The sequence below is a fragment of the Methylobacterium sp. J-067 genome (assembly GCF_022829465.1).
Classification (GTDB): domain Bacteria; phylum Pseudomonadota; class Alphaproteobacteria; order Rhizobiales; family Beijerinckiaceae; genus Methylobacterium; species Methylobacterium litchii.
In genome coordinates this window covers 220,619-275,419 of record NZ_JAKSXZ010000110.1, presented here as the reverse complement: position 1 = coordinate 275,419, position 54,801 = coordinate 220,619, and the positions used below count along the sequence as shown (strand labels likewise).

The 54,801-nt window shown below is 68.8% G+C and carries 56 protein-coding genes and 1 tRNA gene (2 of these 57 only partly in view); 29 read left to right on the top strand and 28 right to left on the bottom strand.

All coding sequences use genetic code 11. The features are described from left to right. Both sfnG and MKK52_RS16425 read left to right on the top strand, forming a co-directional pair. Window positions 1-594, top strand: partial view of a dimethylsulfone monooxygenase SfnG gene (gene sfnG, locus MKK52_RS16430; protein ID WP_243955613.1) — the 3' portion only. The gene continues 525 nt to the left of window position 1, outside the view; the window shows 594 of its 1,119 coding nt (coding positions 526-1,119); the start codon falls outside the window, past its left edge; its stop codon occupies window positions 592-594. Between the two features lie 14 nt (window positions 595-608). Beyond that, window positions 609-1,862, top strand: coding sequence for an SfnB family sulfur acquisition oxidoreductase (locus MKK52_RS16425; protein ID WP_243955611.1), 1,254 nt, complete (start codon window positions 609-611; stop codon window positions 1,860-1,862). An 11-nt stretch (window positions 1,863-1,873) separates the two neighbouring features. Here MKK52_RS16425 and MKK52_RS16420 read toward each other — a convergent pair whose 3' ends face one another. The 3 genes from MKK52_RS16420 to MKK52_RS16410 form a co-directional block, all read right to left on the bottom strand. Beyond that, window positions 1,874-2,761 (bottom strand): cation diffusion facilitator family transporter, encoded by an 888-nt coding sequence (locus MKK52_RS16420; protein ID WP_243955608.1) that lies wholly within the window; start codon window positions 2,759-2,761, stop codon window positions 1,874-1,876. A gap of 87 nt (window positions 2,762-2,848) precedes the next feature. Further along, window positions 2,849-3,085 carry a hypothetical protein gene (locus MKK52_RS16415; RefSeq protein WP_243955606.1) on the bottom strand — a complete coding sequence of 79 codons (237 nt, stop codon included), beginning with the start codon at window positions 3,083-3,085 and terminating at the stop codon, window positions 2,849-2,851. A 4-nt stretch (window positions 3,086-3,089) separates the two neighbouring features. Then, window positions 3,090-3,338 (bottom strand): hypothetical protein, encoded by a 249-nt coding sequence (locus MKK52_RS16410; protein WP_243955604.1) that lies wholly within the window; start codon window positions 3,336-3,338, stop codon window positions 3,090-3,092. 168 nt (window positions 3,339-3,506) lie between these two features. On the opposite strand from MKK52_RS16410, the gene MKK52_RS16405 reads away from it, so the two are divergent. From MKK52_RS16405 to MKK52_RS16395, 3 genes are all read left to right on the top strand, one after another. Then, window positions 3,507-4,211: a glutathione S-transferase N-terminal domain-containing protein gene (locus tag MKK52_RS16405; RefSeq protein ID WP_243955602.1), complete on the top strand. Its 705-nt coding sequence runs from the start codon at window positions 3,507-3,509 to the stop codon at window positions 4,209-4,211. Window positions 4,212-4,214: 3 nt separating this feature from the next. Further along, window positions 4,215-4,601, top strand: a complete 387-nt coding sequence (locus MKK52_RS16400) for a hypothetical protein (RefSeq protein WP_243955600.1) — start codon at window positions 4,215-4,217, stop codon at window positions 4,599-4,601. Between the two features lie 159 nt (window positions 4,602-4,760). Then, window positions 4,761-4,940 (top strand): hypothetical protein, encoded by a 180-nt coding sequence (locus MKK52_RS16395; RefSeq protein ID WP_313898760.1) that lies wholly within the window; start codon window positions 4,761-4,763, stop codon window positions 4,938-4,940. Between the two features lies 1 nt (window position 4,941). Here the strand turns inward: MKK52_RS16395 and MKK52_RS16390 are convergent, their stop codons facing one another. Genes MKK52_RS16390 through MKK52_RS16365 form a run of 6 tightly spaced genes read right to left on the bottom strand, consistent with a single transcriptional unit; the run spans window position 4,942 to window position 12,917 of the window. Next, window positions 4,942-5,628 (bottom strand): response regulator, encoded by a 687-nt coding sequence (locus MKK52_RS16390; RefSeq protein ID WP_243955595.1) that lies wholly within the window; start codon window positions 5,626-5,628, stop codon window positions 4,942-4,944. Beyond that, window positions 5,625-8,339, bottom strand: coding sequence for a sensor histidine kinase (locus tag MKK52_RS16385; protein WP_243955594.1), 2,715 nt, complete (start codon window positions 8,337-8,339; stop codon window positions 5,625-5,627). The genes MKK52_RS16390 and MKK52_RS16385 overlap by 4 nt, the downstream gene beginning before the upstream one ends. Before the next feature lie 4 nt (window positions 8,340-8,343). Next, window positions 8,344-8,949 carry a K(+)-transporting ATPase subunit C gene (locus MKK52_RS16380; RefSeq protein WP_243955592.1) on the bottom strand — a complete coding sequence of 202 codons (606 nt, stop codon included), beginning with the start codon at window positions 8,947-8,949 and terminating at the stop codon, window positions 8,344-8,346. A 14-nt stretch (window positions 8,950-8,963) separates the two neighbouring features. Then, window positions 8,964-11,048: a potassium-transporting ATPase subunit KdpB gene (kdpB, locus tag MKK52_RS16375; protein ID WP_243955589.1), complete on the bottom strand. Its 2,085-nt coding sequence runs from the start codon at window positions 11,046-11,048 to the stop codon at window positions 8,964-8,966. Window positions 11,049-11,089: 41 nt separating this feature from the next. Then, window positions 11,090-12,805, bottom strand: a complete 1,716-nt coding sequence (kdpA, locus tag MKK52_RS16370) for a potassium-transporting ATPase subunit KdpA (RefSeq protein ID WP_243955587.1) — start codon at window positions 12,803-12,805, stop codon at window positions 11,090-11,092. Between the two features lie 22 nt (window positions 12,806-12,827). After that, window positions 12,828-12,917, bottom strand: coding sequence for a K(+)-transporting ATPase subunit F (locus MKK52_RS16365; RefSeq protein WP_017484418.1), 90 nt, complete (start codon window positions 12,915-12,917; stop codon window positions 12,828-12,830). A gap of 271 nt (window positions 12,918-13,188) precedes the next feature. On the opposite strand from MKK52_RS16365, the gene MKK52_RS16360 reads away from it, so the two are divergent. Then, complete coding sequence (locus tag MKK52_RS16360; RefSeq protein ID WP_243955585.1) at window positions 13,189-13,731, top strand: PepSY domain-containing protein; 543 nt, start codon at window positions 13,189-13,191, stop codon at window positions 13,729-13,731. A gap of 55 nt (window positions 13,732-13,786) precedes the next feature. Here MKK52_RS16360 and MKK52_RS16355 read toward each other — a convergent pair whose 3' ends face one another. The 3 genes from MKK52_RS16355 to MKK52_RS16345 form a co-directional block, all read right to left on the bottom strand. Next, complete coding sequence (locus tag MKK52_RS16355) at window positions 13,787-14,239, bottom strand: cupredoxin domain-containing protein (protein WP_243955584.1); 453 nt, start codon at window positions 14,237-14,239, stop codon at window positions 13,787-13,789. A 93-nt stretch (window positions 14,240-14,332) separates the two neighbouring features. Next, complete coding sequence (locus MKK52_RS16350) at window positions 14,333-14,926, bottom strand: hypothetical protein (RefSeq protein WP_243955583.1); 594 nt, start codon at window positions 14,924-14,926, stop codon at window positions 14,333-14,335. A 169-nt stretch (window positions 14,927-15,095) separates the two neighbouring features. Beyond that, window positions 15,096-15,986: a LysR family transcriptional regulator gene (locus MKK52_RS16345; protein WP_243955582.1), complete on the bottom strand. Its 891-nt coding sequence runs from the start codon at window positions 15,984-15,986 to the stop codon at window positions 15,096-15,098. A 108-nt stretch (window positions 15,987-16,094) separates the two neighbouring features. On the opposite strand from MKK52_RS16345, the gene kdgD reads away from it, so the two are divergent. The 5 genes from kdgD to garD all read left to right on the top strand — a co-directional run bounded on the left by kdgD (window position 16,095) and on the right by garD (window position 23,090). Next, window positions 16,095-17,009 (top strand): 5-dehydro-4-deoxyglucarate dehydratase, encoded by a 915-nt coding sequence (kdgD, locus tag MKK52_RS16340; protein ID WP_243955581.1) that lies wholly within the window; start codon window positions 16,095-16,097, stop codon window positions 17,007-17,009. Window positions 17,010-17,111: 102 nt separating this feature from the next. Next, on the top strand, window positions 17,112-18,467 hold the full coding sequence (locus tag MKK52_RS16335; protein ID WP_279597867.1) for an MFS transporter: 1,356 nt from the start codon (window positions 17,112-17,114) through the stop codon (window positions 18,465-18,467). 71 nt (window positions 18,468-18,538) lie between these two features. Beyond that, window positions 18,539-19,891 (top strand): glucarate dehydratase, encoded by a 1,353-nt coding sequence (gene gudD, locus MKK52_RS16330; protein ID WP_243955580.1) that lies wholly within the window; start codon window positions 18,539-18,541, stop codon window positions 19,889-19,891. Window positions 19,892-19,924: 33 nt separating this feature from the next. Then, window positions 19,925-21,496 (top strand): aldehyde dehydrogenase (NADP(+)), encoded by a 1,572-nt coding sequence (locus MKK52_RS16325; RefSeq protein ID WP_243955873.1) that lies wholly within the window; start codon window positions 19,925-19,927, stop codon window positions 21,494-21,496. 19 nt (window positions 21,497-21,515) lie between these two features. Then, window positions 21,516-23,090 (top strand): galactarate dehydratase, encoded by a 1,575-nt coding sequence (garD, locus tag MKK52_RS16320; RefSeq protein ID WP_243955579.1) that lies wholly within the window; start codon window positions 21,516-21,518, stop codon window positions 23,088-23,090. 6 nt (window positions 23,091-23,096) lie between these two features. On the opposite strand, the gene MKK52_RS16315 is transcribed toward garD, so the two are convergent. Next, window positions 23,097-23,600 (bottom strand): diguanylate cyclase, encoded by a 504-nt coding sequence (locus MKK52_RS16315; RefSeq protein WP_243955577.1) that lies wholly within the window; start codon window positions 23,598-23,600, stop codon window positions 23,097-23,099. Window positions 23,601-24,012: 412 nt separating this feature from the next. On the opposite strand from MKK52_RS16315, the gene MKK52_RS16310 reads away from it, so the two are divergent. The 9 genes from MKK52_RS16310 to MKK52_RS16270 all read left to right on the top strand — a co-directional run bounded on the left by MKK52_RS16310 (window position 24,013) and on the right by MKK52_RS16270 (window position 34,848). Then, window positions 24,013-24,783, top strand: a complete 771-nt coding sequence (locus MKK52_RS16310; RefSeq protein WP_243955575.1) for a polysaccharide deacetylase family protein — start codon at window positions 24,013-24,015, stop codon at window positions 24,781-24,783. Window positions 24,784-24,794: 11 nt separating this feature from the next. Continuing rightward, window positions 24,795-25,802: a glycosyltransferase family 2 protein gene (locus tag MKK52_RS16305; RefSeq protein WP_243955573.1), complete on the top strand. Its 1,008-nt coding sequence runs from the start codon at window positions 24,795-24,797 to the stop codon at window positions 25,800-25,802. Then, window positions 25,799-27,094: an O-antigen ligase family protein gene (locus tag MKK52_RS27140; protein WP_243955567.1), complete on the top strand. Its 1,296-nt coding sequence runs from the start codon at window positions 25,799-25,801 to the stop codon at window positions 27,092-27,094. The genes MKK52_RS16305 and MKK52_RS27140 overlap by 4 nt, the downstream gene beginning before the upstream one ends. 360 nt (window positions 27,095-27,454) lie before the next feature. Beyond that, complete coding sequence (locus MKK52_RS16295; RefSeq protein ID WP_243955872.1) at window positions 27,455-28,639, top strand: DUF1972 domain-containing protein; 1,185 nt, start codon at window positions 27,455-27,457, stop codon at window positions 28,637-28,639. Then, window positions 28,640-30,013 (top strand): lipopolysaccharide biosynthesis protein, encoded by a 1,374-nt coding sequence (locus MKK52_RS16290; RefSeq protein ID WP_243955565.1) that lies wholly within the window; start codon window positions 28,640-28,642, stop codon window positions 30,011-30,013. Further along, complete coding sequence (locus MKK52_RS16285; RefSeq protein ID WP_243955563.1) at window positions 30,010-31,182, top strand: glycosyltransferase; 1,173 nt, start codon at window positions 30,010-30,012, stop codon at window positions 31,180-31,182. The genes MKK52_RS16290 and MKK52_RS16285 overlap by 4 nt, the downstream gene beginning before the upstream one ends. 21 nt (window positions 31,183-31,203) lie before the next feature. Further along, a complete protein-coding gene (locus MKK52_RS16280; RefSeq protein ID WP_313898759.1) occupies window positions 31,204-32,337 on the top strand; it encodes an endo-1,4-beta-xylanase in 1,134 nt (377 codons plus the stop codon). A 376-nt stretch (window positions 32,338-32,713) separates the two neighbouring features. After that, a complete protein-coding gene (locus MKK52_RS16275; protein ID WP_243955560.1) occupies window positions 32,714-33,658 on the top strand; it encodes a hypothetical protein in 945 nt (314 codons plus the stop codon). Next, window positions 33,655-34,848 carry a GNAT family N-acetyltransferase gene (locus MKK52_RS16270; protein ID WP_243955558.1) on the top strand — a complete coding sequence of 398 codons (1,194 nt, stop codon included), beginning with the start codon at window positions 33,655-33,657 and terminating at the stop codon, window positions 34,846-34,848. Before MKK52_RS16275 ends, MKK52_RS16270 begins: the two co-directional genes overlap by 4 nt. Before the next feature lie 68 nt (window positions 34,849-34,916). Here MKK52_RS16270 and MKK52_RS16265 read toward each other — a convergent pair. Then, window positions 34,917-35,001, bottom strand: a tRNA-Leu gene (locus MKK52_RS16265). Window positions 35,002-35,093: 92 nt separating this feature from the next. Then, window positions 35,094-36,506, bottom strand: coding sequence for a 3-isopropylmalate dehydratase large subunit (gene leuC / locus MKK52_RS16260; RefSeq protein ID WP_243955556.1), 1,413 nt, complete (start codon window positions 36,504-36,506; stop codon window positions 35,094-35,096). A gap of 188 nt (window positions 36,507-36,694) precedes the next feature. On the opposite strand from leuC, the gene MKK52_RS16255 reads away from it, so the two are divergent. Together MKK52_RS16255 and MKK52_RS16250 are read left to right on the top strand one after the other, a co-directional pair. Beyond that, window positions 36,695-37,663: a 2-hydroxyacid dehydrogenase gene (locus tag MKK52_RS16255; RefSeq protein ID WP_243955554.1), complete on the top strand. Its 969-nt coding sequence runs from the start codon at window positions 36,695-36,697 to the stop codon at window positions 37,661-37,663. Further along, window positions 37,660-38,574, top strand: coding sequence for an AprI/Inh family metalloprotease inhibitor (locus MKK52_RS16250; protein WP_243955552.1), 915 nt, complete (start codon window positions 37,660-37,662; stop codon window positions 38,572-38,574). Before MKK52_RS16255 ends, MKK52_RS16250 begins: the two co-directional genes overlap by 4 nt. Window positions 38,575-38,577: 3 nt before the next feature. Here the strand turns inward: MKK52_RS16250 and MKK52_RS16245 are convergent, their stop codons facing one another. The 4 genes from MKK52_RS16245 to MKK52_RS16230 form a co-directional block, all read right to left on the bottom strand. Next, complete coding sequence (locus MKK52_RS16245; protein WP_243955550.1) at window positions 38,578-39,192, bottom strand: cytochrome b; 615 nt, start codon at window positions 39,190-39,192, stop codon at window positions 38,578-38,580. A 79-nt stretch (window positions 39,193-39,271) separates the two neighbouring features. Further along, on the bottom strand, window positions 39,272-39,871 hold the full coding sequence (locus MKK52_RS16240) for an NAD(P)H-dependent oxidoreductase (protein WP_243955548.1): 600 nt from the start codon (window positions 39,869-39,871) through the stop codon (window positions 39,272-39,274). A 98-nt stretch (window positions 39,872-39,969) separates the two neighbouring features. Further along, window positions 39,970-40,629 (bottom strand): class I SAM-dependent methyltransferase, encoded by a 660-nt coding sequence (locus MKK52_RS16235; RefSeq protein WP_243955546.1) that lies wholly within the window; start codon window positions 40,627-40,629, stop codon window positions 39,970-39,972. Between the two features lie 2 nt (window positions 40,630-40,631). Beyond that, window positions 40,632-41,774, bottom strand: a complete 1,143-nt coding sequence (locus MKK52_RS16230; RefSeq protein WP_243955544.1) for a glycosyltransferase family 4 protein — start codon at window positions 41,772-41,774, stop codon at window positions 40,632-40,634. A 114-nt stretch (window positions 41,775-41,888) separates the two neighbouring features. Here MKK52_RS16230 and MKK52_RS16225 point away from each other — a divergent pair, with 114 nt between their 5' ends. Then, a complete protein-coding gene (locus MKK52_RS16225; RefSeq protein WP_243955542.1) occupies window positions 41,889-43,016 on the top strand; it encodes a DNA topoisomerase IB in 1,128 nt (375 codons plus the stop codon). A 7-nt stretch (window positions 43,017-43,023) separates the two neighbouring features. Here the strand turns inward: MKK52_RS16225 and MKK52_RS16220 are convergent, their stop codons facing one another. Beyond that, complete coding sequence (locus MKK52_RS16220) at window positions 43,024-43,701, bottom strand: LuxR C-terminal-related transcriptional regulator (RefSeq protein WP_243955540.1); 678 nt, start codon at window positions 43,699-43,701, stop codon at window positions 43,024-43,026. Window positions 43,702-43,894: 193 nt separating this feature from the next. Then, on the bottom strand, window positions 43,895-44,806 hold the full coding sequence (locus tag MKK52_RS16215; protein ID WP_243955536.1) for a GGDEF domain-containing protein: 912 nt from the start codon (window positions 44,804-44,806) through the stop codon (window positions 43,895-43,897). A 117-nt stretch (window positions 44,807-44,923) separates the two neighbouring features. Here MKK52_RS16215 and MKK52_RS16210 point away from each other — a divergent pair, with 117 nt between their 5' ends. Beyond that, on the top strand, window positions 44,924-45,199 hold the full coding sequence (locus MKK52_RS16210) for a hypothetical protein (RefSeq protein ID WP_243955871.1): 276 nt from the start codon (window positions 44,924-44,926) through the stop codon (window positions 45,197-45,199). Here the strand turns inward: MKK52_RS16210 and MKK52_RS16205 are convergent. Together MKK52_RS16205 and MKK52_RS16200 are read right to left on the bottom strand one after the other, a co-directional pair. Further along, window positions 45,180-45,563, bottom strand: a complete 384-nt coding sequence (locus MKK52_RS16205) for a hypothetical protein (RefSeq protein WP_243955535.1) — start codon at window positions 45,561-45,563, stop codon at window positions 45,180-45,182. The genes MKK52_RS16210 and MKK52_RS16205 overlap by 20 nt on opposite strands. Before the next feature lie 114 nt (window positions 45,564-45,677). Next, a complete protein-coding gene (locus tag MKK52_RS16200) occupies window positions 45,678-45,911 on the bottom strand; it encodes a hypothetical protein (RefSeq protein ID WP_243955534.1) in 234 nt (77 codons plus the stop codon). Window positions 45,912-46,101: 190 nt separating this feature from the next. Between MKK52_RS16200 and ruvB the strand changes: the two genes are divergently transcribed. From ruvB to ybgC, 3 genes are all read left to right on the top strand, one after another. Then, complete coding sequence (gene ruvB / locus MKK52_RS16195) at window positions 46,102-47,160, top strand: Holliday junction branch migration DNA helicase RuvB (protein WP_243955533.1); 1,059 nt, start codon at window positions 46,102-46,104, stop codon at window positions 47,158-47,160. A gap of 341 nt (window positions 47,161-47,501) precedes the next feature. Beyond that, complete coding sequence (locus tag MKK52_RS16190) at window positions 47,502-48,221, top strand: DUF4142 domain-containing protein (RefSeq protein ID WP_243955532.1); 720 nt, start codon at window positions 47,502-47,504, stop codon at window positions 48,219-48,221. A 136-nt stretch (window positions 48,222-48,357) separates the two neighbouring features. Beyond that, window positions 48,358-48,768 (top strand): tol-pal system-associated acyl-CoA thioesterase, encoded by a 411-nt coding sequence (gene ybgC / locus MKK52_RS16185; RefSeq protein WP_243955531.1) that lies wholly within the window; start codon window positions 48,358-48,360, stop codon window positions 48,766-48,768. Here the strand turns inward: ybgC and dnaA are convergent. The 4 genes from dnaA to ccmA form a co-directional block, all read right to left on the bottom strand. Next, window positions 48,759-50,285, bottom strand: coding sequence for a chromosomal replication initiator protein DnaA (gene dnaA / locus MKK52_RS16180; protein WP_243955530.1), 1,527 nt, complete (start codon window positions 50,283-50,285; stop codon window positions 48,759-48,761). The genes ybgC and dnaA overlap by 10 nt on opposite strands. 479 nt (window positions 50,286-50,764) lie before the next feature. Further along, on the bottom strand, window positions 50,765-51,031 hold the full coding sequence (gene rpsT, locus MKK52_RS16175) for a 30S ribosomal protein S20 (protein ID WP_243955527.1): 267 nt from the start codon (window positions 51,029-51,031) through the stop codon (window positions 50,765-50,767). 161 nt (window positions 51,032-51,192) lie between these two features. Then, window positions 51,193-51,861, bottom strand: a complete 669-nt coding sequence (ccmB, locus tag MKK52_RS16170) for a heme exporter protein CcmB (RefSeq protein WP_243955870.1) — start codon at window positions 51,859-51,861, stop codon at window positions 51,193-51,195. Continuing rightward, entirely contained in the window at window positions 51,858-52,508 is a 651-nt protein-coding gene (gene ccmA, locus MKK52_RS16165; RefSeq protein WP_243955525.1) for a heme ABC exporter ATP-binding protein CcmA, read from the bottom strand. Before ccmA ends, ccmB begins: the two co-directional genes overlap by 4 nt. 118 nt (window positions 52,509-52,626) lie before the next feature. On the opposite strand from ccmA, the gene MKK52_RS16160 reads away from it, so the two are divergent. Then, window positions 52,627-52,830, top strand: coding sequence for a hypothetical protein (locus MKK52_RS16160; protein WP_243955523.1), 204 nt, complete (start codon window positions 52,627-52,629; stop codon window positions 52,828-52,830). Here MKK52_RS16160 and MKK52_RS16155 read toward each other — a convergent pair. Beyond that, entirely contained in the window at window positions 52,808-53,569 is a 762-nt protein-coding gene (locus tag MKK52_RS16155; protein WP_243955521.1) for an RNA methyltransferase, read from the bottom strand. The two genes, MKK52_RS16160 and MKK52_RS16155, sit on opposite strands and share 23 nt — an antisense overlap. A 171-nt stretch (window positions 53,570-53,740) precedes the next feature. On the opposite strand from MKK52_RS16155, the gene MKK52_RS16150 reads away from it, so the two are divergent. Continuing rightward, a protein-coding gene (locus tag MKK52_RS16150) for an NADP-dependent isocitrate dehydrogenase (protein WP_243955520.1) crosses the window boundary here: on the top strand, window positions 53,741-54,801 show its 5' portion. The gene runs 154 nt beyond the window's last position; the window shows 1,061 of its 1,215 coding nt (coding positions 1-1,061); it begins with the start codon at window positions 53,741-53,743; the stop codon falls past the right edge of the window.

Here is a 54,801-nt window from a genome sequence, read left to right as displayed (position 1 = left end):
ACGAACTACACGCTGAAGCCGAAGCCGGCCGAACCCCTGCCGGAGATCTTCCAGGGCGGCTCGTCGCGGGCGGCGCGGGACATGGCCGCGCGGGTCTCCGATTGGTATTTCACGAACGGCAATACGCCGGAGGCCATCCGCGCGCAGGTCGAGGACATCCGCGCCAAGGCGGCCGAGAACGGCAACGCGCCGAAGATCGGTGTGAATGCCTTCGTCATCGCCCGCGATACCGAGGAGGACGCCCGCGCCGTCCTCAACGACATCATCGCCCATGCCGACTCGGATGCGGTGAAGGCGTTCGGGCACGAGGTGAAGAACGCCGGCAAGGCGAGCCCGGAGGGCGAGGGCAACTGGGCGAAATCCACCTTCGAGGATCTGGTCCAATACAACGACGGCTTCCGCTCGAATCTGATCGGCACGCCGGACCAGATCGCGGAGCGCATCATCGCCCTCAAGGATGCCGGAGCCGACCTCGTTCTGCTGGCCTTCCTGCATTTCCAGGAAGAGGTGGAGTATTTCGGCCGGGAGATCCTGCCGAGGGTCCGCGCCCTGGAAGCGGCCCGTCAGGCGGCGCCCGCCGCCGCTGCGGCCTGAGCGCGGAGGCTGCCATGACCATTGCCCTCGCCCCTCATTCCCTCGGCGGCAGCGCGGCCGGGGTGCCCGGGCCGCCCAAGCCCGCGACGCCGGCCCGCGTGATCCGCGACGACGCGGAGGCGATCAGGGTCGCCACCAGCCTCGCGGCCGAGATCCGCACGGGCGCGTCGGAGCGGGACCGCGACGCGGTACGGCCCCTGCGTGAGGTCGATGCCTTCTCGCAGAGCGGCCTCTGGTCCATTAACGTGCCGAAGACCCATGGCGGGCCGGAGGTGTCCTACCGGACGCTGGCGCGGGTCATCGCCATCGTCTCGGCGGCGGACCCGTCCGTCGGACAGATCGCGCAGAACCATCTCGGAATCGTCGCGGCGATCAGGACCGTCTCGGACGAGGCGCAGCAGGCGCTGCTGTTCGGGGAGGTGCTGCGCGGCGTCCGCTTCGGCAACGCCTTCTCGGAGCGGGGCACGAAGCGCGCCGCCGACTTCGAGACCCGCTTCGTGGATGACGGCGACCACGTCATGGTGCGCGGTCAGAAGTTCTACGCAACGGGCGCCCTGCTCGCGCATCTCGTGCCGATCGTCGCCGTCGATACCGAGGGGCGCGCGTGGTACGCCATCGCGGAGCGGGATGCGCCGGGCCTCACGGTCATCGACGATTGGTCCGCCTTCGGCCAGCGCGGCACGGCGAGCGGCACCGTGCTCATCGAGGATGTCCGGGTGCCGAAGACGCACCTCGTCCCGGCCTGGAAGGGCTACGAAGGGCCGCGCACGGACGGGGCGGTGTTCCAGATCATCCAGGCGGCCATCGATGCCGGCATCGGCCGCGCCGCGCTCGATGACACCATCGCCTTCGTGCGGGAGAAGGCCCGGCCATGGATCGACAGCGGGCAGGAGCGCGCCTCGGACGATCCCTATACGATCCAGGCCATCGGCGACCTCACCATCCGCCAGCACGCCGCCGAGGCGCTGCTCGACCGGGCGGGCGAGGCGCTGGACGCCGCCATCGCCGCGCCGGATGCGGAGACGGTCGCCGCCGCGCAACTCGCTGTGGCGGAGGCGAAGGTGCTCACCACCGAGATCGCGCTGGCCGCGTCGAACAAGCTGTTCGAGCTCGCGGGCACCCGCTCGACCCTCGCCGCCGAGAATCTCGACCGGCACTGGCGCAACGCCCGAACCCACACGCTGCACGATCCGGTGCGCTGGAAATACGCCATCGTCGGCAACCACGCGCTCAACGGCGTCAACCCGCCGTTCCACGCCTGGAGCTGAGTCCGCCCGCGTCAGAGCACCGGCACGCCGCGCGCCTTGGCCTTGTCGCCGGGCTCGACATGGATCGTCACCACGGTGCCGGGAATCGTGGTGGCGAGGGCGTCTTCCAGACGGTCGCAGATGCAATGCGATTCCGCGACCGTCATCTCCCCCGGCACGACGAGGTGGAAATCCACGAAGGTCGCGCTGCCAGCGGAGCGGGTGCGTACGTCGTGCGCCTCCAGGGCGCCCTCCCCGTGCTGCGAGATGAGGGCGCGGACCTGCCCGACGACCTCGGGCGACGCGGCCTTGTCCATCAGCCCATCGACCGACTCGCGGACCATGCGGTAGCCGGACCACAGGATGTTGAGGGCCACGAGGCCCGCAATGGCCGGATCGAGCACCGGCATCCCCGTGAACCACACCGCCGCGACGCCGCTGAGAACACCGATCGAGGTCAAAACGTCGGCGAAGATGTGCCGGCCGTCGGCGATCAGGGCGGGCGAGCGCCATTCCCGGCCCCAGCGCAGCAGCGCCCAGGCCCACGCCGCGTTGACGACGCCCGCGACGGCGTTGATCGCCAAGCCGGCGGCGGGGGCATCGAGGGGCTTCGGAGCGAGGAAGCCGTTATAGGCCTCACGCAGGATCAGCAGGGCGGCCACGATGATGAGCGCGCCCTCGATCACCGCCGAGAAGAACTCGGCCTTGTGGTGGCCGTAGGGGTGGTCCTCGTCGGCCGGCTGAGCGGCAATGCGCAGGGCGATGAACGCGCCCGCCGCCGCGACCACGTTGATGATGCTCTCCAGCGCATCGGAATACAGCGCGAGGCTCCCGGTGAGCCACGCGGCGTAGAATTTCAGCGCCGTGACGGCGACGCCGATCCCCGCGCTGAGCAGGGCGGCTTGCTGCGAGCGTTCCATGGTCGAACCGTATGGGTGAACGCCGGCTGCATATCCGACGACACCCCCGGAAGACCATGGCAAAGCTTCGAGTGCCGGGAATACCTCTTAGCCCAGGCTTAACTCGGCGGGCGTGTTGGGCATCTGGCCCTTGCGCGCGGCCTCCCGGCTGCGGCTGCGTTCCGCCTGGGCACGGGCGCGCTCGGCCTTGCGGAGGAAGCCGCGCTTCTGCCACGCGAACCGGGCCTTGGCGGCCAGGGCGTCGAGGCGGGCCGCCTCGCGCGACCAGTAATCCACGAGTTGGCCGTCGAGGGTCACCCGCAAACGCGCTGTCTTGCGGTCCATGACATCACTCCTTCGGTGAGGGAGGTTCACTCGTCTCTTCGATCGTCAGGGCATCGGGCTCGCTGCCGAAGCTGCCGATCCCGGCATCGCGCACCGGAACGTTGGGGCTGCCATAGGGCTCGCTCGGGTAGGCTTCCTGGAATCGCGACCGTGCCTGGTCGGGGTCATCGGCCTTCAGGACGATCTGCTCCGTCCCCGGCAGGGGCCAGCGCGGGTCGGCGGGATCGCGCGGACGCACGGCGTACCACGGCATAGGCTCGCTCCTCCGGCCGCGCGCTCGTTCGGATCAGGCGTGGCGGCGACCAAGCATTTAAGTCCGGCGGCGCGATTCGGTTCGGCCCGCTTGATCCGAAGGGTGTTCCGTCCCACCTCCTCCGCGTCTGCACCGGGCCGGGATGACGGCCTCCAACGAGGACGTGCGATGATCGATCTGCATTATTGGCCGACGCCGAATGGCCACAAGGTCACGATGTTCCTGGAAGAGGCCGGGCTCCCCTACACGATCAAGCCCGTGAACATCGGCAAGGGCGAGCAGTTCGATCCGGACTTCCTCAAGATCGCCCCGAACAACCGCATGCCGGCCATTGTGGATCACGAGCCGAAAGGCGGCGGCACGATGAGCCTGTTCGAATCGGGCGCGATCCTCCTGTACCTCGCGGAGAAGACCGGGCGCTTCATCCCGCAGGAGATGTGCGGGCGCTACGAGGTGCTGCAATGGCTGTTCTGGCAGATGGGCGGCCTCGGCCCGATGCTCGGCCAGAATCACCATTTCAGCCAGTACGCGCCGGAGAAGATCGAGTACGCGATCAAGCGCTACGTGAACGAGACCAACCGGCTCTACGGCGTCCTCGACCGTCGCCTCGCCGACCGCGAGTTCGTGGCGGGGCCGGATTACACCATCGCAGACATGGCCTGTTACCCGTGGATCGTTCCGTGGGAGAAGCAGGGCCAGGACCTCGACGAGCATCCGCACCTGAAGCGCTGGTTCCACGCCATCGCGGAGCGACCCGGCACCAAGGCGGCCTACGCCCACGCCCCGAAGATCAACCCGGATTTCGGGAAGACCATGAGCGAGGACGCCAAGAAGATCATGTTCGGGCAGACCGCCTCCCTCACGCCCCGCTAGGCCATGCGCCGGAGCCGCGCCGCCCTCCTTGCCCTCGGCGTCGCGGCCCATCCCGCTGGGGCCTACGCCGCCCCGGCGGACAACCTCGCCACGCTCTGGCAGACGCTCGGTACCTGCGCCACGCTCGATGACGTGCCGCCAGGGGCGATGGGTTCCGAGGTAACGGTGCTGTTCAGCCTGAAGCGCGACGGCTCGCTCCTCGGCCAGCCGCGCATCACCCATTCTCGCCTCGTCGGGACGGGTGACGAGCAGCGCGGCTTCATCGCGGCGGCGCTCGGCGCGGTGTCGCGCTGCCTGCCGATGGCGATCACCGACGGACTCGGTGGCGCCATCGCCGGGCGCCCGTTGAGCCTGCGGCTGACGAGCAGGAAGCCAGAACGGGCGCTCTGAGGCCGATCCTCACGACATCCTTATCGCGGCCGGCGGCTCGCCCCCTCGAACCCTCACGCCGGCGGGCTCACATGGGGGTCGCGGTCCTCAGAGGATCGAGTGAACCCCTCCTCCCCATCCATGTCACCCGCTCTTCTCGTCAGCGCCGCGCCGGCGCCCATGAACACCTTCGTCGTCGGACAGGATTCCCGGGGGCGCTGGGTCGCCGTCGAGATTCATGGGCGCGGTGGCGGCCTGTTCCGCGACCGGCAGGCCGCGTTCCATTACGCCTGCGTCGAGACGGGCCGCCGGCCCGACGCGGTGCTCGTCTCGGGCGACCGCATCGAACTGCGCACCTGATCTACGGCGCGTCTGGGGCGCGAAGCCGGTAGCCGACGCCGGTCTCTGTCAGCAGGAGACGCGGGCGCTCGGGATCGGCTTCGAGCTTCTGGCGAAGCTGGCGCATGTAGACCCGCAGGTATTGCGGGTCCGACGAGGTAGAGACCGCCTGCATCAGTTGCGCGTGGGTGAGCACCTTGCCGGCATGGTTCACCAGCACCCGCAGGAAATCGTATTCCCGCGGGGTCAGCTTCACCTCCGCGTCGTTCACGCGGACGATGCGGCGGACGAGATCGACCATCAGCCCCTCGACGCGGAAGATCGGCCGTTCGCCCTGCGTGGCCAATTGGTGGCGCAGGGCGGCGCGCAAGCGGGCTAGCAACTCGGCCATGCCGAAGGGCTTGGTGACGTAATCGTCCGCGCCGAGGTCCAAAGCCTCGACCTTGCCGCCCTCGTCGTCGCGGCTGGAGAGCACCACCACCGGCAGGTCGGGATGGGCGGAGCGGATCGCCTTCAACAGGTCGTGCCCGCGCATGTCGGGCAGGCCGAGATCGAGGATGACGAGGTCGGCGCCCTCGCGCTTCAGAACGTCGAGGGCAGTGCGCCCGTCCGGCGCTTCGAGAATCGTGTAACCCTGCGTCGAGAGCCCCATGCGCAGCAATTTACGGATCGGCGGCTCATCGTCGATCACGAGGACGGTGGCGCTCATGCGGCGATGTCCTTCGAGGTCCGCCCCTCCGGCACGGGCAGGCTGATCGTGAAGCAGGCGCCCAGGCGGTCGCGCCGGTTGGCAGCGGTGACGCGCCCGCCCATCGCCTCCACGAAGCCGCGCGAGATGGCGAGGCCGAGCCCCGTTCCGGCTCGCACCCGGTCGCCCTTGCGGGCGCGGTAGAACTTGTCGAACACGCGCTCGGTATCCGCCTCGGGCAGGCCGTCGCCCTCGTCCGTCACCTCGATGCGCAGTTGGGATCCCGCGCGGCGGGCGCGCACCGTCACCACCGAGCCCTCGGGGGCGTATTTCGCGGCGTTGTCGAGGATGTTCACGAGCACCTGCTCGAACAGGACGGGGTCGAGCCGCAGGGCGGGGAGATCCGGCTCGACATCGACCACCACCCGGTGGCCTCGCAGAACCTTGTCCACCCGGCGCAAGGCTGTGTCGATGATCTCGCCGACATCCTGCAGGGCGAGGTTCGGGGCCACGGCGCCGGCCTCCAATCGGGTCATGTCGAGGAGGTTGGCGATGAACCGGTTCAGCCGCTCCGATTCCTCGATGATGGTGCCGAGCAGGTCGGCCTTCGCCTCCGGCGGCAGCGCGGCCTCGAGGTCGCGCAGGGTGCTCGCCGCGCCGAGCACGGAAGAGAGCGGCGTGCGCAGATCGTGGCTGATCGAGGTAAGCAAGGCTTGGCGCAGGCGGTCGGTCTCGGCGGCGCGCTCGGCCTTGTCGAGGTCTTCGACGAGGCGGACGCGCTCGATGGCGAGCGCCCCCATGTCGGCCAGGGCGTCGAGGAGGCGCCTGTCCTCCGGGGTGAGGATCGGCCCCGTCCCGTCAGCATCGAGCCCGACGACGCCGATGGTGCCGCGCCCGGTGCGCATGGGGATGAAGAGGCGTCGCGCGCCCGGCAGGGTGTCGGCGCCGCGCCCGGCCGGGCGGTCGTTGTCGAAGGCCCAGCGGGCGGCGGCGAGGTCGGCTTCGTCCAGCCTGTCCTCCGGCGGGTAGCCGGCATGGACGGTGACGGTATCGTTCTCCGGCAGGAGCAGCACCGTCCGCACATTCAGCATGGCGGCGATCTGCGCGCAGGTGGCCCACAGCACGTCGTCGAGGGTACCGCAGCCCGCGAGCTTGCGCGAGAAGCCGTAGAGTCGTTCCGTCGCCCGCGCCCGCGACTGGCTGATCACCGCCGTCAGGCGCGAGCGCGCCGCGAGGTTCGAGACCAGCACGGCGACGATGGTGAACAGCACGAACGCCGCCACGTTCGACGGGTCGGCGATGGTGAAGGTGTAGAGGGGCGGCAGGAAGAAGAAGTTGTAGGCGAGCGAGGCCGCGACCACCGCCGCGAGGGACGGCCCCAGCCCACTGCGGATCGCCACGGCGACGACGCCTGTCAGCAGAAATAAGTCCGCATTCTCCGAGCCGAGACTCGGCTGCGCCGCCAGCGCGAGGCCGAGGCCGGTGGCGGTGACGAGCATGGCGAAGAGATACGGCCCGAAACCTTCGCGCCGCGCGGCGGCGACCGCGATGCCCCGGGATTTCGCGGCCTCCGGCGCCATCGCCTCGCCGGGTACGACGTGGACGCTGATCGCCCCCGAGCCGCGCACGAGATCATGGACCACCGAGCCGTTCAGCAATTCGAACAGCCAGGAGCGCGACGCCTTGCCGACGACGATGTGATTCACGTTCGCCGAGCGGGCATAGGCCAGGATGTCCTCCGCGACGCGGCGCCCGCCGGGGATGGTCACGGCATCGCCGCCGAGCCTGTCCGCGAGGCGCAGGGCGTCGGCGATCCGGTCGCGCTGCGCCTCCGTGAGGGAGGCCGAGCGCGCACCTTCCACCACAAGGGCGGTCCAGGGGGCGTGCAGCCGGTCGGCGAGGCGCTTGGCATAGCGCACGAGGCTCCCCCCGCGCGGATCCTCGTTGAGGCAGACCAGCAGTCGCTCCCCCGCCGCCCAGGGGCCGGCGATGGCGTTGGCCCGCATGTAGCTGATGAGCTCGTCATCGACCCGGTCGGCTGTGCGGCGCAGGGCGAGTTCGCGCAGAGCCGTCAGATTGCCGCGCGAGAAGTAATGGTTCAGCGCCCGCTCGGCATTGGCCGGCACGTAGACCTTGCCGTCCTTCAGGCGCTGGATCAGGTCGTCGGGGTTGAGGTCGACCACCTCGATGTCGTCCGCCCGGTCGAGCACGCTGTCGGGCACCGTCTCGCGGACGCGGATGCGGGTGATCGCGGCCACCACGTCGTTCAGGCTCTCGACGTGCTGGATGTTGAGCGTGGTCAGGACATCGATGCCCGCGTCGAGCAATTCCTCCACGTCCTGATAGCGCTTCGGGTGGCGCGAGCCCGGCGCGTTGGTGTGGGCGAGTTCGTCCACCAGGGCGAGGTCGGGGCGGCGGGCGAGGAGCGCGTCGAGGTCCATCTCCTGCAAGACGGTGCCGTGATACGGCACGCGGATTCGCGGGATCGTCTCGAACCCGTCGAGCAGGGCTTCGGTCTCGGCCCGCCCGTGTGTCTCGACCACGCCGACCACCACGTCGGCCCCGGCCTTCAGCCGCGCCCGGCCGATGGTCAGCAACTCGTAGGTCTTGCCGACGCCGGGAGCGGCGCCGAGGAACACCTTGAGCCGGCCGCGCCCCCGCTCCTCCCGGCGCGCGGCGTCGAGCAGCGCGTCGGGCGAGGGGCGGTTCGGGTCGCGTCCGGTCTCTGGCATCGGGTCAGGGGTGGGAGAGATCGTCCAGGGCGAGGTTCAGGGCCAGCACGTTCACGCGGGGCTCGCCGAGAACGCCGAGGGTACGGCCCTCGATGCGCGACGTCACCAAGGCCCGCACACGATCCTCGGGGAGGGATCGCGCCTTGGCGACGCGGGGCACCTGGAACAGGGCGGCCTCCGGGCTGATGTCGGGATCGAGGCCGGAGCCGCTGGTGGTCACGAGGTCCACCGGCACGGCGGCGCCGGGGTTCTCCGCCTTTAGGGTATCGAGGTCGCCCTTCACCCGCTCGGACAGGGCCGCGCTGGTCGGCCCGAGATTCGAGCCGGCGGAATTGCTGGCGTTGTAGGGCGCCGGCACGGTCTTGGTCGCGTCGGCCGGGTCGGCGGCCGTGGTGGCGGAAGGGCGGCCATGGAAATAGCCGGCCGAGGTGAAGTTCTGGCCGATCAGCGACGAGCCGACGACTTGGCCGTTCCGCTCGATGAAGCTCCCGGCGGCCTTTGCCGGGAAGACGGCCCCCGCGATTCCCGTGACCGCGAGGGGATAGGCGAGGCCGGTGATCGCGGTGAGGGCGACCATCAGGACGAGGGCGGGGCGAAGCTGGGTGAGCATGGGCGAACTCGAATTCAGGCGAGGTGGAGGGCGCTGACCGCGAGGTCGATCGCCTTGATGCCGATGAAGGGGACGATCACCCCGCCGAGGCCGTATACCAGCAGGTTCCGGCGCAGCAGCGAGGCGGCGCCGACGGGCCGGTAGGCGACGCCCTTCAGGGCGAGGGGGATCAGCGCGATGATGATGACCGCGTTGAAGATGATCGCGGACAGGATGGCGCTCTGCGGCGAGGCGAGGCCCATCACGTTAAGGGCCTGAAGCTGCGGGTAGAGCGTCAGGAACATCGCCGGGATGATGGCGAAGTACTTCGCCACGTCGTTGGCGATGGAGAAGGTGGTGAGCGCGCCGCGCGTCATCAGTAACTGCTTGCCGATGCCGACGATCTCGATGAGCTTCGTCGGGTCGCTGTCGAGATCGACCATGTTGCCGGCCTCGCGGGCGGCCACCGTGCCGGTGTTCATGGCGACGCCGACATCGGCCTGGGCGAGCGCCGGGGCGTCGTTGGTGCCGTCGCCGCACATGGCGACGAGCTTGCCCTCGGCCTGCTCCCGGCGGATCAGCGCCAGCTTGTCCTCCGGCGTCGCCTGGGCGAGGAAATCGTCCACCCCCGCCTCGGCGGCGATGGCGGCGGCGGTCATGGGGTTGTCGCCGGTGATCATCACCGTGCGGATGCCCATGCGGCGCAGTTCGGCGAAGCGCTCGCGGATGCCGCCCTTCACGATGTCCTTGAGATAGACGACGCCCAGCAGGCGGCCATCGCGCGCCACCGCCAGCGGCGTGCCGCCGGCCTTGGCGATCTCCTCCGCGATGGCGCGGATCTCGCTGGCCGCTGCCGGCTCGGTTTCCGCGACGGCGAGCGCGCTCGAACCGCGCCCCTGGAGCGGGCGGCCGGTGAGCGAGGCGATCACCGCCTCCACCGCTCCCTTTCGGATCGCGGAGCCCTGCAGGTCCACGCCCGACATCCGCGACTGCGCCGTAAACGGCACGAAGGTGGCGTTGAGGCTTCCCATGTCGCGGGCGCGGATGCCGTACTTCTCCTTGGCGAGCACGACGATGGAGCGGCCCTCCGGCGTCTCGTCGGCCAGCGAGGCGAGTTGCGCCGCGTCGGCCAGATCCTGCTCCGAGACGCCCCGGATCGGCCGGAACTCGGTGGCCTGCCGGTTGCCGAGGGTGATCGTGCCGGTCTTGTCGAGGAGGAGCGTGTCGACGTCGCCCGCCGCCTCCACGGCGCGGCCCGACATGGCGAGCACGTTGAAGCGCACCAGCCTGTCCATGCCTGCGATGCCGATGGCCGAAAGCAGGGCGCCGATGGTCGTGGGGATGAGCGTCACGAACAGCGCGACGAGGACCACGACGGGGATCGAGCCGCCGGCATAGCTCGCGAAGCTCGGGATCGTTGCCACCGCGAAGACGAAAACCAGGGTGAGCCCGGCGAGCAGGATGTTCAGGGCGATCTCGTTCGGCGTCTTCTGCCGGGAGGCGCCTTCCACCAGGGCGATCATGCGGTCCACGAAGGTGGAGCCCGCCGCCGCCGTGATGCGCACGGTGATCTCGTCGGACAGGACCTGCGTGCCGCCCGTCACCGCCGAGCGGTCGCCGCCGGATTCGCGGATGACGGGGGCGGATTCGCCGGTGATGGCCGCCTCGTTCACGGAGGCGACGCCGGCCACCACCTCGCCGTCGGAGGGAATGAGGTCGCCCGCCTCCACCAGCACGAGATCGCCGACCTTCAGCGAGGTGCCGGGCACGGTCTCGTAGGCGCGGCCGGTGCCGGTCAGGCGCTTGGCCGTCATCTCGGTGCGGGTGCGCCGCAGGGAATCGGCCTGCGCCTTGCCCCGGCCTTCGGCGAGCGCCTCCGCGAAGTTCGCGAAGAGCAGGGTGAACCACAGCCACAGGACGATCTGGCCGGTGAAGGCGAGGTTCGCCCCCCCGGCGATCAGATCGCGCAGAAAGAGGATCGTAGTGAGGGCGGCGACCACCTCGACCACGAACATGACCGGGTTGCGGATCATGGCACGGGGATCGAGTTTGGCGAGGGCGCCGAGGAGCGCCGGCCCCACGAGGGCCGCGCTGAACAGGGAGGATGTCGGGCGAGACATGGGAGATGTCCGAATGGGGATGGGATGACGGCGGCGGGCGGTCAGCCGCCCGTGCCGAAGGTCTGGCCGGCGGCGCCCGCGAGGTGTTCGACCACCGGGCCGAGCGCGAGGGACGGGAAGAAGGTCAGCCCGCCGATGATGAGCACCACGCCGACCAGCAGGCCGACGAACAGCCCGCCATGGGTCGGGAAGGTGCCGGCGGAGGCAGGCACCGTCTTCTTGGCGGCGAGCGAGCCCGCGATGGCAAGCGCCGGGATCTTCACGAAGAACCGGCCGACCAGCATCGCGATGCCGAGCGTCGAGTTGTAGAACAGCGTGTTCGCCGTCAGCCCGCCGAAGGCCGAGCCGTTGTTCGCCGCCGCCGAGGTGTAGGCGTAGAGGATCTCGGAGAACCCGTGCGGGCCGGCATTGGCCGGGCCTGCGAGCCCCGCCGGCAGCACCGCCGCCACCGCCGTGAAGCCGAGCATCATCAGCGGCAGGCAGAGGATGCCGAGCATGGCCATCTTCACCTCCTTCGCCTCGATCTTCTTGCCGAGGTATTCGGGGGTGCGTCCGACCATCAGTCCCGCGACGAAGATCGCGATGAGCACGAAGATCAGCATGCCATAGAGCCCGGCGCCGACGCCGCCGACGATGACCTCGCCGAGCTGCATGTTGATGAGCGGGATCAGGCCGCCGAGCGCCGTGAACGAATCGTGCATGGCGTTCACCGCGCCGCAGGAGGCGGCGGTGGTGATCACGGCGAAGAGCGCCGAGGTCGCGATACCGAAGCGGGTCTCCTTGCCCTCCATGTTGCCTCCGGTCAGGCCCAGCCCGTTCAGCACGGAACTGCCCTGCGCCTCGGCCCAGTAGGTGACGGCGACGCCGGCCACGAACAGCACGCCCATGGCGGCGAGGATCGCCCAGCCCTGGCGCTCGTCCCCGACCATCCGGCCGAACACGTTGGTGAGCGCGGCGCCGATCGCGAAGATCGAGACCATCTGCACGAAGTTCGAGAGGGCGGTGGGGTTCTCGAAGGGATGCGCGGCGTTGGCATTGAAGAACCCGCCCCCGTTCGTGCCGAGCATCTTGATCGCCACCTGGCTCGCCACGGGGCCGAGCGCGATGCTCTGCTTGGCGCCTTCCAGCGTCGTCGCATCGACGGAGGCGCCCAGCGTCTGCGGGATGCCCTGCCAGACCAGGAACAGCGCGTAGACGACACAGAGCGGCAACAGCACGTAGAGGGTCGCGCGGGTGACATCGACCCAGAACGAACCGAGCGTGCGCGACGAGGCGCGGCTGAAGCCGCGGATCATCGCCACCGCCACGGCGATGCCGGTGGCCGCCGAGAGGAAGTTCTGGTGCGTCAGCCCCAGCATCTGCGACAGGTACGAGAGCGTGGTCTCGCCGCCGTAGGATTGCCAGTTGGTGTTGGTGATGAAGCTCGTCGACGTGTTGAAGGCGAGGTCGGGCGCCACCTCCCCCTGCCCCGCCGGGTTCAGCGGCAGCAGCGCCTGCAACCGCAGGATCGCGTAAAGCAGGAGGAAGCCCAGCACATGGAACACGACGAGGGCGCCGGCATAGCCGAGCCATGTCTGTTCCTGTCGGGCATCGAGGCCCGCCACTCGATAGAGTCCGCGCTCGACGGGTCCGAGGACGGGCGAGAGAAGGGTGCGCTCCCCACCGAAGACGCGGGTCATGTAGAAGCCCAAGGGCTTCACGAGCGCCAGCACGACCGCGCAGAACAGCGCGATCTGGATCCAGCCGTTGGTTGTCATGGGGTGAAGTCCGTGCCGCCGCTCAGAACCGCTCGGGGCGGACGAGGGCGTAGGTGAGGTAGACGAGGAGGCCGGCGGTCACGAGGGCGCCGAGGGCGAGGTCGAGGGTCATCGCCGCCCCCTCACAGGCGCTCGCACAGGGCGGCATAGCCGGCGCTGGCGGCGAAGAAGGCGAGGCCTCCGGCGACGAAGATCAGGTCGAGCATGGTGTGCGGTCCGGTCGGCGGGCTCATCCCGCCGCCTCGGATCATCTCAGCCTCCGCGTGAGGGTTCGAGAGGGGCCGCAGCCCATCCGCATAAGGATCGTATCAGGATCGATGAAACAGGCCCGTGCCTGGGGCGTTCATGACGGCAACACACTCGAAAACGAGGTTCTACCCGCCATGACGAAGACGTTTGCCGCCACTGCTGGCCTGTTTCTGCTCGGCACCAGCCTCGCCTTTGCCCAGACCACGGGCGACATGAAGGACATGAAGGAGTGGCAGGTCGCCAAGACCGCAAAGGTGGCCCTGCCGCAGGCGATCAGCACTGCCGAGATGCAGGGTGAGGAGAAGGGCGGCCGCGCCATCGACGCCGACTTCGAGAAGGCCGACAGCAAGGACCCGGTGCATTACGCCGTGAAGGTCGTCTACCCGAGCGGAAAGCTCGTGGAATACGGCATCAACGCCGACACCGGCGCGGTCTACAAGACCGAGAACCAGCCGATCGAGCGCTACTTCACCTTCCTCACCACGAAGAACTTCAACGAGGCGAAGACGACCCTGAAGGACGCACTCGCCATCGCGGAGCAGAAGGCCGGCGGCGGCAAGGCCTACGAGGCCGAGGTGTCGAAGGACAGCAAGGCCGTGCAGTACGAGATCAAGGTCGCGGGTGCCGACAAGGAGCAGACCGTGAAGGTCGGGCCGGACGGCAAGGTGGTCGACTAATCGTCCAATACGCGGCCCCGGACCAGCGCCGGGGCCGCTTTCGTCTCGATCGGAATCAGCCGTTCGTCCCCTTCCGCGTGTAGGTGCCAGTGAACGGCTGGCTCTGGTTGTTCGTGGCGGTGCAGGCGTATTTTACCTGCCCCGGCCCTTCGGTCCGCAGCTTCAGCACGCCCTTGCCGTTGCGCTTCACCAGATAGCCCTTCTCGCTCGCCACGTGGACGAGATCGCCGTCCGCGTGCTCGACGAGGCCGTTCGAGAATTGGCCCGGAATGGTCAGCGTCACATCGGCGTTGGCCTGGCTGACGACGTTCAGGGCGATGTTGGTGTTGGCGGGCACGAGCAGTTCGGCCGGCGCGCAGACCGGCTTCCCGTCCTGCAATGTGATCGACAATTCGATGGGCGGCGTGGCATCGCTGGCCGGCGGCGGCAGGGGCTTGCCCTGTGCGAAGGCCGTGGCGGGCAGGAGGCTCAGGGCCAGCCCGAGGGCGGTCGCCGGTCTCAATCGCATCGTCTCAGAACTCCGTCCGCTTGAGTGCGGTCCCCCGGACAAGGGAGGGCCGCCCGGCCGGTTCCTCGGCGCGTCAACTCGCCCGCGACGGGCTCAGCTCCGGCGCATGCGTAGCGCGGTCGGGAGGATCGTCGCGTGCCACCGCCCGTCGTCGCTCGGGGTGAAAGGCTGATCGGTGGGGATGCGATAGACTGTATTGATCGAGCGCGCGTCGTAGGCCGGGACGAAGGCGGCCCTCGCCGGGGCCGGATGACGCCGCTTCAGGGCTGCAATGTGCAGCGCCCGGCGCTTGGCGAGCATCGCCGTCCTCCACCGGGCGCGCGCCGCAAGCCGCAGCCTCTCGCGGCGATTGTGCTTGGCGTAGCGCTTCTTCAACTGAACGAACCGGCGCGGCGTCGCCGCCGTGCGGACGGCCGCCTTCACCGTCTCCAGCTTCGCTTCGGCGACTGGCGTGCTGCCCGGCTTCTCGTAGCTCGAAGGAGCGACGCGGTTCGCGGCCGTGATGCAGCCGGAACAGATCGAGGCCGAGAGCCGGCCCCACATCTTCTCCTGTTTGTCGATGAAGGTCGTGTCCTTTGCCTCGACGGCGGCACGCCCGGCAGTCTGAGATTGCTTGTTCGCCCCTGCGGCCTGGACCACGTCGAGCGAGGGCGTCACCACGGCCATCGTGACGACGGCGGCGGTCACTGAGCGAATCACACGGTGCAAGGCTCGCTCCAGGCATAGCTACGATTTCTTAAGCTTTGTCCGGCTGGCGGCTCGTAGGCAAGTCCTTCCGAATACGTACAAGCATAATTATTCAATCCAAACCTGTTGTCGCTCCGGCAATAGTGATGGAACCAAATCGCGCCGAGCCTTAAAAGGCGTTTTCGACCACCTCTCGCACCGAGGAGAGGCACGGGTTGGCGTCGCCCCGCCGCGAGGCCAAGTGCAGTTCCGGCTGCGCCGAGGCCGGCAACCGGATGGCGCGTAGGGTGACGTTCGCCACCCGGATGCTGCGGGCGCCGTCCGGCACGAGGGCGACGCCGAGCCCGGCGCCGACCAGAGCCAGCATCGCGTGGACCTGATTCACCCGCTGCACCACGCGGGGCTGGACCTCGCCGCCCTCGAACAGCGCAGCGAGCAGGTCGATGAAGTAGCGTCCGCCCCGGGGCGACCATGTCACGAACGGCTCGCCGTCGAGATCGGCCAGGGTCGGCGCCCGGCCGAGGGCGAGGCGATGGCCCTGCGGCACCGCGAGGATCAGGCGTTCCCGCGTGAGCGGCACCGCCTCGATGGCGCTCTCCGAGAGGGCCGGCGACGGGCGCAGCAGCGCGAGGTCGATCCGGTTGCCCTCCAGCGCCTGGATCTGCTCGCCGGACACCATCTCCTCTAGGGCGAGGTCGATCTCCGGCAGCCGGTCGCGCAGATGCGTCACGAGGCGGGGGAGGATGCGGTAGGCCGAGGCGGCGGTGAAGCCGAGTCGGATCATCCCGCTCTCGCCACGGGCGGCGCGGCGGGTGACGCGCTCCGCGTTCTCCGCTGCCGCGATCACCCGGTAGGCTTCGGCCACGAAGGTGCGGCCGGCGGGCGTCAGCCGCACCGCGCGGGTGGTCCGTTCGAGCAGCGTCACCCCCAGCGTCTGCTCCAGCATTTGGATTTGCCGGGAGAGGGGCGATTGCGTCAGGTTCAGTCGCGCGGCGGCGCGGCCGAAATGCAGCTCCTCGGCCACCGCGACGAAACTGCGGGCGTGTCCCAGATCGAACATTGATGCAGCATCCGGGATAATCAATCCAAAATCAACGTTGGACGCGACAATTAGGGAGCCCTACCCAGAGTTCAGACGCCCGAACGGCGCGAATCATGGGAGATGACGATGGCGCGGATGAACCCAGCGGAGATGGCTAAGCAGCTGGGCTCCGGCCTGCTGTCGTTCCCGGTCACGCATTTCCGCGACGACTTCAGCTTCGACGAAGCGGCCTACCGCGACAACCTTTCCCGCCTCGCCGATTACAAGGTTTCCGGCCTGTTCGCGGCCGGCGGCACGGGCGAGTTCTTCTCCCTGACCCCCGCCGAGATCGACCGGGTGCTGCGCGCCTGCATCGAGGAGACCCGCGGCCGTACGCCGGTCATCGCCCCCGCCGGCCAGGGCACGGCGCTCGCGGTCGAGATGGCCCAGGCCGCCGAGGCGGCCGGCGCCGACGGCATCCTCCTCCTGCCGCCCTACCTCGTCGGCTCCGAGCAGGCCGGCCTCGCCGCCCATATCGAGGCGGTGTGCAAGGCGACCAAGCTCGGCATCATCGTCTACAACCGCGCCAACGCGCAGCTGAACGAGACCACCCTCGCCGGCCTGTGTGAGCGCAACCCGAACCTCGTGGGCTTCAAGGACGGCGTCGGCGACGTCGAGCTGATGACCCGCGTCTATGCCGGCCTCGGTGATCGCCTGACCTATGTCGGCGGCCTGCCCACCGCCGAAACCTTCGCCTTGCCCTACCTGGAAATGGGCGTGACCACCTATTCCTCGGCGATCTTCAACTTCCTGCCGGAATGGGCGCTGTCGTTCTACGACTCGGTGCGCCGCCGGGACCGCGACGCGGTCTATGCCGAACTGAAGGCCTTCGTCCTCCCCTACATCGCGATCCGCAACCGCAAGCGCGGCTACGCCGTGTCGATCGTGAAGGCCGGCATGACCGCCGTGGGCCGCCACGCGGGCCCCGTGCGCTCGCCGCTCACCGACCTCGATGCCGGCGAACTGGCCGAGCTGAAGGCCCTGATCGGCGACCGCCGCTGACCATCCGGGGGCGGTGACGCCGCCCCTATCCAAGACGACACGCCGGCCAACGGCGGAGAACGATGCGTCCGAAAACGGGCGCGGCCACCCGGGAGAACGCCCATGGACGTGACGACCACCACCGCTGCGGCGGACGCGGCTGCCCCCTCGGGAGTCAAGCGCGGCCGCGTGCGCCTCCTGATCGCGCTGATGCTCTTCATGGCGACCGCGATCAATTACGCCGACCGGGCGACGATCTCGATCGCCGGGCCGGACATGGCCAAGGAACTCGGCCTCTCGCCCATCCAGATGGGCTACGTCTTTTCCGCCTTCGCGTGGTCCTACGTGCTGGCGCAGATCCCCGGCGGTTGGCTGCTGGACCGGTTCGGCGTGAAGTGGGTCTACGCCGCCTCCATCGCCGTATGGTCGGGCTTCACCCTGATCCAGGGCGCCGTCGGGTTCTTCACCGGCCTCACCGCCGTCATCATGCTCTTCGCGTTGCGCCTCCTCGTGGGGTTCAGCGAGGCGCCCGCCTTCCCGGCCAACGCCCGCATCGTCGCGGCATGGTTCCCGGCGCGCGAACGCGGCATGGCCTCGGCCTTCTTCAACTCGGCGCAGTACTTCGCGACCGTACTGTTCACGCCCCTCATGGCTTGGATCGTCCACACCTACTCCTGGCACCACGTCTTCACCGTGATGGGCATGCTCGGCGTCGCCTTCGCGCTGCTGTGGCTGAAGGTGGTCTACGGGCCGGAGAACCACCCGATGGTGGGCCGCGCCGAGCGCGACTACATCCGTCAAGGCGGTGGCCTGATGGTGATGGACGGCGCCCGCTCCGGCGGGGCCGGCGAGGCGGGGCGTACCCTGAAGCAGCTACTGTCGAACCGGATGCTCCTCGGCATCTACTTCGGCCAGTACTTCATCACCGTGCTCACCTACTTCTTCCTCACATGGTTCCCCGTCTACCTCGTGAAGGAGCGCGGCCTCTCGATCCTGCAAGCGGGCTTCGCGGCGGTGCTGCCGGCCCTCTGTGGCTTCATCGGCGGCATCCTCGGTGGCTTCATCTCGGACGTGCTGCTGCGCCGGGGTTACTCGCTCACCGCCGCCCGGAAGATCCCGATCGTCGCCGGCATGCTGGTCTCGATGGCGATCATCGGCTGCAACTACGTCCAGGCCGACGCCCTCGTGGTCGGGCTGATGGCGCTGGCCTTCTTCGGCAAGGGCGTCGGGGCGCTGGGCTGGGCTGTGGTGGCCGATACCTCGCCCAAGGAAAGCGGCGGCCTCTCCGGCGGCCTGTTCAACACCTTCGGCAACACCGCCGGCATCACGACGCCGATTATCATCGGCTACATCGTCCAGCAGACCGGCTCGTTCAACGGCGCCCTGGTGTTCGTCGGTGCCAACGCCCTCGCCGCGGTGTTCTGCTACCTCGTCGTCGTCGGCCAGATCCGTCGCGTCGAGCTGAAGGCCCAGCCCTGAAAGCCCCGGGCCCGCTCCTCGGGGCGGGCCTCCCTCTCCGAACACTAAAAACGCATCCAGGGAGGCAGACCATGCCGTTCGAACAGACCCAGCACGCCGCCCGCAACACCCCCGTCATCACCGACATGAAGGTGGTGCCCGTCGCCGGCCGCGACAGCATGCTGCTGAACCTCTCGGGCGCGCACGGCCCGTTCTTCACCCGCAACCTCGTCGTGCTCACCGACTCGACCGGCGCGACCGGCCTCGGTGAAGTCCCCGGCGGCGTGGGCATCCGGGGGGTGCTGGAAGAGGCGCGGAGCCTCATCGTCGGCAAGACGCTCGGCGCCTGGAACGCCGTCCTCAATACGATGCGCAGCCACTTCGCGGACCGGGATGCCGGCGGTCGCGGCCTCCAGACCTTCGACCTGCGCATCACGATCCACGCCGTCACGGCGGTGGAATCCGCCTTCCTCGACCTGCTCGGACAATACCTGAACGTGCCGGTGGCCGCGCTCCTCGGTGAAGGCCAGCAGCGCGATGCGGTCGAGATGCTCGGCTACCTGTTCTACGTCGGCGACCGCCGCCGCACCGACCTGCCCTACCGCGAGCCCGAGGCCCGCGACGGCTGGTTCCGCCTGCGCGACGAGGAGGCCCTGACGCCCGAGACCGTCGCCCGCCTCGCCGAGGCCGCGCACGAGGCCTACGGCTTCAACGACTTCAAGCTGAAGGGCGGTGTGCTGGCGGGCGAAGCCGAGATGGAGGCCGTCACCGCGATCAAGCGGCGCTTCCCGCAGGCCCGCGTGACCCTCGATCCGAACGGCGCGTGGTCGTTGAACGAGGCCATCGCCCTGTGCAAGGGCAAGGGCGACATTCTCGCCTATGCCGAGGACCCGTGCGGCGCCGAGGGCGGCTTCTCCGGCCGCGAGGTGATGGCCGAGTTCCGCCGGGCCACCGACCTGCCCACCGCCACCAACATGATCGCCACCGATTGGCGCCAGATGCGCCACGCGATCCAGCTCGGTTCGGTCGACATCCCCCTCGCCGACCCCCATTTCTGGACCATGGCCGGTGCGGTGCGCGTCGCGCAGCTCTGCCGCGACCACGACCTCACCTGGGGATCGCACTCGAACAACCACTTCGACGTGTCGCTCGCCATGTTCACCCACGCCGCCGCCGCCGCGCCGGGCCGCGTGACCGCCATCGACACCCATTGGATCTGGCAGGACGGGCAGCGGTTGACCCGGGATCCCCTGCGGATCCGCAACGGGCTCGTGCAGGTCCCCGAGCGGCCGGGCCTCGGCATCGAGATCGATTGGGACGAGGTCGAGACCGCGCACCAACTCTACAAGCAGCACGGCCTCGGCGCCCGCGACGACGCCGCCGCGATGCAGGCCCTGATCCCGGGCTGGACCTTCGACAACAAGCGCCCCTGCCTCGTCCGCTGAGGCGGGGCCCCTTCAGGCGCGATGGAGAACATGATGACCCTCACCGGACGCAGCATCATCGGCGGCCAAGCGGCGGGCGAAGGCGATAGCTTCCGCGCGGTCGAGGCGGCCACAGGCCGCGAAATCGAGCCGGTCTTCCACGCCGCCTCGGCAAATGAGGTCGCGCGCGCCTGCGCCCTTGCCGACGACGCCTTCGACACGTTCCGCGAGATCACGCCGGAGCGCCGCGCCGCCTTCCTCGACACTATCGCCCAGGCGATCCTCGACATCGGCGACGACCTCATCGTCCGCTGCATGGCGGAAAGTGGCCTGCCCCGCCCCCGCCTCGAAGGCGAGCGCGGCCGCACGGTCGGCCAGTTGCGCCTGTTCGCCAGCGTCCTGCGCGAAGGCAGCTACCTCTCCGCGCGGATCGACCCCGCCCTGCCCGACCGGAAGCCCCTGCCCCGGCCGGACCTGCGCCTGCGCGCCATCGCCGTCGGCCCCGTCGCCGTGTTCGGCGCCTCGAACTTCCCGCTCGCCTTCTCCGTGGCCGGGGGTGACACCGCCTCGGCGCTGGGCGCCGGCTGCCCCGTGGTCGCCAAGGCGCACCCGGCCCATCCCGGCACGTCGGAACTCGTCGGCCGCGCCATCACCAAGGCCGTGGCCGCATGTGACCTGCCGAAGGGCGTGTTCTCGCTGCTGTTCGACAACGGCATCGAGGTCGGCAAACGCCTCGTCTCCGATCCGCGCATCGCCGCCGTGGGCTTCACCGGCTCGCGCACGGGCGGCACGGCGCTGATGAAGCTCGCCGCCTCGCGACCCGTGCCGATCCCTGTCTATGCCGAGATGAGCTCGATCAATCCCGTGATCCTGTTGTCCCGTGCCCTGGAGGCTCGCGGGGCGGAGATCGGCAAGGCCTTCGTCGGCGCGCTCACCCTCGGATCCGGCCAGTTCTGCACCAATCCTGGCCTCATCCTCGCGGTCGAGGGCCAGGGCCTCGACGCCTTCCTCGCTGGCGCCGCGCAGGCGCTCGAAGGGGTCGGGGCGCAGACCATGCTGACGCCCGGCATTCACAAGGCCTATTGCGCCGGGGTCGCCGCGCTCGAATCCAACGCGGCCGTCACGCGCATCGCGCAGGGTCAGGCCGGCGGCGAGACGCAGGGGCGCGCGACGCTGTTTGCCACCGACGCCGGCTCCTTCCTCGCGGACCACAAGTTTGCCGAGGAAGTGTTCGGCGCCGCCTCCCTCGTCGTGCGCTGCCGAGACCTAAGCGAGATCCGGGCGGTCCTCGGAAGGCTCGAAGGCCAGCTGACGGCGGCCCTGCACATGGACGAAGGCGACCACGACACCGCCCGCACCCTGCTTCCGGTGCTGGAACGGAAGGTCGGCCGCATCCTTGTCAACGGCTTCGGCACGGGTGTCGAGGTCGGCCACGCCATGGTGCATGGCGGGCCGTACCCGGCGACCTCCGATGGGCGCACCACCTCGGTGGGCAGCCTCGCCATCGACCGATTCCTGCGGCCGGTCTGCTACCAAGACCTGCCCGACGCCCTGCTGCCGCCCGAACTGCGGCAGGCCAACCCGCTGAACGTGCCGCGCACGATCGACGGCCGCAAAAACACCTAAGCAGAGGGACGAGACGACGATGGCGACGCCGAGCGACGTGTCCGCACCAGAGCGGCCCTCCCGCCTGCCGGGGGATGCCCCGCGCACGATCCGTGTCCACCCGGACGACAATGTCGCCATCGTCGTGAACGCCTTCGGCCTGCCGGCGGGGACCACCCTGCCGGAGGGCATCACCCTCCGTGAATTCGTGCCGCAGGGCCACAAAGTGGCGCTCACCGACATCGCCAAGGGCGGTGCCGTGCGCCGCTACGGCGAGATCGTCGGGCTCGCCATCGAGGCGATCCCCCAGGGGAGCTGGGTGGAGGAATCCCGGGTCGAGACCCCGGCGGCGCCGGACCTCGACACGCTCGACATGACGATCCGTCCGCCCGCGCCGCTGCCACCTCTCGACGGTTACACGTTCGAGGGGTTTCGCAACCCGGACGGCACGGTCGGCACCAAGAACATCCTCGCCATCTCCACGAGCGTGCAGTGCGTGGCGGGCACGCTCGACGTGGCGATCCGCAAGATCAAGGAAGAGCTGCTGCCGCGCTTCCCGAACGTCGATGACGTGGTCGGGCTCACCCATACCTACGGCTGCGGCGTCGCGATCAGCGCCCCCGAGGCGCATATCCCGATCCGCACGCTGCAGAACATCGCCCGCAACCCGAACTTCGGCGGCGAGGTGATGGTGGTCGGCCTCGGCTGCGAGAAGCTCGTCTCCGAGCGGCTCCTGCCGGATGCCACCCAGACCGGCGCCGTGACGCGGCTTCAGGACGAGCACCATGCCGGCTTCGGCATGATGATCGACACGATCATGACCATGGCCGAGCAGCGCCTCGAGGTGCTGAACCGGCGCCGCCGTGAGACCTGTTCCGTGTCCGACCTCGTGGTCGGCCTGCAATGCGGCGGCAGCGACGCCTTCTCCGGCGTGACCGCAAACCCCGCCATGGGCATCTGCGCCGATCTGCTCGTGCGCTGCGGCGCGACTGTGCTGTTCTCCGAGGTGACGGAGGTTCGCGACGCGATCCACCTCCTCACCCCCCGTGCCGCCACGCCGGAGGTGGCGCAGGCATTGGTGCGGGAGATGGCGTGGTACGACGACTACCTCGCCAAGGGCGGCGCCGACCGCCGGGCGAACCCCTCCCCCGGCAACAAGAAGGGCGGGCTCAACAACATCGTGGAGAAGGCGCTGGGCTCCGTCGCCAAATCCGGCGCGAGCCCGATCAGCGGGGTTCTGGCGCCCGGCGAGCGCGTGAGGGAGAAGGGTCTGATCTTCGCGGCGACGCCTGCCAGCGACTTCGTGTGTGGGACGCTGCAACTCGCCTCGGGCATCACGCTCCAAGTGTTCTCCACCGGCCGGGGCACGCCCTACGGCCTTGCGCAGGCGCCGGTCATCAAGGTCGCCACCCGCACCGAACTCGCCGAGCGCTGGTCTGACCTCATCGACTTCGACGCGGGCCGCGTGGCGACCGGCGAGCGGACCCTCGAAGAAGCGGGTCACGACCTGTTCGAGCTGATCCTCGACGTCGCCAGCGGGCGCAAGCGCCCGTGGTCCGACCGTTGGGGCCTCTACAACGACCTCGCGCTGTTCAACCCCGCCCCCGTGACCTGACGCAGGTCAGTTGACCTTGCGGCTCACCTTCCGCATCGCCGTCTGACCCTGCGCAATGGCCCGCCCGACGGCCATCAGGAAGGCATCGACGGCCTTGCGCAGGGGCGAGCCCTCCTGCTCGCCGAGTTCGTCGATCTCCTGCCGGGCCCGCAGTGCCAACACGGCGACCTGATCGAGGGAGGGGACATTCTCGTTCGGCGCGAAGAAGAGCGCCCGGTCTTCCATCTGCCCGTCGAGCTTGCTCTCAGTGATGTCGATGACGATGCCACGGCCCGTCATTGCCTCGCCGCCCTCGGTTCGCTCGTAGCGGCCCCGCGCCAGAACCCACCGCACATTATTCGGTGAAGGCCGCGTGCGGTATTCAATCACGAACAGACCGCCCACCTCGCGGACACTGTTCAACTTGTCGTAGAGCGTGGCGCGATCTTCCGCCACGACGTTGCGCACGTAATGCGCCAGCGGCAGACCTTCCGCGGCCTGAAGTGGATCGACTCCGAACAGAGCGGCCAAAGTGGCGTCACCCCGCGTCCGGTCTTTCGCGAAATCCGTTTCCCACACACCGACTTGCGATGCACTGAGCGCATCGGGGACAAAGGAGAGCACAGGTTGAGATGTGGGCTCCGACATGCTCGTTCGCCTCGGCGGCTCGATACTAGCAAGTGTTAAAGGATGGAGCGGAGCCCGAGTTCCCGGTGTGATCACGCCCGGAACGAAAGGGCGCAGCTGCGCACTACGACCTGTAGTTGCATTCGTGGACGGGCTCGATGATGGCATACCGTGAGGCCTGACATCCGTGTCCGCTGCCGATGCGGTGGGTTGGGCCTCCTCAGCCAGTTACGGTCCTGGCTCTGTCGTCTCAACGCTTTCGAGTTCTGAAACATTCTTCCCCCACGATACGCGAAGAGTGTCGAGATCCCCGCCCGTGACCCGCGAGACCTTGAACGAAAAGGTAAAGCGCCACCTCGCACGGCGCGTGGTGACCCGCCGGGTCCCGCTTGCCCTCGACCGCGCGACCGTGAGCTTCACCTTCGACGACATCGCCGATTCGGCGGCCCGGGACGGCGCGCGTATCCTGGAGGACCGGGGCGTGCGCGGGACGTTCTATGTCTGCGGCGGTCTCGCCGGCGCCGCGTGGGATCTCTATCCCCTCGCCGGCCTTGCGACGGTGGCGGACCTCGCCCGGCGCGGCCACGAGATCGGCTGCCACACGGCCACTCATCCGAACGGTGCGATCACCGGGGTTGAACGCTACCTCAGCGACGTCGAAGAGAACGCCCGCATCCTGGCGCCGGTGATCGGGCAGCCGCTCTCGACCTTCGCCTATCCCTACGGGGCAATCGGGTTGCCGCAGAAGCTGGCGCTGCAACGACGCTTCCTCGCGTGCCGGGGCATCCATGGAGGCCCGATGAGCCGGCGTGCCGACAGGGGCCGGCTCGAAGCCGTCGCCTTGGAGAATGCTAGCATCGGCGAAGCCGGCATCGATGCGGTGCTGGACGAGGCCGTCGCGCGGGGGGCGTGGCTCGTCTTCTACGCGCATGACGTGGCGGACCGGCCGACCCGCTTCGGGGTGACGCCGGAGCGTCTGGCCTACGCTGTGGACGGAGCGCTCGCGCGGGGCTGCCGGGTCGAGACCGTCGTCGGGCTTCTCGGTAACGGTGCATCCGCCCCCGACATGCGGCCGGCCGCCAGATGAGTGATCCCAGCATGACGACGCAGCGGGCCGAAGCGGAGACCTATACGGTCGCCTATGACGGCAGGGGTGCCCGGCCATCCGATGAGCCGGTCGTCGTCATTTGCGTCCTGACCCTGCGGCGGCCCGACCACCTCGCCGTCACCCTGCGCTCGCTCAAGGCACAGGATTACAGGCGTCCCTTTGCTTGCGTCGTCGCCGACAACGACCCCAACGGCCGCGCAGGTGCCGAGCGGGCCGAGGCGATGATCCGCGCGGGCGAGATCGACGGGGTCGCCGTCGTCGTCTCGCAGCCGGGCCATTGTTCGGCCTGCAACGGCGCCTTCGCGGCGGCGCGGGACCTCTATCCCGGCACGGCCCTCGTCGCGATGATCGACGATGACGAGATCGCCGAGCCCGATTGGCTGCGCCGAATCGTGGAGGCGCAGGAACGCTCCGGCGCCGATCTCGTCGGCGGACCCGTCCTCCCGCAATTCGAAAGGCCGGATGCCGGCCGGTTCGCCAATCACCCGGTGTTCAAGCCGTATTACATCGCGCCCGGCCCGGTGCGGTTCCTCTACGGCAGCGGCAACTTCGTGATGCGCGCGGCGGTGCTGGACCGACTGGGGCAGCCCTATCTCGATCCGGTCTTCGATTTCGTCGGCGGCGGCGATCTCGACTTCTTCAAGCGCGCCCGCGATGCCGGCTTCTCGGCCTATTTCGAACCGGCGGCGCGGGCGGTCGAGACCGTCCCGGCGAGCCGGACGACCCTGCGCTGGGTGATCGCGCGCAGTCTGCGCTATGGCGCGATCAATTACATGATCGAGCACAAGAACGCGCGGAGCCCGACGGAGCGGCTACGCATCTGGCTCAAGAGCGGGGCGCTTCTCGGCGTCGGACTGATCCGCGCGATGTCGCGGCTCGCGACGTCCCGCGATCTCCTCATCGCCGCCCATCCGATGCTGGAGGCCATCGGGCGGGTGACGGCGCAGGCCGGGTTGCGGCCCGAGCAGTATCGCCATCGCGGAGCGCGCCCGTCGTGAAGGGCGATGTCGCCACGAGGGCCTCGAGCGTCGATCTCGATCTCGCGAGGCGGTCGGGTCTGTTCATCGCCACCCTGTCGGTGTTCTGGATCACCCTCGACCCGCTGAAGGACCTGTCGAGCGGCGCGGTCCTGAAGACGAGCGAGTCGTCCGACCTGCTGAACCAGATCCTGTACCTGACGCTGTTCGGCCTCAGCGTGTGGCAGCTCATGGAGATGGGATGGCGCCGGATCCTGCCCCTGGCTCATCCGGCCTATGGGGCGGTCCTGGCGTGGTTCCTGGTGGATTGCGCCTTCGCCGTCTATCCAGGGATCGCGGTGCGCCGGCTGATCCTGACCGTCATCGTTATGGGGATCGTCGGCTCGCTACTGCTGTTGCCCCGCGACCGCCGGCAATTCGAGAGCTGGCTCGGCGGCGTCGCCCTGATGGTCGTGATCCTCTGTTTTCTCGCCGTCCTGCTGGTGCCGCATCTGGCCGTGCACCAGAGCGATGCCGCCATGGAGGTGAACCTCGCCGGTTCGTGGCGCGGGCTCTACGACCACAAGTCCCGCACCGGCCCGATGATGGTGGTGTTCCTGCTGATCGGGATCTACTTGACCACGCAAAGGCGCCTCGTCCTGGGGCCGAGCCTCGTGGTGCTGGCGACCACCTTCCTGGCCTTCACCGGCGCGAAGCAGCCCCAGGCCCTCGTCCCCTTCGTCCTCGTGTGGTCGTATCTCGGGCTGCGCATTCCGTCGCTGCGGATGCTTCTGGCGCTGTGTCTGGTGCCGCTGGCGCTGTACCTGACCTTCACCGTCGGATCGGCCGTCCTCCCGGGGATCGCCGCGATCAACGACTGGATCATGAGCGATCCGACCTTCACGAACCGCACCGGGATCTGGAGCTTCGCCATCGACCAGTTCCGGGAGCGCCCCCTGTTCGGCTACGGCTTCCTCGGGTTCTGGAACACCGATTACGCCCGCTATTCGGTCGATGACGCGAGCAACCCCTGGGCGGCCACCGCCTCCCACTCCCACGATTCCTACCTCGATCTCGCCCTCACCACCGGCATTCCCGGCCTCCTCCTCGCGTGTGGGGCGTTAATCGTCCTGCCGATCCTGGATTTCGCCCGCTCTCGGGCCATCCCGGAAAACCGCGATCTGGCGCTGCTGTTCTTCCAGATCTGGCTGTTCGCCGTCTTCCTCGGCTCCATGGAAACGCTGTTCTTCCAGCGGGACGAAGCGTTCTGGGTCGCCTTCCTGATCGCAATCTTCGGCCTGCGTTTCCTGGCCGGTCATCGCATCAAGGCCTGACCGAGCGAGAGACGCCGAAAGCCTGTGGCACCCGCTTTGTAGGAATGCCGGGCGGATATTTTGTTTAATATGACAGCTCAGATAATGTCTTCGGTTATTATTACGGAGACTTCGTTACATCCCTGGGGATGCTATCAATAATTTATCGACCCAGGATTGACGCAATGCGGTTTATTGCGTTTCCTGCAGCGCAATCTTTTGGCCTGCGTCGACTTCGTGCGAAAGCGAATTGTCGAAGGTCTCTCTCGATCGGAACGGCTCCGCCTCATCCCGCAGAAGTGACATCGGCGACGCATGACAGGTCGAGGAACGATAGTGCCGGATGACAGCGCCCCGGACCAGTGGAGTCGCGGCACTCAGATGGGCGAGTACGGGGCGACCGCGCCGGCGATCCTGATTCTCGGGTCGCGAGGCATCCCTGCGGCTTACGGTGGCTTCGAGACCTTCGCGGAGCGCTTGGCCCTCTACCTCGTCGCCCGTGGATGGCGGGTAGGCGTCTATTGCCAGAACGATGTGGACGCGGTGCAGCAGCGTTTCCGCACCGAGCACTGGAAAGGCGTGGAGCTGATCCAAATCGAGGTCGCCGGGCACGGGCCGTCCGCGACGCTCCTGTTCGACGCCTACACCGTCCTCGACGCGGCGCGGCGGGACGCGGTGTGTCTCGTGCTCGGCTACAACAGCGCCGTCCTCCTGCCGTACCTGCGGCTTTGGGGGCGCAAGGTCCTCACGAACATGGACGGGATCGAATGGCGCCGCCCGAAATGGTCGCGCGCGATCCGCGCATGGTTCTGGATCAACGAATGGATCGCCGCGTGGTCGTCGCAACGGCTGATCGCCGACCACCCGAAGATCGCCGACCATCTGGCGACACGGCGTCCCCGCCGCTCCATCGTCACGATCCCCTATGGCGGCGATCCGATCGCGCACCGTGATCCCGCGCCCCTCGCGCGGCTGGGGCTGACGAAAAATGACTATCTGGTCTCGATTGCCCGGATCGAGCCGGACAACAACATTCTGGCCATTGTCCAAGCCTTCTCGCGCAAGCGTCGCGACTGCCGGTTGGTGGTCGTCGGCGGGTTCGATGGGGGCAATGCGTACCACGCCGCGATCCAGGCGGCCGCGAGCGACGAGGTGATCTTCACCGGGGCGATCTACGACCCGGAAACCGTGACCGCCCTGCGTGGACATGCCCGCGCCTATCTCCATGGCCACACGGTCGGCGGGACCAACCCTTCCCTGGTCGAGGCGCTGTGGGCCGGAAACGCGGTGCTCGCCCACGACAATGCCTTCAATCGCGGCACGGCCGGCGATGCGCAGATGTATTTCACGGATGTCGACAGCTGCGAGCGGGGGATCGAGATGATCCTGCGCGACGACGTCCTCGTGGCGCGGGCCCGCGCCGCCGCGCTCACGCAGGCTTCGGAGCATTTCGTGTGGGACGATATCCTGCGGGCCTACGAGGCCGAAAGCCTCGCCGCGTGGGAGAAGGCCCGGCGGAACGAGAGCAAGCGATCCCGCGCCGGGAACGCGGCGCCCGAGGCTTGAATGCCGGCTGACCGCCGTTTGAGACCGTGGCGCCTCGGCCTGCTGGCCGAACGATATGCCATGCCCGTGCTGGATCTCGCCCGCCTGCGAAGGGCCGGGCAGCGTCTGGGCCTCCCCTCGATCAGCGCGACGACCCTGCGCGACTACGCGCATCTGTTCAGCGGCTCGATGGGGCGGCTCTGCCTCTCGCTCCTGTACTTCCTGTGCCTGACGCACGGGCTGAGCATCGTCGATTTTGGGTTCTTCGCCGGCGCGGTGGCGGTCGGGACCGTGCTGGCTCGCCTCGCGGCGTTCGGATACGGGTCCAACCTGTTCCAGGTCGGCGCGATCCGCCCCCGGCTGCTCGGGCATTACTACGCCAACTACCTGCTGTGGCTGTCGGCCAGCATCCTGCCCTGCGGGATCCTGGCTTGGCTGAGCTACCGGCTGTTCTTCGACCAGCCGGATCGCCTCCTGCCCTACTTCCTGATCGTCGCCTCGGAGGTCCTGCCCTGGCGGATGATCGACACCGCCTCGACGGTCAGCAGCGGCCTCGGCCGCTTCGATCACGCCTCGCTGGCGTTCAACATCGGCGCGGTCTGCAAGGCGGCGATGGCAATCCTCTTCCTGTTCCTGCCGGGCTCGACGCTCATGGAATGGGCGGTGCTCTACCTCGTCAGCAACACCCTGGCTCTGGGGCTGATCCTCGTCTTCCTGCTGCCGCGCAGGCGCCTGCGCTGGCGCCGGAGCGCGACGCTGCTACGCGCCCGCAACGCCCTGGCACTTAGTGGATCGGGGCTCGCCTACACGCTGCAGGCCGAAATCGATAAGGTGCTGGTGCTGACCTTCGGCGGCGGGGTCGCGGCGGGCATGTACGCCATCTGCATCCGCGTCATCGACCTCACGGCGGTTCCTATCCGGGCCTTCAACGTCCTGATGATTCAGCGGGTGCTGGTCAACCGCAGCAGCATGGCGGGCCGGCGGGCCAAGGTTGTCGTGGAACTGATGATCGCCGCCGTGTCCACCGTCGCCTATGGCGGCATCGTCATCGCCCTGTGGTTCGCGCCGAACCTGCTGGGCCACGAGGTCGCGAAGGCGGTCGGCCTGCTTGGTCTGCTCTGGCTGGTGCCAGCGCTGCGCAACCTGATTGAGTACCAAGTCGAGCTGCTTTACGCGAACGGCCGCATGACGACGACGTTCTACGTCGCCCTGGCGGTCACGGTGGTGAAATCTGCCCTGATGATCGCCGTGTTCTGGCACTTCGCCGGGGACGACGAGTGGATCATGCCGGTGAATGTCGTCTTCCTGGCGTCCTACCTCGTCTCGACGGTGATGACCTACCGGGCGCTGCGCGAGCCCTCCAACCCGCCCGCGATCCTTCGCGAGGCCCCGTGACCCTCCCGCCGCCCACGACACCCATGCGGATCGCCTTCCTCACGACCCTCGTTCCGAACACCCTGCGCACGGGCAGCGAGATTGCGACGCGGGCGATCCTGTCGGTGCTCGAAGACCTCGGCCACGAGGTCACGCTCTTCGCCTATGGCCGCGCCCCGTTCCACGTCGCCTCGCCGGTTGAGACGGTGCTGCTCGCGACGATCCCGGTCGAATCCGCGACCGCGCCGCGCCGCGAACAGGCGGCCTGGGCATGGCGCTCCCTCCGCTCCGGCCTGCCGATCTCGTCCGAGAAGTACAATTACCTCCCGCCGGATCGCCTCGAAGCGGAGATCGCCCGCACGAACCCCGATCTGCTGATCGTGGATCACGTGAACCTTTACCCGTTCGTCAACGGGCTGGCGCGGCGCCTGCCGCTCGGGGTCATCTTCCACGACGTGCAGGCGATTTCCTACGCGATGGTCGCGGAGAAATCGGCGCGTCCGTGGTGGCGGGCCATCTACGCCCGCGAGGCCCGGCTCAACGCCCGCCTGGAGCGCCGCGCCGGAGCGGAAGCGCGGTTCTCGCTCTTCTTGTCGGAGGCCGATGCCGAGGAGGCGCGCACGCGGTTCGGCATCGCCGCGCCGGCGGTCCTGCCGTTGTTCTTTCCCGCCCCGCCGGACCCGGCCCCCGCCCTCGCGCCGGCCTACGACATTGGCCTGATCGGCACATGGAGCTGGCCCCCCGTGCGCCAGGGGATCGCGTGGTTCCTCTATGAGGTCGTGCCGCGCCTGCCGCCCGATCTCAGCATCGCCGTCGCCGGATCGGGCTCGGAGACGTTGTCCTCCGACCGCATCCAGCGCCTCGGGCTCGTGCCGTCCGCCCGCGCCTTCCTGGCGAGCTTGCGCGTCTCCGCCGTGCCTACCACCGCCGGGACCGGCGTTCAGATCAAGACGCTCGAACTCGCCGCGACGGGCACGCCCGCCGTCTCCACGCCGCTCGGCGTGCGCGGGCTCGATGGGCTGCCCGAGACGATCACCGTCGCGGACGGGCCGCAAGCCTTTGCAGACGCGCTGGTCGAAGCCGTCCGCCGCCCGAAGCCCCGCGCCGCCGCCGCGGGTCACGCCTGGAACGAGGCCCGGCGTGATGCAGCTCGGCAGACCCTGCACGACGCCCTGACAAAGCTTGGCTGACGCGGCGGAAGGAGGACCGTGATGGTTTTTCGAGCGCGGATCGATCGTCGGACGGCGCTGCGGGGGGCGGCCCTCGGGGCAACCCTTGCGCTGGAACCGGCCGTCGCGGGGGCCGCATCGCGGCCGAAGCTCCCTTCTATGCCCCTCGGCACCCCAATCGGATGCGCCGTGCAGGCCGAACTCCTCGCCCAGGACGATGCCTATCGGCGGGCGATCATCCGCGACTGCGACATGGTCGTGACCGAGGATGCCCTGAAGTGGGACCGGCTCCGGCCGAGCCGTGGCAAGTTTGATTTCACCGAGGGCGACGCCATTGTCCGCTTCGCGCAGGCCGCCGGTCTTTCCGTTCGCGGACACGCCCTCGTCTTCCACGGCCAAGTGCCGCCCTGGCTCGATACGCTCCGCACCCGCGCCGAGGCCGAGGCCGAGATGCGCAAGCACATCACGACCGTCGTCGGCCATTATCGCGGCAAGATCGCCTCATGGGACGTGGTCAACGAGTTCACCGATGACAGCCCCGAGCGGGGGACCGGGTTGCGGGACACGATCTGGCGGCGCCTGATCGGCGACAACTACATCGAGATGGCGCTGCGGACCGCTGCGCAGGCGGACCCTGCCGCGCAACTCGTTCTCAGCGACTACTTCCTCGAATTCGCGGGCGAGCATTACGATTCGCGGCGTGAGGTGATGCTGCGCACCGCCCAGGCCATGGTGACGAAGGGCGTGCCCCTGCACGGGATCGGGATGCAGGGACACCTCTATTCGGATCGTGTCGTGGACCGGGAGGCGGTCGGCCGCTTCGTCACGGAGGTCCGGTCCTTAGGTCTCGTGGTGCTGGTGACCGAACTCGACGTCATCGATCAGACCTTCCCGGCCGATCTGCGCCAGCGGGACGAACTCGTGGCCCAGGAGGCCTTCCAACTCCTCGACGCCATCTCGGCGGCCGGAGGCGCCGACGCGGTGCTGACCTGGGGCCTGCGCGACCGGGACAGCTGGACCCGCTGGCACAAGCCGCGCCCGGACGGCCTGCCCACCCGCTCGCTGCCGCTCGACGACGACCTGACGCCCAAACCCCTCCATTACGTCATGCAGCACTTCCGCCGCCGCGTCGTGGCGAGCGAACCGCCGTCCGGGAATGCGAAGCGGGCGCCGTGAATGTGCAGTTCTGCCAAACGCCGAATTCCAAGTCATCCAGACGTCATGCCGGTGAATTGAGTATTCCCACCGCATTGATGCCACCGAAACAAACCGACTATCCCGAACCCTGGCCCTTCGAGGTGCGTGAGATGGCAAGCGGCCCGTCGCTTCTCCATGCGGTCGTCGCAGAGTGCGACCTCGGTCTGCCCGCTTCCATACGATGGACATTCGCCCCAAGGCGGCGATTGTCTTCATGGCCCTCGAGTTGCACTATCGCGGATATGCTAAACCGCTTGGCCAATATCGATCCAGTGTTAGAACCGAATCAGGACTAACGGGACGTGCGTAATACGGCATGTCCCAAGACGAGACAGGATGGCGGCGCGAGGTTGTGATGGACGTGAAGAGCAGCGACCCAGTTTTCACCGATTGGTCCGACCAGCACACGGCGCTCTGGGGGCACCAGCCCCTGCGCCTGCAGCACCGACTGCACACGATGCCGCTCTTCTCGCGCGAATCGCTGGCGCAGCTGATCGATACCTACCCGCGCGATCAGTACAGTCTGATCCATATGGGCGGGCGCGGCGGCCGGCGCTTCTGGCGCGAGGGCGACACCGGCGGCCTCCCCGGTGAGGCGGTGATCGACGCGATCTCCAAGGGCCGGATGTGGCTGAACCTGCGCAACGTCCTGAAAGTGGACAAGCGGTTCGCCGACGTCGCCGATGCCGTCTTCGAGGAGATGGCCCAGCGCCTGCCGGGCTTCTCGACCCGCCATCGCAGCGCGGGCATCCTGATCTCGTCCCCGGGGGCGCAGGTCTATTATCACGCCGACCTGCCCGGGCAGCATCTCTGGCAGTTGATCGGCCGCAAGCGGGTCTACGTCTATCCGAACTCGCCGCCCTTCCTGACCGAACGCCAGCTGGAGGACATCGCCCTCTTCGAGATCGAGGTCGATCTGCCCTACGAGCCCTGGTACGACGAGCATGCCCGCGTGCTCGATCTGGAGCCGGGCCAGATGTTGAGCTGGCCGTTGAACGCACCGCATCGCGTCGAGAACCTCGACTGCCTGAATGTCTCGATGACGGTCTCCTTCACCAACGAGGAGATCCATCGCCTGCAGAACCTGAACCTCGCCAACGGCCTGCTGCGTCACCGGCTCGGCATCGCGCCGAAGAGCCGTTCGATCTCTGGGCCGTCCTATTGGTCGAAGGCGGTGCTGCAGAAGGCTTTGCGCAACAGCCGCTGGGTCAAGCGCGAGCGACATGCCCGCCGGGTGGTCGATTTCCGCCTCGACGGCGCCAATCCCGGCCAGATCATCGATGCCCAGGCGGCGGCGTGACCGTTCTGAATCGCGAACTCGGTCATTCCCCGGCGCACGGCCTCGCCGGGCGGCCTGCGACCCCGGTCGAGTACCGGGTCGAGGTCGCACGGCAGGCCGGTGAGTCGGCGTTCCGTGGCGGCTTCGCACCGACGATCTTCCAGACGGCGACGTGGCTCGACAGCTGGTACGAAACCCTGGCCGGCCGCGAGGACGTCACGACGCTCGTCGTAACGATCCGCGACGGGCGGACCGGCGACCTCGCCCTGGAGCTTCCCCTGGTGATGCGGCGCATCGGCAAGCTGCGGGTGATCGAGTTCGCCGACCTCAATCTCACCGACTACAACGCCCCGCTCCTGGGCCCGGCCGCGCCGCGCAGTCGGGCCGAGGCGATCCGCCTGTGGCGCGCCGTGCGCCGCGCTCTGCCGCGCGCCGACCTGATCCGCCTCGCCAAGATGGAGGCCGACCAGGGCCACCGGCCGAACCCGCTCACGCTGCTGCCGGGCGCGGTCGCCTGCGCCCTGAACGGCAACGTCATTCGCATCGACCGCGATTACGACGGATGGCGAAGGACGGGCCTCGAGAAGACCGTGCGCAAGGAGCTGGAGCGCAGCTGGCGGGTCTTCTCGAAGAATCCCGGCGCGGCCTTCGTGCGGGTGACGGAGCCGGAGCAGGCGCAGAACCTGCTGGCGGCGATCGATCAGCGCCAGGAAACGCGGATGGCGTCTTTGGGGGCGGAATACTTCCTCAACGAGCCCGACGTCGCCGCGTTCTACCGCCGTCTTGTGGACCGGGCACTTGCCGATGGCAGCGCCGTGCTGACGGCGTTGATGGCGGACGGCGATGCCGAGCCAGAGATGGTGGCGGGTCTCCTCGGACTGCGCCAGGGCGACCGCTACATCATGATCCGCATCGGCCAGACGGGTGGTAAGTGGGCCAACTGTTCGCCGGGCCGTCTGATCATCGAGCGGACCATGGCGGCCCTGCACGCGGAGGGCGTCCGCACCTTCGATTTCAGCATCGGCAATTACGACTACAAGCGCCGCTTCGGCTGCGAGACGCTGCCGCTCGTGGACGTCGTTCGGCCGTTGAGCTGGCGCGGTCTCGCACCTGCCGCCCGCGCCCTCCTCGTCGGCCACCTGCGGACCCGCCCGGAGCTCGACCGCCGGATGCGCGCATGGCTCGGCCGCTTCAGCGCATTCAAGCTCTGAACCGGTTCGGCCGTGATCGACTGAGTTTTGTAGGGGGTCTTCTGCGGATCAGCGCTTTAGGCCGCTGATGGTGCCCAGGAAAGGACTCGAACCTTCACCTCTTGCGAGACTGGTACCTGAAACCAGCGCGTCTACCAATTCCGCCACCTGGGCTCGCCGTCGGCCTTGGCCGGCGACGGGGTTCGTTTAGGCGGCGCAGGGGCCTGCGTCAATCGCGATTCCGCCGCGCCGCCAATTTCTTCCGCTCAGGCGTTCGGCCACTCGCGGATATCCACGAAACGGCCCGCCACCGCCGCCGCCGCCGCCATCGCGGGGGAGACGAGGTGCGTGCGGCCGCGAGGACCCTGGCGGCCCTCGAAGTTGCGGTTCGAGGTCGAGGCGCAGCGCTCGCCCGGCCGCAGCTTGTCGGGGTTCATGCCCAGGCACATCGAGCAGCCCGGTTCACGCCAGTCGAAGCCCGCCGCCTTGAGGATCTTGTCGAGACCCTCGGCCTCGGCCTGCGCCTTCACGAGGCCCGAGCCCGGCACGATCATCGCCGAGACGTTCTGGTGGACCTTGCGCTCGCCCACCACCCGCGCGACCTCGCGCAGATCCTCGATCCGCCCGTTGGTGCAGGAGCCGATGAACACGCGGTCGAGGGCGATGTCGGTGATCTTCGTGCCCGGCGTCAGGCCCATATAGGCCAGCGCCTTCTCCTTCGATTGCCGCTTGTTCTCGTCGGCGATCGCGGCCGGATCGGGGATCAGGCCCTGGATCGAGATCACGTCCTCGGGGCTCGTGCCCCAGCTCACCAGCGGCGGCAGGTTGGCCGCGTCGAGGCGAACCTCGCGGTCGAAATGGGCGCCCTCGTCGGTCACGAGGCTTTCCCAATAGGCCCGCGCCCGGTCGTAGGCCTCGCCCTTCGGCGCCTTCGGCCGGTCCTTCACGTAGGCGAAGGTGATTTCGTCGGGAGCGACCATGCCGGCGCGGGCGCCGCCCTCGATCGACATGTTGCAAATGGTCATCCGGCCCTCCATCGAGAGGGCGCGGATCGCCTCGCCGGCATATTCCATCACGTGGCCGGTGCCGCCGGCCGTGCCGATCTCGCCGATGATCGCCAGGATGATGTCCTTGGCCGTCACCCCCGCCGGCAACTTGCCGTCGACGGTGATCCGCATGTTCTTGGCCTTCTTCTGCACCAGCGTCTGCGTGGCGAGCACATGCTCGACCTCAGAGGTGCCGATGCCGTGGGCCAGCGCGCCGAAGGCGCCGTGCGTCGAGGTGTGGGAATCGCCGCAGACGATGGTCTGGCCCGGCAGGGTGAAGCCCTGCTCCGGCCCGATGATGTGGACGATGCCCTGGCGGCGGTCGAGGGCATCGTAGAACTCGATGCCGAAGTCGCGCACGTTCTCGGCCAGCGCCTCCAATTGGATGCGGCTGTCCGGATCGTCGATGCCCTTCGTGCGGTCCGAGGTCTGCACGTTGTGATCCACGACCGCGAGCGTCTTGCCCGGCGCGCGGACCTTGCGGCCGGCGACGCGAAGCCCCTCGAACGCCTGGGGGCTCGTCACTTCGTGTACGAGGTGACGGTCGATGTAGAGGAGGCTGGTGCCGTCCGGCTGGACATCGACGACATGGTCGTCCCAGATCTTGTCGTAGAGGGTGCGAGGGCTGGTCATGGTCTTGCTGTCTTCGGGAATGGCCTCGGCGGCGCTGTCGCTCCTGTCCGAAGCTCCTTAGTAAGGATCGGCGGGCGTTTTCGGAAGAGGCGGCGCATGCCGGTTCTAGCGGAAGCCCGACACAACAGCGTATGCCCTCGCTCGTACCGCTCTCCTCTCCGCCTTTTCCCGACACGAGGCCCGCCACGATGCCCGGAGCCGAGCCCGCCGAAATCCTGCTCCTGCGCAGGATGCACCCGCTGGTCGCGAGCACCCTCGACAGCCGCTTCACGGTCCATCGCCTCGACGGCGCGGCCGATCCCGAGGCGCTGCTGCGCGAGGTCGGCCCGCGCATCCGGGGCCTGTGCGTCGGCGGCGGCGTGGACGGCGCGCTGATGGACCGCCTCCCCGCCCTCGAACTCATCGCGAATTTCGGCGTGGGCTACGATGCGGTCGATGCGAAGGCTGCCGCGCAGCGGAACATCGTCGTCACCAACACCCCCGACGTGTTGACGGATGAGGTCGCGGACCTCGCCATCGGCCTCGTCCTGGCGACGATCCGCCGTCTGCCCCAGGCCGACCGTTATCTGCGCGAAGGCCACTGGCCGAAGGCGCCCTTCCCGCTCACCGCCTCCCTGCGCGGGCGACGGGTCGGCATCCTCGGGCTGGGCCGGATCGGGCGTGCCATTGCCAAGCGGCTCGAAGGTTTCGAGGTGGAGATCGCCTATTACGGCCGCAGCCGGCAGGAGGGCGTGGCCTATGCCTATCACGACAGCCCCGTCGGCCTCGCCAAGGCGGTGCATGTGCTGATCGTCGTGGCGCCCGGCGGCGCCGAGACGAAGAACCTCGTGGATGCCGAGGTGCTTCAGGCCCTCGGGCCGGAAGGCATCCTCGTCAACGTCGCGCGCGGCAGCGTGGTCGATGAGGCGGCGCTGATCGCGGCCTTAAAGGCCGGCACGATCCACGGGGCCGGGCTCGACGTGTTCGAGCAGGAGCCGCATGTCCCCTCCGAGCTGATGGCACTGGAGAACACCGTGCTGCTGCCGCATGTCGGCTCGGCCTCGGAGCACACCCGGACTGCCATGGCACAGCTCGTCGTCGACAACGTGCTGTCGTGGTTCGAAGGGCGCGGGCCGATCACCCCCGTCGCCGAGACGCCCTGGAGCCCGAAGGCGTGACGCCCACCGCCCCCCTCGTCCTCGCGGCGGCCCTGGCGCTCACGCCGGTCGCGGCGTTCGCGCAGCAGGATGCGCTGTCCCCCGCGCTGGGCTTCTCCCTCGGCGCACAGCTGCCGGAGGACACCCTCACGACGCCGCCGGCCCCGCCGACGCCCGCTGCGGTCCCGTCGATTCCGGCCTTTCCCGAGGACACGCTGCCGACCAAGGTCGCGGAGGTGCCCGGCACCTGGGACCTGTCCCGCGACGGCACGAACCGCCGCTGCGTGATGACGCTGCTGCCGGACAGGGGTCCGGCCGGGCAGAAGGTGAATTTCCCCGCCGGATGCCGCCGCTCGCTGCCCTTCATGGCCAATGTCGCGGGTTGGCTCTACGCGGAGGATGCGGTGCGGCTGGTGGACGCCAATGTCCGCCCGGTGCTGCTGTTCAAGCGCCGGCAGGACCGCCGGAGCTATGCCGCCACGGAGAACGGCGAGACCTACAGCCTCGTACCCCTGGATACCGCGGGGATGCGCCCGCCCGGCGCCGAGGCGACGCCGACCCAGAATGTGGCGACGCCCGCCGCGATGCCAGCCGCCGTGCCGTCCCCGGGGGAGCCCGCCACAGCGGCGGCGGCGCCCGCCCCCGTTCCGGCTTTATTGCAGCAGGCCGGGACCTATCGCCTCGACCGACTGCGCCAGCAGGGCACCTGCCGCCTCGGCCTGTCGGCAAATGGCACGGTGAAGCTTCTGCCGGGGTGCCACGACGACGGGATGGAGGTGTTCGATCCCGTGACGTGGCGTTTCGCCAACGGCCGGATGACGATGGTGGCCAAGCGCGGCCACACGATCGATCTCGTCCCGAACGGGGATGGCGGCTGGCGGCGCGATCCCGAAACGGGCGTCACCCTGGTCCTGCGGAAGGTGACGCCGTAGCGCTCAGCGGCTGCCGCGCCCATCCTGCACCGGCAGCATCCGCTCCAGCACGCCGTCGCGGCGGATCACGAGGTGCCATGCCGTGCCGGCGATGTGCAGGGCGACGAGGAGATACACGGCGAACTGGCCGAAGACGTGCACCGTCTCGAAGGCGTTGTGCAGGGACTCGTTCTTCTCCAGGCCGGGAATGGTGAAGAGCCAGAAATACGGGGTCGCGCGGCCGGAGAAGGCGCTCAGCAGGTAGCCGCTCACCGGCATGATCAGGAAGATGGCGTAGAGCAGCCAGTGGTTGACCCGGGCGATGAGTTCGAGAGCCTTCGGGGTCTTCGGATCGGCCGGCGCCGGGCTGATCATCCGCCACACGATGCGGATCACCACCACCGCGAGGATAGTCAAACCGGTCGACTTGTGGAGCACGAACATCGTGCCCTTCGTCTCGCCGTTCGGCAGCGCCAGGGCGACCCAGGCGAGCGGCAGGATGGCAAGGAACAGGACGACCGTCAGCCAGTGCAACGCCTGGGAGAGCGGGTTGTAGCGGGGAATGCCGGAGGCGGTGGTGTAGGTCGCCGGAAGGACGGGGCCACCGACCTGCCGCGAGGGAATCGAGGAACCAGACATGCACCCTCCGGACGATCGCGCGCCGCGACGCGGCGGCGGTCCAAGGGTGGCACCGAGCGTGGCAGCGTGTCGAGCGGTTCTAACCTGCGGAGGTTTCGAACGTGTGTCGCGTCGTTGTCGCAACCTCGGCCGCACGGGCGACGTCGATGAGCGCGGAGAGTTCGCTCGCCGCCGCCGTGATCCGCTTGGCGATGGCCGGGTCGGTCACGGTCTCATGGGTGATACAGTCCGGCCCGGCATAGACCGAGGTCGGCGCCACATGGGCGGCGAAGAAGCCAAAGAGCGGCCGCATCGCATGCTCGACGACCAGCGAGTGGCGCAGCCCGCCGCCGGTGGCGGTCAGCACCACCGGGCGTCCGGCGAGCTTCGCCGGGTCGATGAAGTCGAAGACATGCTTGAACAGGCCCGCATAACCGCCCTGGTAGACCGGCGTGCCGAGGATGAGGGCGTCCGCCGACTCGATGGCGTCGATCATCCGCGCGGCGGGCAGGGTCAGGTCCGAACGCTGCGTTGCGCCGAGGCCGGGGCCGGCATCGAGGAGATCGTAGACCCGGAGGTCGATCCGGCGCAGGCGGAACAGCTCGGCCGCCACCGCCTCGACGAGGAAGCGTGTCCGGGCCGGGCGCTTGGCGCTGGCGGCGAAGGCGACGACGCGGGGAATGCGCGGCGTGAGTGTCACGATGGTACACCTTTGAATCAGGTGGGGCCGGTGGCGCAAAGAACGGGCCGCCCACCAGACAAGTCGAGTAGCGCCTTCGGGTTGCGAAACGCCTCCGCTCAGTCGTTCAGCCGCCAGACATGGCTGCGCTTCACCTCGGCATCCTCCAGGCTGCGCATCACCGGCACCGTATAGGTCGCCAGACAGGTGAGCCTGTCCTTCGGCAGATAGGTGCGGCCGGGATCGCCGATCAGCACCGTGCGTCCCTCGCGCTGCAGGCCGATGAGCCAGTCCGTCACCGTCGCGGCGAGGTCCCGCTCGTAGAACACATCCGCCGCGAGGACGATGTCGGCGTCGAAGGCGGCGCCGATCAGATTGGCCTGCGTCGGCGCGATCCGTTCGGAGACACCGTTCTGTGCCGCATTGAGGCGGATCGCCGCCACGGCGAAGGCGTCGAGGTCGCTCGCGGTCACATGCCCGGCGCCGGCGAGGCAGGCCGCGATGGCGCAGAGGCCCGAGCCGGAGGCGAAGTCCACCACGCGCTTGCCGGCCACGAGGGCGGAGTTGTCGAGGAGGTAGCGGGCCAGAGCCTGCCCGCCCGCCCAGGCGAAGGCCCAGAAGGGCGGCGGCAGGCCGATCTCCTGAAGCTCGTCCTCCGTGCGCTGCCACAGCGCGGTCGCCTCGTCGGCGACATGCAGGCGGATTTCCGGCGCGTGCGGCACCGGCAGCAGCCGCGTGTTGGTGCGGATGAAGCCTTCGGGATCGTCGGGCGGGCGCATAGTCACGTATCCAGAAGGTCGCGCCAGAGACGGCAGGTGGCGTCTGTCACGGCCGTCTCGGTGAAGCCGCCGGTCTCGATCCGCGCGCGGGCGGCCTCCCCCATTCGGGCGACGAGGGCCGGGTCGGCAGCGAGGCGCGACAAAGCCGCCGCGAGCGCCCCCGCATCGCCCGGCGGGACGATCAGCCCCTCGACGCCGTCACGGACCAGGGTGCGGCAGCCCGGCACGTCGGTGGTCAGGCAGGCGCGTCCCGCGGCGGCGGCTTCCAGCAGGCTGCGCGGCAGGCCTTCACCCCCGCGCGAGGGCAGGCAGGCGACGTGATGCGCGGCCCAGACCGAGGCCACGTCACGCGTCGCCCCGTGCCACGTGATCCCCTCCCCGTTCCAGGAGGAGAGCGTCGCCTCGGGGATCGCCCGGCGGTTGCCTGGATCGGGGGCGCCGTAGAGCGAGAGTTCGACCGGCGCGCCGCCCTGCCGCGCGAGGCGGACGGCCTCGACGGCGATGTCCACGCCCTTCGACCAGAGCATCCGCGCCACCAGGGCGACCCGCAGGGGCGGGAGCGGCGGCAGGGGCGTCGGCGTGGAAAGGGCGGGGTCGATGCCCGCGCCGCCCACCACCGTCACCGTGCGGTCGGACGGGTCGAGGCCGAGCGCCAGCGCATCGTCCGGGTTCTCGAACAGGAAGCGCGTCCGTCGAGTGGCGAGCGGCCCGCGGATCAGCGCCCGCAGGGCGAGACGCCCGGTGCGGCCGATGCGGTCCTCGCGGGCGCCGATCAGCCCGAGCCCGGTGACGGCGAAGACGCGCCCGGAGACGCCGGCCATCGCCGCCGCCGTGCCCCCGACGAGGATCGAGCGCAGGGCGATGCAATGGACGATATCCGGCTTCAGCGCCTTGAGGATCGCGGCGAGTTGCCCCGCCGCATAGCCCGCCGCCATCGGATTGAGGCTCGACCGCTCGGCCTCGAAGGGCACGACGCGAGCGCCCGTCGCGGCGATGATCTCGGCGTGGTCGCGCACCCGCGCCACGACCGACACTTGAAGGCCCATCGCCACCGCCGCCCGCGCCATCGGCAGGAAGTGCGAGGCGAAGAACCAATCCTCGGTGGCGATGAAGACGAGGCGGCGTGGCGAGTCGGTGTTCTCCATCGCCCGGTCCTGCACCGCCTGGGCCCGAAACGGAAGTCGCACCCCGGAACGTGGGTTCGGCATCGAGGTTGTCGGAAGCCGGCGCGCGCAGACCGGTATGGGAGGGTTTTCACCATGGCCGCGGTGGAATTGGCCGAGCGCGGCGGCGACCTGAAACACGCCGCCGAGGAAGCCGGGCTCGTCTACATGGACGACAGCCGCCCCGGCCTCACCCGCCGCCGCAGCGGCAAGGGTTTCAGCTACCGCGACCCCAAGGGATCGCCCGTGCGCGACGGGGCGACGCTGGAGCGCATCAAGAAGCTCGCCATCCCGCCGGCCTATGTCGACGTGTGGATCTGCCCGCGCCGGAACGGCCATATCCAGGCGACGGGCCGCGATGCCAAGGGCCGCAAGCAGTACCGCTACCACCCGGATTTCCGGCAGGCGCGCGAGGCCGACAAATTCTCGCGCATCATGAGCTTCGCCGACGCCCTGCCGAAAGTCCGCGAGCGGATCGACGCCGACATGAGGCGCCGGGGCCTGCCGCGCGAGAAGGTGCTCGCCACCGTCGTCCACCTGTTGGAGACGACGCTCATCCGCGTCGGCAACGACGACTACGCGCGCACCAACCGCAGCTATGGCCTGACGACGCTGCGCGACCCGCACGTGAAGGTCGTGGGCGCGGAACTCAGCTTCCGCTTCAAGGGCAAGAGCGGCAAGGAATGGAACGTCTCGCTCAAGGACAAGCGCGTCGCGCGCATCGTGAAGGCCTGCCAAGACCTGCCCGGCCAGGAGTTGTTCCAGTACATCGATGAGGACGGCGTCCAGCGCGACGTCACCTCGTCCGATGTGAATGCCTACCTCCGGGAGATCACCGGGGAGGATTACACCGCCAAGGACTTCCGCACCTGGGCCGGCACGGTGCTGGCCGCCCTCGCGCTGCGCGCCTTCGAAGCGTTCGACAGCGAGACCGGCGCCAAGCGCAACGTGCGCCAGGCCATCGAGGATGTCGCCCAGCGCCTCGGCAACACCCCGACCATTTGCCGGAAGTGCTACATTCATCCCGAGGTGCTGGATTGCTACCTCGAAGGGGCGCTGCTCGATCAGATGAGCGGCGCGGTCCAGTCCGAACTCACCGAGGATCCCGGCAAGCTCCGCGCGGAAGAAGCGGCCGTGCTCGGCCTGCTGCAGTCGCGTCTTGCCCGTGTCCGCAAGGAACTCAAGACCAAGCAGAGACGGCGTTCGGCGGCCAAGGCCGCCTGAACGCGTATCAGTGGCGGGAGGAGTGATCCTCCTGCGAGCCCTGGCGCGGCTCGCCGTTCCGGCGGACGGGCTCCGCGTCGACCACGGGCGACAGGCCGAGCTGGCGCGCGAGGGAGACGAGATCCTTCAGCCGGCCGGTCTGCGTCTTGCGCCGGAGGTTGAGGCGGTGCGTCTCCACCGTGCGCACGCTGAGGGCGAGGCGCCGGGCGACTTCCTTGTTGCTGAAGCCGGCGCTGAGGAAACGCAGCACTTCCGCCTCGCGGGGCGTCAGGCCCTGTCCGTCCATCACCTCGGCCGCCGGCACCGGCTCCATCCGCACGAGGCAATCGGCGCCTTCCGCCAAGGCGACGATGGCGGCGCCGAGATCGCGGGGCGACTTCGAGCGCGCCACGAAGGCATCCGCGCCGACCGCGAGCACGGCCCGCAGGTCGTCGGCGGTGAGCGCCTTGAACGACACGAGCACGCGCAGGCTCGGCTGGCGCTCCTTGAGGCCGCTGATGCGCGCGACGCCGTCCGCAAGGCGGGCCTCGTCGAGGAACACGAGGGCGACGGCCGGCCCACCGTCATGGGAGAGGTCTTCCTCCCCGATGGTCGAGAATTCCGGCATGTGTTCGAGGCTGGCGCGCACCGTGGTGCTCAGATCCTCGGGTTCATCCAAGATGAGGACGCCAATCGGCGTGGTCATGGTTATCGCACCCCGTATTCCCTGACCGGGACATTCCGGCCAAGTCATCCGAAGTAGCTCCAAGATCCGTTCCACCCCCAAACCAGCGAAATTAAGGATTACTGCGCACATCCAGGGGCAGTTTTCCGCGAACTGGCATGGCGCGATGTTCGAAAACGAGATTGCGTAAAATTGTAATTATCTTGGCGCGCCGTTACGAGACGTTCGGACGGGTCATCGCAACGAAGCCACTCCGGCGCGTCTCGGTCATCACGCGATTCCGGCCGGCGGCCTTGGCTTCGTAGAGCGCGACGTCCGCCCGCTTGATCAGCGCCGGCACCGTGTCGGTCTCGGCCCAGGTCGAGACGCCGAAGCTGCAGGTCAGGCCGATCGTCCCGTCGCCGCAGGCGATGCGCAGCGCACGGACGCGCACCCGCAGGCCTTCGGCGTGGAACAGCGCCGAGTCGAGGTCGCGCTCGGGCAGGAAGATGCCGAATTCCTCGCCGCCGAGGCGGCCGACGGTGCCGGTCTCGTTGAGGAGGCCTGCTACGGCGCGGATCGCCTCGTCGCCGACATCGTGACCGTGCACGTCGTTGATGCGCTTGAAATGGTCGATATCGACCACGATCAGCGAGGGCGGCCGCCCGGTGATGCCCCGCGCGATGCTGTTGTCGATGCGCTCGCGGAAGGTGCGCCGGTTGAGCAGGCCCGTGAGCCCATCCGTCTCCGCGAGGCGGATCAGCTCTTCCTGAAGCTTGGCCATGCGCTCGGCGGCGCGCAGGCGCGCATGCAACTCCTCGGCGCGCGGGGGCTTCTCGATGAAGTCGTCGGCGCCGCTATCCAGCGCCTCGGCGAGGTTGTGGACGCTGTTCGCGGAGGACATCGTGATGATGTGCAGGGGCCGCCTGTCCTCGGCAAGAAGCCGCACCGCCCAGCAGAGTTCGAGCCCGTTCATGGGCCGGACCTCCAGGCTGGTGATGAGCACCCGCACCTCCGGCACGTCCGTGAGGAAAGCCAGCGCCGCATCGGATTCGGTGAACTCGTGAACGGTATGCCCGCGCGCTTCGAGCAACGAGCCGATCACCCGCAGGACGACCTGGCTCGAATCGACGACGACGATCTGCATGGCAGTCCCGGTTCACCTTCCGGGCACCGTGAAACGAAAAAGCTTAAGCCTGCGCGAACGGCAAAGGCCCCGCCGACCGTCACGCCCGATGGCCGCTACTTCGTCGTCCGCGGAAGGCTGTGGCGGTGCGCTGATCCGTCGCTGCCGGAAGATCAGCGTAAAGCGCTCGTGTCGCAGCTTATGGATGCACGGCGGGCGGTCGCCCAGGCCAAGCGCAGCGGCGATGCGGCGGCCATGAAGGCGGCGCGCGCAGCGGTCGATGTGGCGAAGGTCGCCCTCGGCGAGCGCGGTCCGGTCTGGTGGGAGGACGGATCGCCCGACCTCAACCGACACATGGCGCGCAACACGCCCTATGCCGGCTGGTACGAGTCGGTCAGCGACGGGGAACGTTGACGTTCACCACCCGCAGGTCTCCGGCATCATCCTCGCGGCGCGCCGACTTCCGGGCGCCGGGGGCGTGGATGACCGTCAGGGTCGGCGCCCCGGTCGGCGGGGCTGCGATGCCCGAAACGGTCGGCACGCCGTAGGTTCCGTAGCTCCACGGCGTGGGGACGATCCGGTTCGGGCTCGGCACGTGGGTGAAGGGCGCCCCGATATATTCGCCGGCTACGAAGGGCTCGGCGAAGCCCCGGTCATAGGCCACGCGCGGGATGCCGGTGCCGTAATAGCCGTAGGAGCGATAGCCCTCCGCTGCGGCGGGCAGCGCGACGGGCAGGGTCGCCAGGACGGCGAAGAGGGTCAGTGTACGCGAACGCATGAACGGGCTCCGGTGTCGGCCGGTCTCGAACCGGGAACGGGTCACCACCGATGTCGTTCCGGGCGCAGCGGCCCCGCCAGCCGCGCGGACTGCGTAACCGCCCGTTAACCCCGCCTAACGGCAGGTCGCGATCTTGCGGACGACCCAGCCCTCGCTTTCGAGCCAGAGGCGGCGGCGGGTGTGCGTGCAGATGGGCTGGCTCTCCGTCACCATCGCCGAGACCGGGCGGACGGTCGCCTCCGCCTGGGCGGCGGGCTGCTCCGTGACCGAGGGGCAGGTCGAACGGGCCTGCGCGGAGGCCAACCCAAGGCCGACGCAAACGGCGCCGAGGCAAAGCGATCGCAACATGATGGTCCTGGACTGGTGCAGAGATCCGACGGGGGCATCCGTAAAGCGTCCACCGGCCCGATTTGGTTGCATTGCCAAGGTTGCAGCTTCACGACGATTCGCGCCAGAGGCGACGTGCCCTCTCGCTTAGACTTCCCCCACTCCACACGGTAGGAGGGGCGGTCCCGGACGCGCAGGCGCCGAAAGGTTCATGACCAAGCCCAAACCCCCGACGAATCCCCTCCTCTCGGCCGAAAAGCGCGGAGAGGATGCGGATCAGTCCATCCGTCCGCTGAACCTGTCCGAGTTCATCGGGCAGCGGGCGGCGCGGGCGAACATGCAGATCTTCATCGAGGCCGCGCGCAAGACGGGCCAGGCCCTCGACCACGTGCTGTTCGTCGGACCGCCGGGGCTGGGCAAGACCACGCTGGCGCAGATCGTGGCCCGCGAACTCGGGGTGAACTTCCGCTCGACCTCCGGGCCGGTCATCGCCAAGGCCGGCGACCTCGCCGCGCAGCTGACCAACCTCGAAGAGCGCGACGTGCTCTTCATCGACGAGATCCACCGCCTGAACCCGGCTGTGGAAGAAATCCTCTATCCCGCGATGGAGGATTACCAGCTCGACCTCATCATCGGCGAAGGCCCGGCCGCGCGCTCGGTGAAGATCGAGCTGCCGAAATTCACCCTCGTGGGGGCGACGACCCGCGCCGGCCTGCTCACCACGCCGCTGCGCGACCGGTTCGGCATCCCGATCCGGCTGGAATTCTACGAGATCGACGAGCTTGAAATGATCGTCAGCCGGGGCGCGCGGGTGCTCGGGCTCGGCATGTCGCCGGAGGGCGCCAACGAGATCGCCAAGCGCGCGCGCGGCACGCCGCGCATCGCTGGACGCCTGCTGCGACGGGTGCGGGACTTCGCCATCGTGGCCGACGCCGAGATGGTGACGCGGACCATCGCCGACCGGGCGCTGCAACTCCTCGACGTCGACGGCGCCGGCCTCGACGTGATGGACCGGAAGTACCTGACCCTGATCGCCACCTCCTTCGGCGGGGGGCCGGTGGGGATCGAGACGATCAGCGCCGCTCTCTCGGAGCCACGGGACGCCATCGAGGACATCGTGGAGCCCTTCCTGATCCAGAAGGGCTTCGTGCAGCGCACGCCGCGAGGGCGTGTCCTGACGCGGCACGCCTTCCGCCATCTCGGCTTCGCGGAGCCGAAGCGCGACCCGGCCAACCAGTTCGGCTTGTTCCAGAACGGAGAAGACGCCTGACGCCTTGCGCGTCATGCATCTCGCTCCGGTCAGGCTTTCCTGTGCGACATAACGCGACACGCAAGACAAGCTTGGCCGTTGCTTGCGCTACGTAGCCTATTTTGCGTCCAAGGCGCTGTAACGCCTTCAAATTCTTTCAGTCTAACGGCTACGTCTGCGTAATCCCGTGCTTGCCGCCTGCGTCGAATATCACGCGATCGCGATGCAACATTGATGGAACACCGGCGTGTGGCTCCGGTTGAGCGCCCGACTGATCCCGAATGCGGGATGTCATGCCAAGCAGCCGGGCTCCGCCGCCCAGCGCCGCTCAACCCGCCCTTCTGAGAGGATTCTCCCCACCCATGAAGAACACCACGCTCGCCGCCCTCGGCTTCTCGGTCGCCGCCATCGCCACGCCGGCCCTCGCCCAGGACGCCCTCCCGGTCCGCATCTTCCCGAACCTGACCGAGACCGCCCCGGCCACCACCTCGACCCCGGAATTCCGCGCCGAGGCGCTGCGTTCGGACGCCGCCAGCATCGAGGCGAGCCGCATGGCCCTCGAGCGTTCGCGCAATCCGCGCGTCCGTTCCTACGCGAACCGCGTTCTCGTCGAGCGTAAGGCCACCACCGATGCGCTGCTGCCCGCCGGCACCTCGCTGAGCCGTGGTGGCACGGTCGTGTCCGACAACCAGGGCATCCGCACCGACCTGTCGAACCCGGCCGGCATCCTCCTCGCCCCGGTGACGATCGCCGCCAACCTCGGCACCTCGATCGTGGGCGGCACCCTCGGCGCCGTCGGCCTCGTGGACAACAGCCCGACCGAGCCGGGCCGTCGCGTCGCCCTCGGCGAGCGTGGTCAGGCCCGCCTGTCGCAGCTGCAGCAGGCTCCGAACGGCCGTGCCTTCGACCGGACCTACATCGACCAGCAGGCCCGCTCCGACGCCCGGACGCTGGAGCTCTACGACACCTACGCCAAGGGCGGCGAGAACGCCCAGGGCCGGCAGTTCGCCAATGAGGCGCTGCCCTACATCGCCCAGGAGCACGCCGAGTCCTCGACGCTCGCCATGCGCTACGGCGGCTAAGTCCAGAACCCGCTCAGGTTCGCGCGTGGAGGCCGTCCCCAGCCGGGGGCGGCCTTCGCCGCATTCAGATGGGCGCGAACACGCTATAGAGACCCGCCCCGTGCCGACGGCACGATCATGCGGACCAGAGACTGCGATGGACGAGGCGGGACACGCGCTGCCGGTGCGCGTCTATTACGAAGACACGGATTTCTCCGGCTTCGTCTACCATGCGAGCTACCTGCGCTTCATGGAGCGCGGCCGGACGGAGCTTCTGCGTGGCCTCGCGGGCGATCAATCCGACCTGCACCGGGAGGCGAAGGGCCTCGTCTTCGTCGTCCGCCGCATGAAGATCGATTTCCTGAAACCAGCCTACATGGACGACCAACTCGTCGTCCGCACGACGACGCGCGAGTTGCGCGGCGCCTCGATGACCCTGTCCCAAGACGTGCGGCGCGGCGAGGAGATCCTCGTCGCCGCCGAGGTGACCGTGGCCTGCGTGCGGGACGGCCGGGCCGTCCGCCTGCCGGACAGCCTGCGCGACCTGCTCAGCCCGCCTCAGTCCTGAAGCATCCGCTTCAGAAGCTCGACCTCATCGCCAAGCACCGTGTCCTCGCCGATCTGCTTCTCGATCTTGCGCACGGCGTGCAGCACCGTGGTGTGATCGCGTCCGCCGAAGCGGCGGCCGATCTCCGGCAGGGAGCGCAGGGTGAGCACCTTCGAGAGGTACATGGCGATCTGGCGTGGCTTCACCACCGCCGCCGTCCGCCGCTCCGACAGGATGTCCGAGCGCGAGACGTTGTAGCGGCTCGCCACCAGCTTCTGGATGTCCTCGATCTTGATCCGCTTCGGCTCGCGGTTCTTCACGAGGTCGCGGATCGCGGTCTCGGCGGTCTCGACGGTGACGGCGGTGCCGCTCAGCGTCGCGTGGGCCAAGAGCCGGTTCACGGCGCCTTCGAGGTCGCGGCCGTTGGCCGTGATCGCCCGGGCGACGTAGTTCACCACCTGCGGCGTCACATCGAAGCCCGGATGCGAGTTCCGCACGGCGGCGAGGCGCGCCGACAGGATCGAGACGCGCAGTTGCTCGTCGAGAGACCCAATCTCCACCACGAGTCCGCCCGCGAGGCGGGAGCGCACCCGCTCCTCCAGGGCTTCCAGCTCCGTCGGCGGACGGTCCGAGGCCACCACGACCTGACGGCCGGCATCGATGAGGGCGTTGATCGTGTGGCCGAACTCGGCCTGGATCGACTTGCCCTGGATGAACTGCACGTCATCGAGGATGAGCAGGTCGATGCCGCGCAGGCGCTCCTTGTAGGCGAGCGCGGATTGCGTCTTCAGGGCATTGACGAAGCCGTACATGAACCGGTCGGCCGTCAGGTAGATCACCCGGCGCCCACCCTCGCGGGCGGCATGGCCGATACCGTGCAGCAAGTGCGTCTTGCCGAGGCCGACGCCAGCATGGAGGTACAGCGGGTTATAGAGGGCGCCCTCCCCCTGGTGCCGGGCGATGCGCTCGGCGGCGGCATGGGCCAGGGCGTTCGAACGCCCGACGACGAAGCTCGCGAAGGTCAGGCGGGCATCGAGGGGCGTGCCGGCGAAATCGGTGTTCGCATCCGCTCCGGCGGAGGCGGTACGCGGCTCCGGCGACGGTGCGACCGGGGCCACGGCGGTCGGGGTGGCATGAAGGCGGGCGAGCGGGCCGCTGGTCGCGGCCGGCTTGGCGGTGCTCATGGCAGCCGCGACGGGGCGGACGGGGGCCGCCGTGCCGCGCACGCCGATCTCGACGCGGTCCACATCCGGCGCCTCGGCGCGGAAGGTCGCCAGCACGCGGTCGATGTAGTGGGATTCGATCCAGCTCTTCAGGAAGCGCGTCGGCACCGTCAGGCGACCTGCGCCCCCCGCGACGCCTTCGAGTTCCAGGCGGGCGAACCAGCTGGCGAACACGTCCTCGCCCAGCTCGGCGCGCAGCCGACGCTTCACGCGAGACCAGGCCGCGCCGTAATCCAGGGTAGCGGTCTCCTGAGCGCCACCGTCCTGGGTGCGCCCTTCCTCGTCGCCGTTCGCCACTGTTCCGTCGACACGCATCACTGGCTCTCCCCCACGTTGCCGACGAAGATCATCCGCAACGTGTACGCACGATTCACGCTGTCCGCGTCTCGCAACTACGGCGCGAGACTGATTCCATATGTCGAGTCAACCCAGACACGAGGAACTTTTGCCGATTGGAAGAGGCTATCAACAAAGACCTGCGGTTCCCTTAACAGTGGGACTTATGGGGATGGCGGAGATTCCCAACGGCAAGTGTTCCGAACCGGGCTTGGGCGAAGAGCTAGAGTCTTGCCGCGACACGGGATTCGCCGGAATCCCCAGATCCAGCGTGTTTTGCTTGAGCGTGGTGACGTTCTGTTAAGCTACACGGGGCCGGTGGACTCCGCAATGCAGCAAACTTTGGCGCAGGGTTAACGCTTCCTGAGGCCGTGGCCGAGGTGGCGGACGCGCAAAGAAAAAGCCCGGCGCGATGGCCGGGCTTTTTCGAAACCGTCAGGTCGATGGGGTCGTGGCGATCAGGCCGCCAGGGCCTTCACCCGCGCCGCGAGGCGCGAGACCTTTCGGGAGGCGTTGTTCTTGTGAACGATGCCCCTCTGGGCCGCGCGCATGATCTCCGGCTCGGCGCTCTGCAGGGCGGATAGCGCGTCCTGCTGGTTGCCGGCGGCGATCGCCTCCTCGACCTTGCGCACGAAGGTACGCATGCGGGAGCGACGGGATTTGTTGATCGCCGTGCGCTTGGCGATCTTGCGGGTCATTTTCCTGGCCGAAGCGGTATTGGCCATGTAAGTCCTCGTGTTTCTCGTCGGGCGATGCCGACGGGCCGGCACGGCCGGGGATCGGTCAACGCATCAGTTGTCAGGCGATGGCCGAGACGCAGCGCACGCGAAAAGCGCGGCCTCTCAACGAAGCGCCTCCTATAGTCAGCGGGGGGCTCTCCGTCAATTCACTCCGGCCATCTCAGCGCCGCCGCCGCCGCGACCGTGCCCACCACGGCGGCGATGAGGGTCAGCCCGGTCAGCACCGCCAGCGGCACGAGGAACGGCACCGTCCCGCCCGTTGCCGCCTGGGCGGCCGAGACTCCGAAGATCAGCGTCGGAATCATCAGCGGCAGCACCAGCACCGCCAGAATCAGCCCGCCCCGGCGGATCGAGGCCGTGAGCGCCGCCCCCACCGCGCCGATGAAGCTGAGGGCCGGGGTGCCGAGCGCCAGGGTCAGGGCGGTGGACGCCATAGCGGTGCCGTCGAGGGCGACGAGAAGGCCGAAGAGTGGGCTCGCCAGCGCCAGGGGCAGGCCCGTGGTGAGCCAGTGGGCCAGCACCTTGGCGAGAACGATTCCCTCCAGGGGCACGGGGGCGCCGGTCATCAGGTCGAGGGAGCCGTCCTCCTCGTCGGCCTGGAACAGCCGGTCGAGGCCGATCAGCGTCGCGAGCACCGCCGAGAGCCAAAGGATCGCCGGCCCGATCCGCGAGAGCAGATTCAGGTCTGGGCCCAGCGCGAAGGGCACCAGCGCCACGATCATCAGGAAGAAGACGAGGGAGAGCGTCCCCGATCCGCCGACGCGGGCGGCGAGCCGCAGATCGCGGGCGAGAAGGGCGAGGCCAGCGCGGATCATAGCCATTCCTCCGCATCCGCCCCGGCAGCGGGCGCGGCCTGCTCCAGCGCGGCGCGGTCGATGCGCAGTTCCATCGCGTCGTGCAGGCCCAGCGCTTGGTGGGTCGCGGCGATGACGAGGCCGCCCCCCGCCCGGTGCTCAGCCATCAGCGCGGCCAGGACCTCCTGCGAGGCGACGTCGAGGGCGGCGGTGGGCTCGTCGAGCAGCCAGAGCGGGCGGGCACAGACGAGAAGCCGTGCCAGCGCAACCCGGCGCCGCTGCCCCGCCGAGAGGTAGGCGACGGGCAGGTCGAGGGCGTGGCCGAGGCCGAGCCGGTCCAGCGCCTCCGCCGGCATCAGGCGCGGCGCGCCCAGGAGATCGCGGGCAAAGGTCAGGTTCTCTCCGGCCGTGAGGGCGGATTTCAGCCCGTCCCGGTGGCCGACCACGTGCAGGCATTCCGGCAGGGTCGCCTCGCCGACGCCGGAGACCGCGATGGTCCCCGCATCGGGACGCAACCGGCCGGACAGGATCGCCAACAGGCTCGACTTGCCCGCGCCGTTGCGGCCGGTGACGGCGAGCGCCCCGCCCTCCCCCAGCGAGAAGGTCAGGCCGGCGAAGATCCGGCGGCCGGAGCGGCGGCAGGCGAGATTGTCGACGTCGAGCCGCACGGGGTCCTCAAGATCGTCCGGCGGATTGAGGCGGCCGGCCGCGCCTCCATGCCCGATTGCGGCGGCGGACGGAACAGCGCCCACGCTTTGGGGCGTTGTCCCCGCACGGAGGAACGCCATGACAGAAGAGCGAGTCACCGCGCCGACCGAGTCCGAAGTCGCCGACAGCGAGGACGCCAAGGCGGGCCTCGCCATGGTCGCGGCCCGCGTCGGGCGCTGCACCGACGAGGAGCAGGCCGCGTTCTGGGAGGCGGTCGGCCGCTGCTTCGGCGGCGGCAAGCCGCCGGACCTCGGCGGAATCAGCTCTTCCGCGAACGGGTGAGCGAGCGCAGCGCGCCCTGGAAGGTGCGGATGTCCTGCTCCGTCATGGCCATGCGGTGCAGCCTGTCGCGCATGTTGCGCACGATGCCGCCGCGTTTCTCCGGCGGATAGAACCCCACCGCGTCGAGGGCCACCTCCAGCTTGGCGAACAGCGCGACGAGGGCCTCGCGCGAGGCGGGAGGCGAGTGCATCTCCCCGGCGAAGGGGAGCACCGCCCGGCCGCTCGCCCGGCGCCACTCGTAGCCGACGAGCAGCACGGCCTGGGCGAGGTTGAGCGAGGGGAAATCCGGCGAGACCGGGAAGGTGACGATGGCGTCCGCCAGCGACACCTCGTCGTTCGAGAGTCCGACCCGCTCCCGCCCGAACAGGATGCCGCAACGCTGCCCGGCGCGGCCGGCGACTTCGGCCATGCCCTCTTCCGGCGAGAAGACGCGCTTCATCTGCCCGCGCTCGCGGGCGGTGGTGGCCAGCACGTAGTTCAGGTCCGCCACGGCCTCCTCGACGGTGGCGAAGATCGTCGCCCGGTCGAGGACGTGGGTCGCGCCGGAGGCCGCCTCGCGCACGCCCTTCTTCGGCCAGCCGTTCTTCGGGTTGACGAGGCGCAGTTCGGAGAGGCCGAAATTCGCCATGGCGCGGGCCGTCATGCCGATGTTCTCGGCGAGCTGCGGCTCCACGAGGATCACGGCCGGCGCCGTGCCCGGCGGGAGTTCGAGGTCCTTTTCGGCGTCGTCGCGGGTCATGCCGCCCTCTGGCACGGGGCCGGCAGTCCGTCGAGGGGGGGTTACGACACCGGCCGGTTGACAGCCCGAGCCTTCCGCTCGGAGGAGCCCCTTGCTATGTCGCCGGGCGCGTCCGCACGGCCCTTGCATGCCGTGCGCCCCGAGGACAGCGGACGAAAAGGCACCCGGCCCATGGCGAAGATCAAGGTAGCGAACCCGGTCGTCGAACTCGACGGCGACGAGATGACCCGGATCATCTGGGCCGAGATCAAGAACAAGCTGATCCACCCTCACCTCGACGTGGATCTCGAATATTACGACCTCGGCGTCGAGCACCGCGACGCGACCGGTGACAAGGTGACGGTCGATGCCGCCGAGGCGATCAAGCGCCACGGTGTCGGCGTGAAGTGCGCCACCATCACGCCGGACGAAGCCCGCGTGAAGGAATTCAACCTCAAGGAGATGTGGCGCTCGCCGAACGGCACGATCCGCAACATCCTCGGCGGCGTGATCTTCCGCGAGCCGATCATCTGTAAGAACGTGCCGCGCCTCGTCCCCGGCTGGACGCAGCCCTTCGTGATCGGCCGCCACGCGTACGGCGACCAGTACCGCGCCACGGACTTCAAGGTGCCCGGCAAGGGCCGCCTGACCATCAAGTTCGAGGGTGACGACGGCACCGTCATCGAGAAGGAGGTGTTCAAGTTCCCCGAGGCCGGCGTCGCCATGTCGATGTACAACCTCGACCAGTCGATCATCGACTTCGCCCGCGCCTCGATGAACTACGGCCTCGCGCGCCGGTACCCGGTGTACCTCTCCACCAAGAACACCATCCTGAAGGCCTATGACGGCCGGTTCAAGGACCTGTTCCAGAAGGTCTACGAGGAGGAGTTCGAGGCGCAGTTCAAGACCCTCGGCATCACCTACGAGCACCGCCTCATCGACGACATGGTGGCCTCGTGCCTCAAGTGGTCGGGCGGCTACGTGTGGGCCTGCAAAAACTACGATGGCGACGTGCAGTCGGACACGGCGGCGCAGGGCTTCGGTTCGCTGGGTCTCATGACCTCGGTGCTGATGACCCCGGACGGCAACACCGTCGAGGCCGAGGCCGCCCACGGCACCGTCACCCGCCACTTCCGCGAGCACCAGAAGGGCCGCGAGACCTCGACCAACTCCATCGCCTCGATCTTCGCCTGGACCCGTGGCCTGACCCACCGCGCCAAGCTCGACGGCAACGACGAGCTGGCGAAGTTCTC

What these genes read in the sequence shown, in the direction of transcription:
- MKK52_RS16425 (WP_243955611.1), top strand. Translation starts at nt 609, where the DNA reads ATGACCATTGCCCTCGCCCCTCATTCCCTCGGCGGCAGCGCGGCCGGG.
- MKK52_RS16420 (WP_243955608.1), bottom strand. Translation starts at nt 2,761, where the DNA reads ATGGAACGCTCGCAGCAAGCCGCCCTGCTCAGCGCGGGGATCGGCGTC.
- MKK52_RS16415 (WP_243955606.1), bottom strand. Translation starts at nt 3,085, where the DNA reads ATGGACCGCAAGACAGCGCGTTTGCGGGTGACCCTCGACGGCCAACTC.
- MKK52_RS16410 (WP_243955604.1), bottom strand. Translation starts at nt 3,338, where the DNA reads ATGCCGTGGTACGCCGTGCGTCCGCGCGATCCCGCCGACCCGCGCTGG.
- MKK52_RS16405 (WP_243955602.1), top strand. Translation starts at nt 3,507, where the DNA reads ATGATCGATCTGCATTATTGGCCGACGCCGAATGGCCACAAGGTCACG.
- MKK52_RS16400 (WP_243955600.1), top strand. Translation starts at nt 4,215, where the DNA reads ATGCGCCGGAGCCGCGCCGCCCTCCTTGCCCTCGGCGTCGCGGCCCAT.
- MKK52_RS16395 (WP_313898760.1), top strand. Translation starts at nt 4,761, where the DNA reads ATGAACACCTTCGTCGTCGGACAGGATTCCCGGGGGCGCTGGGTCGCC.
- MKK52_RS16390 (WP_243955595.1), bottom strand. Translation starts at nt 5,628, where the DNA reads ATGAGCGCCACCGTCCTCGTGATCGACGATGAGCCGCCGATCCGTAAA.
- MKK52_RS16385 (WP_243955594.1), bottom strand. Translation starts at nt 8,339, where the DNA reads ATGCCAGAGACCGGACGCGACCCGAACCGCCCCTCGCCCGACGCGCTG.
- MKK52_RS16380 (WP_243955592.1), bottom strand. Translation starts at nt 8,949, where the DNA reads ATGCTCACCCAGCTTCGCCCCGCCCTCGTCCTGATGGTCGCCCTCACC.
- kdpB (WP_243955589.1), bottom strand. Translation starts at nt 11,048, where the DNA reads ATGTCTCGCCCGACATCCTCCCTGTTCAGCGCGGCCCTCGTGGGGCCG.
- kdpA (WP_243955587.1), bottom strand. Translation starts at nt 12,805, where the DNA reads ATGACAACCAACGGCTGGATCCAGATCGCGCTGTTCTGCGCGGTCGTG.
- MKK52_RS16365 (WP_017484418.1), bottom strand. Translation starts at nt 12,917, where the DNA reads ATGACCCTCGACCTCGCCCTCGGCGCCCTCGTGACCGCCGGCCTCCTC.
- MKK52_RS16360 (WP_243955585.1), top strand. Translation starts at nt 13,189, where the DNA reads ATGACGAAGACGTTTGCCGCCACTGCTGGCCTGTTTCTGCTCGGCACC.
- MKK52_RS16355 (WP_243955584.1), bottom strand. Translation starts at nt 14,239, where the DNA reads ATGCGATTGAGACCGGCGACCGCCCTCGGGCTGGCCCTGAGCCTCCTG.
- MKK52_RS16345 (WP_243955582.1), bottom strand. Translation starts at nt 15,986, where the DNA reads ATGTTCGATCTGGGACACGCCCGCAGTTTCGTCGCGGTGGCCGAGGAG.
- kdgD (WP_243955581.1), top strand. Translation starts at nt 16,095, where the DNA reads ATGGCGCGGATGAACCCAGCGGAGATGGCTAAGCAGCTGGGCTCCGGC.
- MKK52_RS16335 (WP_279597867.1), top strand. Translation starts at nt 17,112, where the DNA reads ATGGACGTGACGACCACCACCGCTGCGGCGGACGCGGCTGCCCCCTCG.
- gudD (WP_243955580.1), top strand. Translation starts at nt 18,539, where the DNA reads ATGCCGTTCGAACAGACCCAGCACGCCGCCCGCAACACCCCCGTCATC.
- MKK52_RS16325 (WP_243955873.1), top strand. Translation starts at nt 19,925, where the DNA reads ATGACCCTCACCGGACGCAGCATCATCGGCGGCCAAGCGGCGGGCGAA.
- garD (WP_243955579.1), top strand. Translation starts at nt 21,516, where the DNA reads ATGGCGACGCCGAGCGACGTGTCCGCACCAGAGCGGCCCTCCCGCCTG.
- MKK52_RS16305 (WP_243955573.1), top strand. Translation starts at nt 24,795, where the DNA reads ATGACGACGCAGCGGGCCGAAGCGGAGACCTATACGGTCGCCTATGAC.
- MKK52_RS16295 (WP_243955872.1), top strand. Translation starts at nt 27,455, where the DNA reads ATGGGCGAGTACGGGGCGACCGCGCCGGCGATCCTGATTCTCGGGTCG.
- MKK52_RS16290 (WP_243955565.1), top strand. Translation starts at nt 28,640, where the DNA reads ATGCCGGCTGACCGCCGTTTGAGACCGTGGCGCCTCGGCCTGCTGGCC.
- MKK52_RS16280 (WP_313898759.1), top strand. Translation starts at nt 31,204, where the DNA reads ATGGTTTTTCGAGCGCGGATCGATCGTCGGACGGCGCTGCGGGGGGCG.
- MKK52_RS16275 (WP_243955560.1), top strand. Translation starts at nt 32,714, where the DNA reads ATGGACGTGAAGAGCAGCGACCCAGTTTTCACCGATTGGTCCGACCAG.
- leuC (WP_243955556.1), bottom strand. Translation starts at nt 36,506, where the DNA reads ATGACCAGCCCTCGCACCCTCTACGACAAGATCTGGGACGACCATGTC.
- MKK52_RS16255 (WP_243955554.1), top strand. Translation starts at nt 36,695, where the DNA reads ATGCCCGGAGCCGAGCCCGCCGAAATCCTGCTCCTGCGCAGGATGCAC.
- MKK52_RS16245 (WP_243955550.1), bottom strand. Translation starts at nt 39,192, where the DNA reads ATGTCTGGTTCCTCGATTCCCTCGCGGCAGGTCGGTGGCCCCGTCCTT.
- MKK52_RS16235 (WP_243955546.1), bottom strand. Translation starts at nt 40,629, where the DNA reads ATGCGCCCGCCCGACGATCCCGAAGGCTTCATCCGCACCAACACGCGG.
- MKK52_RS16230 (WP_243955544.1), bottom strand. Translation starts at nt 41,774, where the DNA reads ATGGAGAACACCGACTCGCCACGCCGCCTCGTCTTCATCGCCACCGAG.
- MKK52_RS16225 (WP_243955542.1), top strand. Translation starts at nt 41,889, where the DNA reads ATGGCCGCGGTGGAATTGGCCGAGCGCGGCGGCGACCTGAAACACGCC.
- MKK52_RS16220 (WP_243955540.1), bottom strand. Translation starts at nt 43,701, where the DNA reads ATGACCACGCCGATTGGCGTCCTCATCTTGGATGAACCCGAGGATCTG.
- MKK52_RS16215 (WP_243955536.1), bottom strand. Translation starts at nt 44,806, where the DNA reads ATGCAGATCGTCGTCGTCGATTCGAGCCAGGTCGTCCTGCGGGTGATC.
- MKK52_RS16205 (WP_243955535.1), bottom strand. Translation starts at nt 45,563, where the DNA reads ATGCGTTCGCGTACACTGACCCTCTTCGCCGTCCTGGCGACCCTGCCC.
- MKK52_RS16200 (WP_243955534.1), bottom strand. Translation starts at nt 45,911, where the DNA reads ATGTTGCGATCGCTTTGCCTCGGCGCCGTTTGCGTCGGCCTTGGGTTG.
- ruvB (WP_243955533.1), top strand. Translation starts at nt 46,102, where the DNA reads ATGACCAAGCCCAAACCCCCGACGAATCCCCTCCTCTCGGCCGAAAAG.
- MKK52_RS16190 (WP_243955532.1), top strand. Translation starts at nt 47,502, where the DNA reads ATGAAGAACACCACGCTCGCCGCCCTCGGCTTCTCGGTCGCCGCCATC.
- ybgC (WP_243955531.1), top strand. Translation starts at nt 48,358, where the DNA reads ATGGACGAGGCGGGACACGCGCTGCCGGTGCGCGTCTATTACGAAGAC.
- dnaA (WP_243955530.1), bottom strand. Translation starts at nt 50,285, where the DNA reads ATGCGTGTCGACGGAACAGTGGCGAACGGCGACGAGGAAGGGCGCACC.
- rpsT (WP_243955527.1), bottom strand. Translation starts at nt 51,031, where the DNA reads ATGGCCAATACCGCTTCGGCCAGGAAAATGACCCGCAAGATCGCCAAG.
- ccmB (WP_243955870.1), bottom strand. Translation starts at nt 51,861, where the DNA reads ATGATCCGCGCTGGCCTCGCCCTTCTCGCCCGCGATCTGCGGCTCGCC.
- MKK52_RS16160 (WP_243955523.1), top strand. Translation starts at nt 52,627, where the DNA reads ATGACAGAAGAGCGAGTCACCGCGCCGACCGAGTCCGAAGTCGCCGAC.
- MKK52_RS16155 (WP_243955521.1), bottom strand. Translation starts at nt 53,569, where the DNA reads ATGACCCGCGACGACGCCGAAAAGGACCTCGAACTCCCGCCGGGCACG.